Here is a 57,671-nt window from a genome sequence, read left to right as displayed (position 1 = left end):
AATAATTTATATCCTGTTGCCGCACACATAGTAGGAACAGCAAGGAAAAAAGAGAACTCAGCAGCAGCATGTCTGGTTAGCTTTTGTTGCATGCCACCAATAATTGTTGCTGCGCTTCTGCTTAATCCTGGGAACACCACAGCTAAAACCTGGAACATCCCGATTTTAAAAGCTGAAATATTGCTAATATCTTTTTCCTGATCTATGGTTTGATTTTTAAAGAGTTTGTCGATAAACAACAGCACAATCCCCCCGAGTAACAATACTACAGCAATGAAAAGAGGATTACCTAAGGTATTGTCAATGAAATCATTTAAAAGGAATCCGAAGAATAAGGCTGGAATTACAGAAATGATGAGTTTTAAATAAAATTGCCATTTGCTGAAGTCAAAGAATTTTTTCCAGTATAATACTACTACAGCTAATATCGCACCTAATTGTATTGCTACTTCAAACAATTTCACGAAATCATCATGTCCAATGCCCATAAAAGAGCTTGCGATAACCATGTGACCGGTTGATGAAACAGGAAGAAACTCTGTTAAACCCTCAATTACAGCCAGGATAAAGGCTTGCAAATAATCCATTACTTACCCTTACTTCTTTAAGATAGCATAAACACCAAATCCGAAACCAAACAGAACTACCATGGGAGCAAGTAATGTTTTTCTGAAATCGTAAATGTCGGTTGTACCAATCATTAAAATAAAGCCAAAAACTACAATGGCAATGCTGATCAATAACAGTTGGTAATTTTTTTTAGTAAATACCAGGTCACTTTTTCTGTCCTGATTTACAGGAGATGTTTTTTTCTCAGTCATTATCTATATAGATCGTAAATTTTCAATTTTAAATACTTGCTTACAGCAAATGAAGTGCTGATAGCCGTTATAAAGATGCCAATACCAATAAGGCTACCCAACACAATTCCAAACTCGGTATAATTCCTTAAAATAATCATTTCAGGGATTTCTTTTTGAGCATAGAATAAAATACCTAGTAGAATCAGAATTGCTATAAATGCAGCAATCAGACCATGCAAAGCCGCAATAAGAATAAAAGGCTTGCGTATAAAATTTCTGGTTGCACCAACAAGCTGCATACTTTTAATTAGAAAACGTTGAGAGTAAATGGCCAATCTAATTGTATTATTAATAAGTGCAATGGAAATGATTAATAATATTGCAGCAAAACCAAGAATTATTAAACCAATTGTATTGATGTTCTTATTCACCATGTCAATAAGTGAACTTTGGTAGATCACCTCTTTTACAATTGGATTTTTAGCAATATTTGCTTTTAAGGTATCTATGCTTTTATTGTTGGCGTAATCAGCTTTTAAATAAACATCAATAGTAGAAAGCAAGGGGTTGTAGCCTAAAAAGTTTACAAAATCTTCACCAAGATCGTTGGTTAAATTTCGGGCTGCCATTTCTTTATTAACGTAAATGGTGTTTTTAATGGCAACATTCGCATTAAGTTCCTTTTGAAATTGCAATACAGCAGTTTCTTTAGCCCCCTCATCTACAATGATATTAAGTACAATATTTTCTTTTACGTAGTTAGAAAGGTTTTTTGCATGCACCAATATCAAGCCTAACATTCCAAGCATCAATAAAACCAATGCAATACTAAATATTGTTGAAATGTATATGGTTTTTGTCTTCTTAGAAGCATCACTAACTTCAAATTCTTCCATGTAATTGTTTTTGTATTCTGCGAAAATAAAAAATATAAGCCACTAAAGTACAAAGCTACAACGTATTTTCAAGAGTATTTATTTTCTGGAGTGCATCCAAGCCAGAATTCAAGGATTTAATTTCTTTGTCTTTCGGTTAGCATTCTGATATTTATTTTTTGAAGACATAATCAATTGGATATAACTAAGGAATGATTTAAGAATAAATATGGGGTTGCTTTACCCTTAGCTACTTATTCCCTTTTTATCCTCTGCTTATCTTTGATTTATTATAGTTTGCATTAAACAGATAATATTGAAAAATTTAACTGTTGATTTAATATTTTTGACTTTTAATCGTTTAAAGCTAAAAATGTCATTGCTGGCATAATTTGTGTAACATTTTTGTACCAAAAAAATTATATATGCGTTATAATCTCAAAAAATCACATCAAAAACTTAAAACATCCTAAATGAAAACACAAATTACTATAGCCTTATTATTGATAGTCTCAGCATTTACTGCCTGTAAAAAGGAAAAGGGGAATCAAGTGGATATTGCCGGCAAATGGCAGGTTACTAAGGTTGAAACTTCCGTTGCAGGAGCTGCAACCGAGACTTATACAGGAATCGCGTCTGACTCTTTTGAATTTCGTAGAAATGAAGAAAATGAAATGGTAGTAAGTTTAAAGTCTGTTAATACCATTGGCGTCTACTATATCCTCTTAAATGATGATATTAAGTTTGCCTTTGGTGGTAAAAATTATGCAGGGAAGATTACTACACTTACAGCAAATAAACTGGAGTTTAATGGTGTAGTAGAAGGATCATCGCCAGTAGTTACTGAGAAATATTACCTTACTAAGTAAAATATTACTAACAATTTAAGCGTAAAGAAGGGCTGTTTGGCGTAAATCCAGGCAGCCTTTGTTTTTTGCTGAGTATAAAATTCCATTATATTTGTCTGCACCTGCATCACAAAGGATTGCTCAAGGAAAAAATGATTAAAGAAGATAAACCAACAACATTTTCCGGAGAGATATTGAAATGGGTTATTATAATACTGATTGTGGGTATTGCAGCTGGTACTTTATCCGCTGCATTTTTAGCTACTTTAAATCTTGCTACTAATTTTAGAGATCAACACCAATGGATGCTTTACCTGCTACCTATTGCAGGGTTAGGAATCGGATTGTTATATCACCATAAGGGGAAAGGGGTTGAACGAGGTAATAACCTGGTGTTCGATACTGTACATAACCCAAAGGATATCATTCCGTTTAAAATGGTGCCTCTTGTCCTTTTAGGAACTATTGTAACCCATCTTTTTGGAGGATCAGCGGGTAGAGAAGGCACGGCTTTACAAATGGCTGGAGCTACGGCCGACCAATTACACAAGCCTTTTAAACTAGGTGCAGCTGACCGGAGCGTTTTGCTTATTGCAGGTTTAAGTGCCGGATTTGCTTCGGTTTTTGGGACACCATGGGCAGGTATCATATTTGGCTGCGAGGTGCTTTTAATTTCCAGAATACCTTTTAAAGCTATTATTGTGGCAGCTGCCACAGCATTTAGTGGAGCATATGTAACAGCGTTATGGGGTGTTGAACATACTCATTATAGTATTAACCTAGTACCGGCATTAACCTTTAGGGGATTGATATATGGTGCAATGGCTGGAGTCGCTTTTGGAGCGTGTGCAATTGTGTTTGTCAGATTAACAGAAGGTTTTTCGCATTTATTTAAAAAAGTGAGTTATGTACCTTTAAGGCCATTTATTGGTGGTGTAATTGTATTGTTGCTCTTGTTATTGCCAGGTACTTACAAATATGCAGGATTAGGCATTCCAACTATACTCGAATCTTTTGATGGCGCTTCACAAAGCCAGGATTTTGCCTGGAAAATTTTGTTAACAGCCCTGACGCTGGGTGCTGGTTTTAAAGGAGGAGAGGTGACACCTTTGTTTTTTATTGGTGCCACCTTGGGCAGTGCCTTATCTTTATTTTTACCCCTACCTGTAGGTTTATTAGCGGGAATGGGTTTTGTAGCAGTTTTTGCTGGTGCGGCCAAGACACCATTAGCCTGTTGCATTATGGCATTAGAGCTTTTTGGAGTTTCTTGTGGGATATATGTAGGGATTGCTTGTATCGTCGCTTACTTTATTTCTGGCCGTCATAGTATTTACAATGCGCCAGAAAACAAAATGCCACGTCATTTCTTGTTTGGCAAGATCAAGTATTCTTACTTTAGTAAAACCTAGAGGTTACTGCCTTTAAATTAGTATGCTTACTCTCAACTTTCTTATATTTTATCAAACCGTTTCGCTAACCATCTTTATTTCATTATTTTCGCGCTATAAAAGGAATAGCATTAATGGATTACCAATTTAAAGAAATAGAGCAAAAGTGGCAGAAGTTCTGGGCTCAGAACCAAACGTTTAAAGCAGAAACTGATTCTGCAAAACCTAAGTTTTATGTGCTGGACATGTTTCCATATCCTTCGGGAGCGGGTTTACATGTTGGACACCCACTTGGCTATATTGCTTCTGATATATTTTCAAGGTACAAAAGACTGAAAGGTTTCAATGTGCTTCATCCTATGGGATATGATTCTTTCGGTTTGCCGGCAGAGCAGTATGCCATTCAAACTGGTCAACATCCTGCTTTAACTACAGAAGCAAATATCAATACCTACCGTAAACAATTGGACGGTATTGGTTTCTCTTTTGATTGGAGTAGGGAAGTACGCACCAGTGATCCAGAGTATTACAAATGGACGCAGTGGATATTTATGCAGTTGTTCAATTCCTGGTATAACCTGGAAAATGATCGTGCAGAAGATATTAGTACCTTGATCGAAAAGTTTAATGCTGCAGGTTCTGCAGATGTAAAAGCTGTTTGTGATGAGGATACCAAAAGCTTTATGCCGAGTGATTGGGCAACCATGACCGAAGAAGAAAAGCAGGAAGAGCTTTTAAAATACCGCTTAACATATTTGAAAGAAAGTACGGTTAACTGGTGTGCTGCTTTAGGTACAGTATTGGCCAATGATGAGGTGAAAGATGGTTTCTCTGAGCGTGGCGGACATCCGGTTGAGCAGAAGAAAATGATGCAATGGAGTATGCGCATCTCTGCTTATGCTGAAAGATTATTACAGGGCTTAAATACCATCGACTGGCCAGAACCTGTTAAAGAAATGCAGCGTAACTGGATTGGAAAAAGCGTAGGTGCCAGTGTTAGATTTGCTATTGAGCCTTCAGAAGAAATCTCTGAGCTTAGTCAGGATTATATTGAAGTTTTTACCACGCGTGTGGATACAATCTTTGGTGTTTCATATTTGGTGTTGGCGCCAGAGCATGAGCTTGTTACACAGGTGACTACTGCTGCACAGCAAAATGACATTAACAATTATATTGCTCAAACTAAAAAGAAATCTGAATTGGATCGTATGGCTGATACCAAAACGGTATCTGGTGCTTTTACGGGTAGTTATGTGATTAACCCGGTGAGTGGCGAACGTATCCAGCTTTGGATTGCCGATTACGTACTTGCTGGTTATGGTACTGGGGCTGTTATGGGCGTGCCAAGTGGTGATCAGCGCGACTGGTTATTTGCCCGTCATTTTAACCTGCCTGTCACACAGATTTTAGACGCTCAGCAGGATATTGAAAACCAGGCTGATGCAACTAAGGAAGGAAAATACATCAATTCTGGTTTTATAAACGGAATGAATTATACTGAAGCTACGGCAACTTTAAATGCCTGGCTGGAAGAAAAAGAAGTTGGTAAAGCTAAAATCAATTACCGTATGCGCGATGCTATATTTGGTCGCCAGCGTTATTGGGGTGAGCCTATTCCTGTTTATTTTAAAGATGGTTTGCCTTATTTGGTGAATGAGGAAGAACTGCCTTTGATGCTACCGGAAATTGATAAATATCTGCCTACTGAAACTGGCGAACCTCCATTGGGTAGGGCCGAAGGTTGGAAGTATGAAGATCAATATGAGTATGAGTTAAGTACTATGCCGGGCTGGGCTGGTTCTAGCTGGTATTGGTATCGCTATATGGATGCGAAAAACGACTCGGATTTCGCGTCAAAGGATGCAATTGCTTACTGGAAAGATGTAGATCTTTACATTGGTGGTTCAGAACATGCTACTGGTCACCTTTTGTATAGCCGTTTCTGGAACAAGTTCCTTAAAGATTTAGGTTATGTACAGGAAGAGGAACCTTTCAAAAAGCTAATCAACCAGGGTATGATCCAGGGTAGAAGTAACTTCGTTTACCGTGTCATTGATGAAGAGGGAAAAGGTACCAATAAATTGGTTTCTTATGGTTTGAGAAAGGATTATAAAACCTCTGCGCTACATGTTGACGTAAATATTGTAGAGAATGAGATTTTAGATATTGCTAAGTTCAAGTTATTTAGACCAGAGTTTGAAAATGCTGAGTTTATTCTTGAAAATGGCAAATATATCTGTGGCGTAGAGGTTGAAAAGATGTCGAAATCTTATTACAACGTAGTAAACCCGGATATGTTGATCGAAAGTTATGGAGCTGATACTTTAAGAATGTACGAAATGTTCTTAGGGCCGTTAGAGCAAAGTAAGCCTTGGAATACCAATGGTATTGAAGGGGTATTTAAGTTCTTGCGTAAGTTCTGGCGTTTGTACCATAATGAAGCCATGACTTTCCATGTGAATGATTCTGTGCCGACTAAAGCTGAATTGAAAGCTTTGCATAAAATCATTAAAAAGGTTCAGGATGATATTGAGCGCTTCTCGTTCAATACTTCGGTATCCAGTTTTATGATTGCCGTAAATGAGCTTACAGATCTGAAATGTAAAAATCGTCAGGTGCTGGAAGATCTTGTTGTTGTTCTTTCTCCTTATGCACCTCACGTTTGTGAAGAGCTTTGGTCGTTATTAGGAAATGAAGAAGGCACTTTATCTTATGCTCCATATCCAACGTTTAACCCTGCACATTTGGTAGAGGATGAGTTTAGTTACCCTATATCGGTTAATGGTAAAACAAGGCTTAATTTAAATATCAGTCTTACTTTGGAAGCTAAGGAGATTGAAGACCTTGTGCTTGCTAATGAGGATGTACAGAAATATCTGGATGGCAAGACTCCTAAAAAGATGATTGTTGTTAAAGGTAGGATTGTTAACATAGTTTTATAATAAGAAGGAAAAAATAACCGTTCTCTTCTGCGTCTGGCATCTTTTTCTGAAGAAGAAAAAGCGCCTGATGCCGCATTAGAGAAGGTGATTTTTTCTTTCAGTAGGGTGGCCGGTTATATCGCTTATAGCTGGCCGTTTTGTTTTAGGAGGTATTTAAGCATTACTGTAGTACGTTTTTAATCATCATTTCAATTTTGTTGAGCGTAATCTTTAAGTTTTCTATTGTAATGTCTTTATGCGGCATTGTTTTTATATCTATTGATTCAGAATTATCTGGGTTTTCATTTAATATAAAATCCTGAGTAAATTGCTCTGAGATCAGTTGATATAATTCTGTAATAAGTATATCCATTGCACTTGCTTTGTCCACTAAAAGAGCCAGTTGATTTTGGGTAATCTGGTAAGTGTTTTTATGTCGCACTGCACTGTACGCATCATTTAGCAAATCCACTAATTCCATGTCTTCCTCTTTCTTTTCATTAAAAACGAGATTAAATTCCTGAGCATAGTGAGAAAGATATTTTTGATGACTTCTGAGACAATGTGATGCCCGTTCTTTCCCAACGATCAAAATCTCTGCTGCCCTGTAGCTCAGTTCTAAGGACTGATGCAACATAAATGCAGATAGGGGGTAGTTCTTACAATCCCAGTAAAATTTGGTGCCCTCTCTAAAATCGGCAACCTTTTTTAATTCTTTATTGAATTTTGTGGTTGTATTATTTTGTACAGTTTGATAATTTAATTCATAAATAACTGCATCAATTGGGCTTTCAGTTTGTCGGTAGATTAAATTTTCTGGTCTGCAGATATTAGAAAATACCATACTTCCCTGATTCAAGGCATCTCTCACTTCATGTGTATGAAACATCCGGAATTTATAATTTTGGTACCTGCTTAGAATCACATTAGCAAGTGGCTTTGCTTCAGTAAGGTGCTGTTTCGCAGAACGTGGGATGAGAATAATTAGTTCTGGAAAACTGATCTTTTTATATTGAAACTGGAAAAAGTAAATGCGGTCGACAGTAATTTGATCGGTAATTTTCAAAGCTATTTCCTGAAGTTGAGGGTCGTCCGTTAATAATGTCTGATTTGGTATTGGTATTTTCATAGATATTTAAAGTTTAATTTGATAAAAGATATGGCCAGATTCATTTAAAGGGATAAGCTTATCATTTCTGATGAAATCGTATACTACTTGCTTTAATAGGGGGGTAAATAACGAGCACCATTCAATTTGTATAGTTGAATATATATAATCATAAATCTTAATTGGGGCAAATTTATGATCGAAATAGCCCAGCTTTATTAACTTATTAAGTTGGAACTTTAATAAGAGTCTGATCTGTTCATCATAATTATAGTCTCTGCAGAGTTTCATATCAATTACAATTGGCTTATTTATGCCTTTGATTGTCCAGGGATGATTGAATTGATATAAACAGCCTTTTTCTGATGAGGTATAAGTACCTCTGATCAATCTCTTTTCATGAGATATATTATGCTTATCGATCATGTAATCAAACGCTGGAGCTCTTGGGGCGAGTGTTTTGAACAATTCAGCCATTACTTCATGATCCATGTAGTCCATTTTTATATGAGTTGAAAGGCCCTCATAGTCTATGATGTGATAAGAACTTCGCCCTAATAAAAAAGCGATATCCTCTCTTGAAAATCCATTTTCCCTGCACTGTTTAATAAAAATATAACGTTCTTTTAATTCATGCTGATTTAGCATACCAGAAAATCTTGTAATGTGTTGATTTGGCATATCTCATTTTATTGTTTTAGTTTAAAATGAGTCTCGGATTGAAGTTTATTTGCCAACTATAGAACATATAGAGAAAATGCACTATAGCGGGGTCTAAATACCATACTGCCAGACTTACCACAGCCACGAACATGGATTTACAATAGACCCCATGACAGCTATAGTGCACCAAAAGTACATAAATATTGTCAGGGGTATTAATCTATTGTCTCTGTTCTTGAATTTGTGGTAATTTGACAGAAGAGACTCTATAATTAATCCCTCATTTAGGGAATAACTTAATTATGTATTTTTTTACTTAATCCATAGGTGGTTATTTTAAGTGTCAATTTTGTTTTATTTTTCAAACTTGGGTATAATAACTATTACAACCAAATATTTCTATATAATTAATTTTTGTTATATAATGTAAAGAAGTGGATGGTTTTCAAATATTTTGTAAGAATTGAAAAAATAGAAGTCTGTTAGTAGAATGGTTTTCTAATATTTATCTGTAACATTTTTTATTTTTGGCCAACTAATTGGTTATGAAAAGTTATCTCAGATATTTTGCCATCTTATTTCTGGTCTTAATACCATTCTTTAGTGTAAAAGCTCAATTTGCTCTTGGAGGGCCTGCGAAATCAACAGTTAAAGGGCGTATTGTTGCTGTTGTAATGGATTCACTGACAAAAAAGCCAATCGATTATGTCAGTGTCTCATTATTTAATGCAAAGGATGGTAAATCCATAAACGGTGCTGTTACTGATTCAAAAGGTAAGGTTGTTATACAAAATGTATCGCCTGATGACTATAAGCTGTCTATTGGTTTTATGGGCTATAAGACAAAAACTATACTCCTTAAGACTACTCCAGAAAAACCGGATCATAATGCAGGAGTAATTTATCTGAGTGCTGTTGCAGGTAATTTAAAGGAAGTTGAAATCACCGGACAGAAAGCATTGATAGAAAACAAGGTGGATAAGTTGGTTTATAATGCGGAACAAGACATTACCAATGCTGGTGGCGATGCGACAGATGTGATGCGAAAGGTACCAATGCTTTCTGTTGATATCAATGGAAATGTACAGCTTCGCGGTAGTTCGGTAAGAGTTTTGATTAATGGCAAACCATCTGGAACTATGGCTAACAGCGTAGCTGACGCTTTAAAAATGATTCCTGCTGAACAAATAAAAAGTGTAGAGGTTATCACAAGTCCGTCGGCTAAGTATGATGCAGAGGGCTCTGGTGGGATTATTAATATCATTACTAAAAAGAAAACGGCAGAGGGTGTAAGTGGTAGTGTTAATACAACTGTGGGTACTCGTTCTAACAATGGTGCCTTTAACCTGAATGCTAAAACAGGTCGTTTGTCCTTGAATGGAAGTCTTGGATTAAACCAGGCTTATCCTCAAAACTCTAAAGTTTTCAATTATAATAGTGCTATTGTAGATGGGGTAACTAATACAACTACGCAAGATGGTTTCTCTAAATGGTCAAGGGTTGGTTATAATGGCAGTTTTGGACTGGATTATGATTTTAATGCTTATCATAATATTAGTACTACGGCTAAAATGAATCGCTTTTCAAATGGTGGACCAGGTCGTTCTGATATTGTTCGTAATGGAGTATCATCTGTTAATTTAAGGGACATGGATATGAGTTTCAATAATCTGGATTGGAATGTGGATTATAGAAAGACTAGTAAGAAAGAAGGTGAAGAATTTAGTGTCTCTGCTCAATTGTCAACAGGAAGAAATGGAAGTGATTTTAGTAATACATTTAGTCTTGCAGGGTTTCCTGATGAAATTATAATGGGACATAATACTGGAAAAAACAACGAGTATACAGTACAAAGTGATTATACTTATCCTTTTAGCAAGACTACAGTACTTGAGACAGGACTGAAGGGCATCTTTAGAAATATTGTGAGTGATTATGATCAGTTGGAACAGGATTTTGATTATGATCAGAATGTTGCCTCGGCTTATGGTGTAATGGGTTTTAAACTGACTAAAAAGATTTCTGTTAAGGCTGGTTTAAGAGCTGAGTATACTAAGATTAATGGTTTGGCTGGAAATAGTTTGAACTTTGATAATGATTATTTTAATCTGTTTCCTAGTATGTTGATTTCTAAAACGCTCAAAAAACCAATGACGACAGTTAAATTGAGCTATAATCGTCGAATTCAACGTCCCAGCTTGTTTTATTTGAATCCTTTTAGAAATGAAAGTGATGTTTATAATCCAATGGAGGGTAATCCTAAACTATCACCTGAGTTAACGGATAATATTGAGCTAGGTTACTCGACTTTCATTAAAGGATCAGTAATTAATGCTTCTGTTTTCTATAGGACCACAGGTAATGTAATTGAGAGTGCCATAGAGCCAATTGTGGAGAATGGTATAAGTAAAAACCTGACTACTTATCGGAATGTTGGAACTAGTCAGTCTTACGGTTTTAATATATTTGGTTCTTACAATCCAAAACCAAAATGGACTTTAATGGCTAATTTGGGCTTAAACACCTATGAGGTTAACAATGAAGAGGATAATCTAAATACGGGTACATTTTTAAATTATACAGCTTTTGCACGGTCCGCTTATGCTTTGCCTAAAGGGTGGACAACTGAGATATGGGGAGTACTGAATTCTCCGAAAAGAACTTTTCAGGGCAGAACAGAAAAAATGTATTTTTACGGAGCGACAGTAAAAAAGGAAATCTTAAAACAAAAAGCAACTATCGGTCTGAATGTTCTTAATCCTTTTAATCGCGACTTAAATATCAAGACTGAAAATCGCACAGCAAATTCAATACAATTTACAGACATCCATTATCCTTTGCGTTCTTTTGGACTTAACTTTAGTTATAAATTTGGTAAAATGAACTTTAATGCTCAGCCGAAAAAGAAAAAAGGTGTAAATAATGATGATTTGAAAAAAGATGAACAGCAACAAGGTGTTGGTGGAGGAATAGGTAATTAACTATTTAGACGTAATGTTAGTCCTTTTTAACCGTTTTCAACACCATTAGATTTAAGGCATTAAGCGAGTATCCGCTGATGTTATTCTGGGTCATGACCAATGATTGGTCATAAAGAATGGGAACGACGTTGGCATATTCTACAATCATTCTGTCCATTTTCTGATAAAGTAGGAAACGTTTTTGATTGTCATTCTCATAATAACTTTGCTCGAATAAACGGTCAAACTCATCTTTAAAGTACCCTGTATAATTAGGACCGTTGGGTACCTTATTTTTAGAATAGAACATAGCGAGGAAGTTCTCGCCATCCGGGTAATCAGCAATCCAGGACCCCCTAAAGAAGTTGACGCTATTTTTAGCAATAAGGTCCCTTAAGCTCGCATTAGGACTTACGTCAACTTTAACTTTAATGCCTATAGCATTTAGTTCTCCTTGGATAAACTCAATCAGATCTTTATAGGTTGTAGAGGTACTCAAAGTAATCTGAGGCATGCCTTTTCCATTAGGGAAACCAGCTTCCGCAAGTAATTTGATTGCTTTATCAGGATCATAATGATAGCCTTTAACAGCGACACTATCAAAGCCAGGCATACCATGTGGAATAAAACCTGATGTTGCCGGAATACCAATGCTGTTTCTTAAATATTTGATCAGTTTAGGCTTGTCGATTGCATAGTTGATGGCCTGACGAACCTTTTTAAATCTTAAAGGAGAAGTTTTAACAATAGATTTGGAGGTGTCGACCAATATTCCCACATATTCAGTGCATAAGTAAGGCCCTTTTCTTAAATGAAATTTTCCTTTGTATTTGCTGGTCATCTGACCACTTTTTGTTAAAATATCATCTCGGTAACTACCATCAACCTTATCAAAATAATCCAGATCTTTTTTTATGAAATTCATAAAGGCACTTTGCTTATCGCTAATGAAAGTCACCTTTATTGCATCTAGATAAGGTAGTTGATGGCCATTCTCTCTTTCCCAGTATTTCTCATTCTTCAGCATTACCAATATCTCATCTTCTTTCCAGTATTTAAATTTGAAAGGGCCTGTGCCAATGGGATGGCTCCTGAAATCTTTGCCATAATGTTCTACTATTTCATGAGGTACGACTGAGCAATATAGCGTTGTCAGCAAATTTATAAATGCTGGAAAAGGAGTGGAAAGTTTTATCTGGAAAGTGCTGTCGTTTACGGCAATGAAACTATTGATGTCTTTTACCTTATCATTAAAAATCCAACCACCAGAAGAAGCCACTTTAGGATCAATTAAGCGATAAAAACTATATTTAAAATCTGCTGCCACTACTTTGCGACCTTTGCCATTTGGGAAAATGGGATCATCATGAAAATAAACATCATTGCGTAGATTAAAAGTGTAAGTTAAATTATCTGCTGAAGTTTGCCAGGTTTTAGCGATACAAGGGAGTGGATTTAGTGTGCTGTCGATCTGAACAAGGCCATTGAAAATCTGGTTCATCATCCATATTGCATTTTGGTTACGTGCGAAGGCTGGGTCAAGGGAAGTTACATTTTGATCCAGATTCATGTTAAACACTTTTTTTTTCGCATCGGATGAATTGTTTTTACAGGATAAAAACATTAAAATCAGCAGGACATAAAAAATATTGTTTATCATACGGCGTATCGCTATAGGAATAGTAATTTTGTACAAAGTAATAAATAATTTAATATGTCTTTTTTAAACTCGGTTATAAATAAAGTTAAGGATGAAGTTCTGAGGGAACAACTTCAGGATCGTAAGGATATAATCGAACATAAAATAAAGTTTATGGACAAGGTTCCTGTGGCCTGTCTGGATACCAATAATGAATTGAATTATGCATTAGAAGAGGTTATCTTAAGTGCAGGGGGTATATTATACGATTTTACACAGTCTGCAAAAGTCGTAATCTATATGGAAAAGGGTAAAACCATGCTCGAATTGATGGGAATTGTACCATCTTTATTGGATAAAAGCTGGCCAGCTGTAGAATTTAACAGGGTTTATTTAATGAATGGCCAGGATCTGGATACTGCAGATGCAGAAGATCTGGTAACTGCTCTTGAAGATATTGCAGAAATGCTTTACCCTGGTTTTTTTGTATTCGGAAATGAAGGGATAGACTGGTTAAGCTTTAAAACGCAATAAATTTGTCCATCTGTTGATTAGTGAATTTAATAGTATCCTCCTTAAACAGGTTTCCGCTTTCATCTAATTCTGTTTTTATAGCTGAAATATGAATCCTTAAAGGGAGTACGTGAAGGTGGAGATAACTGCAAACACCACCAAAATGATCTATGCCGCGGATATTGCCATATTTTCCAGATGATACACCAACAAGTGCTGCTTTTTTATCGTAAAAACTTTCGGGGAAATTGCAGGCGTCAATGAACGTTTTTAGAACACCAGGGAAACTGCCATTATATTCGGGAATGATGAAAAGGAACTTACTGGTATTAGCAATCATTTGTTGAATTGGTTCAAATTCAGGGCTTCTTTTGCCATAAAGATCGTTGGCAATTAAATTTTCAGGAAGGTCTTCAAGGTTAAAAAGATGAGTTTGTAACCCTTTTTCTGCCAATGTTTTCTGATAATATTTTGCGACTTTTAAGGTGTTACTCGCAGGTCTGTTTGTCCCTGATACGATAGTTATCATGCGGAAATTGTTAATAAGATGTGTAAAACACTTAAATCATTAGTGCTAGTTTTGCCATTTAGTTTGTATCTTAGCTAATCGTTAAAATATGCCTAAAACGATACAAAAATAGCATTTTTTATAGATTTACTTCAATGTAAAATAAGCCTTAAGTAAATAATTCGTAATTATTAAAAAGATAAATGAGTAAAATTATTGCATTGGCAAATCAAAAAGGTGGTGTAGGTAAAACGACTTCATCTATAAACTTAGCCGCAAGTTTAGCTGTACTGGAATACAGGACTTTACTGGTCGACGCAGACCCTCAGGCCAACTCAACATCTGGTATTGGTTTTGACCCAAGAAATATTAAAAACAGCATCTACGAATGTATCATTAATGATATTGAACCGATGGATGCCATACAAAAAACAGAAACCCCTAACCTGGATCTGTTGCCCGCACATATTGATTTGGTAGGTGCTGAGATTGAAATGATCAACCTCACCAACAGAGAGTATAAAATGAAGGCGGTGATGGAGAAAATTAAAGATCAGTATGATTTTATAATTATTGATTGTTCGCCATCGCTAGGTTTAATAACGATCAATGCTTTAACAGCTGCGGATTCTGTTATTATACCTGTACAGTGTGAATATTTTGCATTAGAAGGATTAGGTAAATTGCTGAACACAATTAAAATTGTTCAAAACCGTTTAAATCCTGAGCTAGAAATTGAAGGAATATTACTAACCATGTATGATGTGCGTTTACGTTTGTCAAACCAGGTAGTTGAGGAAGTTAAAACACATTTTCAGGAACTTGTATTTGAAACCATTATTCAACGAAATACCCGCTTAAGCGAGGCTCCAAGTTATGGTGTATCTGTAATTATGCATGATGCTAACTGTAAAGGAGCCATCAATTATCTGAACCTGGCACGCGAAATCGTTCGTAAAAACGGATTGGTAAAAGAAGTGCAGGATGTAAATACGGCAATTATTTAATTTTTTTTTAATGACATCTTTTCAGCGAAAAACAGGTTTAGGTAGAGGATTAAGTGCGCTTTTAGATGATAGCGAATCAGTTAATCCGCCTAGAAGCGAGGTTAATCCGGTAAGTGAAACAAGGCAGGAAAGCAGCCAGAGTACCAATAATAATATCGGATTAATTAATATTTCTGAAATAGAAACCAATCCATATCAGCCACGAACCGAATTTGATCAGGTGGCCTTAAATGAATTGTCGGAATCTATTAAAGTACAGGGGCTTATTCAGCCGATTACAGTTAGGAAACAAGGAGCAAATCAATATCAGTTAATATCTGGTGAACGTAGATTAAGAGCTTCTAAACTAGCTGGATTAACTCAGATACCTGCCTATGTACGTAGTGCAAATGATCAGCAGATGCTGGAAATGGCACTTATTGAAAATATACAACGTGAAAATCTTAACGCGATTGAGGTCGCATTGAGTTTTCAGCGTATGCTTGATGAGTGTAATTTAAAACAGGAACAGCTAGGAGAAAGGGTAGGGAAAAACCGTACTACAGTAACCAATTATCTGCGTCTGCTCAAATTACCTCCGGTAATACAGGTGTCTATTCGTGACCAGAAAATATCAATGGGGCATGCACGTGCCCTGATCAATGTTGAACAAGAAGAAAAGCAGCTATTTATCCATCAGGAAATTATTGATAAGGGACTTTCTGTTAGAAAGGTGGAAGAACTGGTAAGGAGTATAAATAGTGTAGAAGTTAAGCCTAAGTTTCAGCTGAAATCCAAGGCTGTACCTTTTGAATATCAAAAATTACAGAAAGATTTAGCTTCTAAATTTGCTACTAAAGTGAAATTGAAAGTTGGAGACAATGGCAAAGGAGCTATCGAAATTCCATTTATGTCGGATGATGACCTGAACAGGATTTTAGAGTTATTAGATTGGTAATGTATAAGGTATTGCTATTGTCGGTTTGCTTGTTCTTTGCTTTTGCTAATGCAAAGGCCCAGGAAAAAGTGACCATGAAAAAAGATAGCACAACTACAGACTCTGTTAAACCTTATGTAAATCAAGGTAAAATAGCTGGACGAAGAGCTATGATCAGGTCGGCAATGTTACCCGGATTAGGGCAAATCAGGAATGGCTTTAATCTTTACAGAGGCTTAAAAGTAGCAGGTATATATACTGGAGCTGCTTTTTTGACCATTTCATATATAGACAACTCTAAGCAGTATAATATCTTTATAAAAGAATTGGAGTATAGGAATAAGAATAAAGATAATCCCGATGTTGATGAAAGAACTGAAAACCCACTTTATGCAAATACTCCCACCGATCGTCTGATTTCCGCTAAAGATATTTACCGAAGAAATAAACAGGTGATTATTTTCTCTTATGCAGGATTATATTTACTTAATATTGTAGAAGCTTATATCGACGCCCGTTTGGCAAATTTTGATGTGGGTGACGTAACGAGAATAAAAATAAGACCGGATTTAATGAATGCTAATCAGATGTATGGATATCATTCAATTGCTCCGGGAATGAAGATTGCAATTACTTTTTAAAATAAACTAAATGAAGCCTGTATTGTAAGCTTCATCACCAAAAAACATATAGACTAAATGAAAATAGCTTTACTTGGTTATGGTAAAATGGGGCAGATCATTGAACGGTTTGCACTGGAAAGAGGCCATGAGATCGTCTTGAAAATAAACATTGACAATACTGCAGATTTGACAACAGCTAATCTTTCAAAAGCGGATATAGCTATAGACTTTAGTGCACCTGATGCTGCTCTTAGCAATATTTATGCTTGCTTTGATGCAAATCTACCTGTAGTGGTAGGAACAACGGGATGGTATGGAGAATTGCAACAAGTGAAAAACGATTGTCTGAGTCGTAACAATACTTTGCTTTATGGATCAAACTTTAGTATAGGGGTTAATTTGTTTTTTCATATTAGTAAGATGATGGCAAAATTAATGAATGATTTTCCAGCTTACGAAGTTCAGGTTGAAGAAATACACCATACACAAAAATTAGACTCACCAAGTGGTACAGCAATGACTCTTGCAGAGGGTATTATTGAGCAGTTAGACAGAAAAAATGAATGGGTAAATGAATTAGTGGGTACGCCATTTGAAGAGGTTGTAAAAAAAGAACAATTGCTAATTGAATCTCACAGAATTGAGAATGTTCCAGGGACTCATACTGTTTTGTATAGCTCTGAAGTAGATGAGATAGAGTTAAAACATACAGCACATAATCGCTCTGGCTTTGCACTTGGTGCTGTGGTTGCCGCGGAATGGTTGAATAATAAACAAGGCTTTTATAATATAGCTGATATATTTAATTTTAAATAATAGATATGAATTGGAAATTCTGGCAAAAAAATACCGAAAGCAAGGATGATAAGCCAAAAAAGAAAAAATCACGTACCCGAGAGTGGGTTGATGCTATTATCTTTGCCGTAATTGCCGCCACAATTATAAGAGTGTTCTTTATTGAGGCTTATACTATTCCTACCGCATCAATGGAAAAATCATTGTTAGTAGGGGATTTCTTGTTCGTAAGCAAAGTGAATTATGGTGCAAGGATACCGATGACACCAGTAGCTTTTCCTTTCGCACACCACACTATGCCGATAACTGGTACAAAAGCCTATTGGGAAGGGGTTAAATGGGACTTCCGTAGATTACCAGGTTTGTCTGAAATCAAAAGAAATGATGTAGTCGTTTTCAACTATCCACAAGGTGATACTGTAGCACTGGAACAACAGGATGCGGATTATTATATGATGGTAAGAGCAGAAGGCTGGCAAGCTATTAACAGCAGGTATACAATTGTAAGCAGACCAGTTGATAAAAGGGAAAACTATATCAAACGTTGTATAGCCATTGCTGGGGATACTATTACAATGAGCAATGGATTGGTTTCTGTGAATGGAAAGCCCGAAAAGTTGAAAAATACCGGGGAAATCACTTATGATGTAGTTTTTAAAACGGCGGATTTTAATCCGGCTGTGTTTGAAGATTTAGGTTTTAATATCGCTGAAGATATTAGAAGTACTATGACTCAGAATGTATATGAATTTAATGGTACCGAAGAGATAATGGCAGAGGTTAAAAAGCTTGACTTTGTACAATCTGTAAAAGAAAAGACTGCTCTTCCTGGTGAGCGTGAAAGTGATATTTTCCCTTTTGATAAAAATAGAAACTGGAATGTCGATAACTTTGGCCCGATCATTATTCCTAAGAAAGGTTGGACAGTTAAGTTGGATAGTGCAACCATGCCACTTTATGAAAGAAGTATCCGTATTTATGAAGGTAATAAACTGGAAAAATCGGGAAATGGATGGTTGATTAATGGCAAACCTGCCGACAGCTATACTTTTAAAATGGACTATTACTGGATGATGGGAGATAATAGACACCGTTCTTTAGACTCAAGATATTGGGGGTTTGTGCCCGAAGATCATATCGTCGGAAAGGCATTGTTCATCTGGATGAGTTACGATACTAATAAGAAGTTCTTCAGTAAAATCAGGTGGAGCAGGCTACTTAGCGGCATTCATTAAGATAAGCCAGCAATACTTAATTTAAGGGCAAGATCATTTAAATCATTCACAACGGCATCAATTAAAGGGATGCCGTTTTTTTTGCGCTCGTTTTCGAATTCATATTCCGGTTCACCTGGTATGACAACTCTTTTTTCAGGATCTACAGTTTTTGAACCTTTAAAGCGCTCAATCCAATTATCCAGGTGATTTTTAAAATCCTGTGCAGGACGGAATCCATCCACCCGCATTGCGCCAAAAAAGTGACCGATCCCTTCACCAACAGGGTCGGTTGGTGGTTCAAGGAAGGCTACAAAAGGAGGAACCCATGGTCCGTAGTTAGCGCCAGATAGAACTGCTGACAAAATATCAACAGTTGCACCTAATCCATATCCTTTATGACTTCCATGGTCTTTATCACTCCCTAAAGGTAGTAATGAACCACCTTCTTTAAGTTGATGTGGATTTATAGAGTTATTTCCTGTAGCATCTTGTACCCACCCTTCAGGAATAGGATGATTAGCTCTTTGTGCAATTTCAAGTTTGCCATTTGCCGCAGCTGCAGTTGCCATATCTACTATTACGGGAGGATATTTTCCTGCGGGAAAGGCGTAACACATTGGGTTAGTCCCTAATAATCTTTCGCTTGAATAAGTAGGGGCTACCAGTGGGCTGGCATTGGTCATACTTATTCCAATCATATCTTGTTCTACAGCTAATAAAGCATGATAACCTGCAATGCCAAAATGGTTGGAGTTTTTTACCGAGACCCATCCGCTTCCATAAGTCTTTGCTTTTTCTATTGCAACATTCATTGCAAAAGGTGCTACCACTAATCCTAGTCCGGCATCACCATCCACCGTAGCGGTTGTAGCTGTTTCATAAACAATTTTAACTACTGGTACAGGATTAATCCTTTTCTTCTCCCAGAGTCGCACATATCCGCTTAAACGAGCTACACCATGAGAATCAATACCTCTTAAGTCTGAACGTAACAAAACGTCAGCAGCAAGTTTTGCATCCGCTTCTGGACAACCCATTGTTAAGAAGACATTTTCAGTAAAATGACGAAGATTGTTTTCGGTAAATGTGTGGAATTTCATGGTAATCAGTCAAATAATATAGTAAACCGGTGATCCAGAGGTTTAAAGAATGCGACTAATGAATCAATAAATTCATCACCATATAAAATATACATGGGTGCAATATTAAGAACTCTTTCCTGTAGGACACCTGTTGGGAAAAGCTTTTCTTTCAGACTTTCTATCTGAGCCAGGGAGGTCTTATGCTTACGCTTTTCTGCTCTCAGCATTTTCTTCTCCAGGCTGGTAATCAATTTTAATGTTTTATTTTTAGCCGCGTCAGTTGATTGAGAGAGCGTTTTGTCGATTTTATAAGCATTTAGTTTAATTTGATCAAATACTGCACTAATAGCTCTTTCTTCATCATTTAAAGACAAATGCAAATTGACATGGGCGCGTACCCATTCATTTTTTAAGGTCTCAGTTGTTGCAAATAGGTCTTTATGACTGATACCAAGAATTTGCATTCTTAATTCACTTCTACGATCAATTACCATTGCAGAATTGCGCAATAATAGTACTGGGAAATCAATTTTATAATGGTCAAAGTTTGATTTTAATTGCAACCAGTAAGTTACTTCAGCACCACCACCAATATAAGCAAGGTTCGGTAAAATTACTTCCTGATACACCGGGCGCATTACTACATTTGGACTAAACCTTTCAGGGAAATTATTGATTTCAGTTTGAAGTTCGTCCTTCCCAAAACTAATGTCTGTATGCATTACTTTGTAGCGGCCACCTTCTTCTACTATACGTTCACGTAGATTATCTGTCATATAGAAGAAGTTAATTTCTCTGGGGTTTACCTGTGGTTTGTGACCAAGTTCTTCCAGTTTTGTATTGCTCTCAGAAATGAACTTAGAGCTATTCTGTTCAGTAATATCTTGAAATATAACTTCAGAGAATTGTTTTTTTAATTGAGGGTCATCCGCATCAACACAAACTAATCCGTATTCGCCAAATAAAGCATCGACCAGTTCACGTGTAGCATCACTCAATTTGTTATTATTTGTATAGGCGGCTTCCACTAATCTGGATAGCATAAGGCCGTTCATACCAATACCCAAATATCCTTTATATGCTGTAAGGGTCTCAATAATATCTTTAGTGTTCAGCCTGCCAGTGGCGCCAGCAGCAGATTTGTCCCACATTAGTAACCTATCTTCAACTTTAACATGATTGATCTCTTCGAAATCATGATCTTCAGTTGCCATCCAATAAACAGGTACGAAATTATAATCAGGAAACTTTTGTTTTAATTCTCTGGCTAGATTTATAGCTGTTACTATCTTATAAATAAAATAGAGTGGGCCTGTGAAAATATTGAGCTGGTGACCTGTTGTAATGGTGAACGTTCGACTATCTCCAAGACGTTTGATATGCTCGGTTACCATTGGGGTTGTTTTTACACTGGCATACTGGCGTTGTAAAGTGTTAACCAATACAGTTCGATCTGCATTGAATTTGCGATTTTTAATGGCTTCGCTGAAGCCATTAAAATCGGGAGTATATTTATAAAAAGACTTTAATTGGTCTTTTCCACTGATGTAATCAAGTACAACGGCAGAGAAAGCATTCGTTTCTTGATAAGAGATGTATTTTGCCTGCATTGGTACGAATTTAAAGTAATAAACTATAAATCTTAGTTCGCAGCTTTTATTTTACAATTTGTCCATATAGATCAAAATCTTCTGCTCTATCTATCTTAACCTGAACAAAACTTCCATTAGCAGCATAACCTGTACTGGCATCGATTAAAACTTCATTATCAACCTCTGGTGAATCGAATTCTGTACGTCCTATAAAGTAATCACCTTCTTTTCTATCTACTAAAACTTTATACGTTTTACCAATTTTTTCCTGATTAATATCAAAAGAAATACCTTGTTGTAATTCCATAATTGCATCAACACGCTCTTGTTTAACTTCATCAGGTACATCATCAATAAGACTATGCGCATGTGTTTTCTCTTCATGAGAATAAGTAAAACAACCAAGTCTGTCAAAACGGGTTTCTTCCACCCAGTTCAGCATTTCTTCAAAGTCCTGTTCTGTTTCACCTGGATAACCGCAGATTAGTGTAGTACGCATAGCGATACCAGGTACTTTATCTCTGATCTGATTTACTATATCAATGGTTTTCTGTTTAGTAATACCACGTCTCATTGATTTCAACATATTATCAGTAATATGTTGTAATGGCATATCCAGGTATTTACAAATGTTTTCGCGTTCGTTCATGGCATCTAAGATTTCCATAGGGAAACCAGAAGGATAAGCATATTGAAGTCTGATCCATTCAATGCCATTTACATCAGATAAGCGACGTAACAATTCATCCAGATTACGTTTGCCGTAGATATCAAGGCCATAGTAAGTAAGATCCTGAGCAATTAATATCAGTTCTTTGGTGCCACCTGCAGCAAGTATTTTTGCTTCATTTACCAATTCCTGCATATCACGTGAAACGTGCTTTCCACGCATTAATGGAATGGCACAAAATGAGCAAGGACGGTTACAGCCTTCTGCTATTTTAAAATATGCAAAATGAGAAGGAGTTGTAAGTAGACGCTCACCAATCAGTTCATGTTTGTAATTTGCACCAAGGGAATGTAATAAGTTGTTTAAATCATTTGTGCCAAAGTACGCATCTACATTTGTGATTTCAGCTTCCAGCTCAGGCTTGTAGCGTTCAGATAAGCATCCTGTCACATATACTTTTCCAACTTTTCCTTCATCTTTTAATTGACTGTATTGTAAGATGGTATCAATAGACTCCTGTTTTGCATTGTCAATAAAACCGCAGGTATTGATGACAACAATATCATCTTTACCCATTTTATTGTCTTCATGAACCACATCCATGCTATTGCCGCGTAGTTGTCCCATTAAAACCTCAGAATCATAGGTGTTTTTTGAGCAGCCTAAAGTAATGACATTGATTTTAGGTTTTTTAACCGGGATTATCTTTGAAGTGGTCTTTGTATTCATGTTTTATATTGGGGGTATTCTTTTTATTTATTCTATGCTTATTTAAACAAGCTGTCAACGAATCCTTTTTTATCAAATAACTGAAGGTCATTCAGATTTTCACCAACACCTATGTATTTTACAGGTATTTTAAACTGATCGGAAATACCGATGACTACGCCACCTTTAGCGGTGCCATCCAGTTTTGTTATGGCTAATGCATTTACATCAGTTGCTTCAGTAAATTGTTTACATTGTTCAAAAGCATTTTGTCCTGTAGATCCGTCCAGTACCAGCAATATTTCATGTGGTGCCGATGGAACTACTTTTTCCATTACACTTTTGATTTTACCAAGTTCATTCATCAATCCGATTTTGTTGTGTAAACGACCGGCAGTATCAATAATTACCACATCTTCACCATTCGCTACTGCAGATTGCAGGGTGTCAAAAGCTACAGAAGCAGGGTCTGAACCCATTGCTTGTGCAACAACACGTACGCCCACACGTACGCCCCATAGTTTGATTTGTTCTACGGCTGCAGCTCTGAAAGTATCGGCGGCACCAAGTACAACTTTAAGATTTTCTGCTTTAAGTTTATGAGCAAGTTTCCCGATGGTTGTAGTTTTACCGACACCATTTACACCCACAACCATAATTACATAAGGTTTATGCTGCTGACCGTATTCAAATTTACGGAAATCATTACTGTTGTTTTCTGCAAGCAATAACTGAATCTCATCCCGAAGCAAATGATTCAGCTCGGATGTAGATAAATATTTGTCTTTGCTTACACGTTGCTGTACACGATCAATGATTTTTAAGGTTGTACTTACCCCAACATCAGAAGTAACCAGTACTTCCTCAAGATTATCGAGTACATCATCATCAATGGTAGATTTACCAGCAACGGCTTTGGTGATTTTACTGAAAAAGCCTTCTTTAGTTTTTTCTAATCCCTTATCCAGAGCCTCTTGCGCTTCTGGTGCAGTTTCTTTTTTCTTGAAAAAATCAAATAAACCCATATGAATGTATAACAAAACAAAAAAAGCCCTCCCGGTAAAAAGGGACGGCTTTAATATTATAAAATATTAAAATTATTTTTTAGATGCAGAAATAGCATCTTTAACGTGATCGTTGTGAACAATAACTTCTTTGAAAGAATAAGCACCTTTAGGTGATTTAGTCATTGTAATAACTTTCGAATATTCTTTTCCAGTACCCGTTTTAAGGGTAGCAACTACCTTTTTTGCCATGTTTTAATAGAATTATATTTAGTTATATACTAAATGATATTACTTAATTTCTTTGTGAACCGTTACTTTTCTCAATACCGGATTGAATTTTTTTAATTCTAAACGCTCAGTAGTGTTTTTACGGTTTTTAGTAGAGATATATCTAGACATACCAGGCATGCCGCTAGTTTTATGCTCTGTACACTCTAGAATAACTTGTACTCTGTTACCTTTTTTTGCCATTTTATATACTATTAAGGTTGATTCACATCAACCAATGTTATTTACAAATATCCTTTTTTCACGAAACGACTGATCGCTTCAGTAATACCAATTTTATTGATGGTTTTGATAGCTGAAGTAGATACCTTCAATGTTATCCAACGATCTTCCTCAGGAATATAAAATTTCTGAAGTTGTAAGTTGGGATAAAACTTACGTTTAGTTTTAACGTTCGAGTGAGAAACATTAAAACCTGTCATTGCCATTTTTCCAGTTAAATCACAAACTCTAGACATGCCTTTATTTATAGTGTTAAATATACTTTCTTAATTTTTTTAAGAGTTTGCAAATATCTATATAATATTTGTAATCATCAAGAGACTGAGAGAAATATTTTAATTTATTTCCAGTGAATTACTTTTTCCGGAGACGAATATAAGAATTACAAAGAAGTCTGATTTTACAGTTTTTTATTTATTGAGTCAGACAATTTGTCCCATTTCAGGCCTAAATTGGGGTTGTTTAACCCCCTCGATTATTTATCCCCTGGAAATGAATAAAAAGAACAATATTTTGCTGTTTCCATTATTATTCCGATCTTTCACATCCTAGAACGCTTTTTTTCTAAGTTAGCAGGTGTTAAATGGTCATTCTGCAAAGTATTGTATTTTGCCAACGAGAATCCAGACAGAAAACTATGTACCTTTGGAACAAAAATTGGACTAGTAAAGCTAATTAACTCAGCCAGAATATTACATTGAATCAAATTAAAATACATGCCCAGCAATTAGTAGCAGAAGCTATATCACTGATGCGAACTAATGGAATAAATACCTTGCCTGTCTATGACAAAGGTCAGTTTATAGGTAAGATTACTTATACGGAATTGATGTCTTTTTTAGATCATAAAGATGGGGCAGGGGATATCTATGCCCACAAGATGAATTTTGATGTCAGAACAGCCATGCTTCTTATAAAAAAGAATTACGTTGATGAGTTGCCTGGTATAAGTAAACAGAGGATGAGTTTTCCTAAAAAGCTATTTATAGGTTTGAGTTCTGTCGCTGTTGTATCATTCTTATTGATAAGTATTACCCGGTTATTTTTTGTTCAGGATAGGGTTATGCCTGCTGGAAAAGAGGATATGAGTGTAAGTGCTGCTGGTAAAGTTGTATTAAAGATGTTCAATGGCGAAAGTATTGTGCTAAATGAAACTAAAACAGGATTAGTTGTAGATGGTTCAAGATTGCGTTATAGCGATGGCAGTCCGATTAGTTATCAGAAACCTGAGAATTCAAGTAAGTCGATTCCGTATAAAGACCACTTGGAAAGTATTCCTGAGAATGAACAGCTAATGATTCTGAATGTGCCAACTGGTGGAATGTATAGGGTCATTTTGCCAGATGGAAGTAAAGTCTGGCTAAATGCAGCTAGCAGACTAAAGTTCCCTGCAACTTTTAAAGGAGATGATAAGCGTCTTGTTGAATTAAGTGGGGAAGCTTATTTTGAGATTGCAAAAGTAATGTTCAGGCCGCATGGAAAGAGCGGAAAGGAAGAAAGAATGCCTTTCATAGTAGTTACCAATACACAGGAGATAGAAGTTTTGGGTACGAATTTTAATGTATATGCTTACGATAATGAGAAGAGTGTAAAAACTACGCTTGTAGAAGGGAGTATACGTCTCAGACCAGTTATACAAATGGGTAAATTGCCTGGAACATTAGACCCTTCGTCCTTAGACCCAATGCAAGTGGAAAATGGGAAAAGAGTTTACGGTGACCCTGTAGTGCTTAAACCTAATCAGGAATCTACTTTAACAGGCTCAAATATTTCGATAAAAGCTGTTGATGCAAGTGAGGCCTATGCCTGGACAGATGGAGAATATATATTCAGAAATACATCTCTTGAAACTGTTATGCATACGGTAAGCCGATGGTATGATGTCGAAGTTGTTTATGAAGACGAAAAAGCTGCACAGGTACTTTTAGGTGGGGCTATTTCAAGATCTTCAAAAATGACTGATGTATTAGAAATGCTGGAAGTAACAGCTAATATTCACTTTAAAATAGGGAATAAAAAGATTACGGTATTGAAATAATGTGGTTAAAAAAGGGGGCATTTGTTTTAATATTATCCTTATTTAGTATAACATTAAAGGCACAGAAATTCACTTATGTGAAGAAAGAAGTTTCGCTAATCAGGCTTTTTAAAGAGATAAGAAAGCAAACCGGAATAAATGTGATATGGAATGAAAAGGAGTTCAATGTTAACCAGAAAATCGATGTAGCTTTCAGGAATGAAGAATTGAAAATGGTGATGGTTAAGATCTCCGAAAAGCTGTTAATTACTTATACTATTTTAGGACGGAATATTGTCTTGAAAAATAGAGTAAGTGCTATTGACCCAGTACCTATTCCTGAAAAGATAACCTCAACAGGCAAAAAAGTGGTAGACAATCGTCCCAGAGAAATTAATCTTAAACTGGTAGAGATTGTAAGTACTGGATACCAACATATACCTAAGGAGCGTGCACCAGGGAGTTTTGTGCTGGTTGATAGTAATCAACTAAATAGAAAAGTAAGTAAAGATATTTTTAACAGACTGGAAGGAATAACCAGTGGATTGCTTTTTAATAAAAATACAATTGGCTCTAGTTCAGGTAGTCTGGATTTGTCTATACGAGGTCGGAGTACTATTTACGCTAATGATCAGCCTTTGATCATTTTAGATGATTTTCCATTTAATGGTGATTTTGATGGCATAAATCCCAATGACGTGGCAAGCATTACAGTATTAAAGGATGCTGCTGCCGCATCTATCTGGGGTGTCAGGGCAGGAAATGGTGTAATCGTAATCAATACAAAGAGAGGAAAATACAAACAACCTTTAAAATTCAGTTTTTCCAGTACACTAACTGTTTCTGGTAAACCGGATGTTTTTTATAATCCGAATTATTTGTCTTCTTCTGATTTTATAGATATAGAAACTTTTCTATTTAATAATGGAAAGTATGATGCCGCATTAGCTGATAAGGTAAATTATCCTGTTGTTTCTCAGGTAGTCAAAATTTTAGATAAGCAAAGGAATGGGCAGTCTGCTATCGAGACTTCTGCACAATTGGATGCTTTAAGGAAAAATGATATTAGAAAGGAAGAGTTGAAGTATTTTTATCAAAAGCCTTTACTTCAACAGCATTTCTTAAGTGTAAGTAAAGGCACAGCCCGGTCAAATCATTATCTATCTGTAGGGTATGACCATGAAATTTTAGGCTTTGTGAATAATAAGGATAATAGACTTACAATCAATACCCAAAATACGGTCAAGTTGCTGAAGAACCTGGAATTAAATCTGGGGATCAGTTATATACACAATACAGGGACTGTAGATAGTGCTGCCATTAGCAATACTTCCGGTTTAAATTCTACTCCTTATTATCAGTTTAAAGATGCAAAAGGTAATTCAACAACCTTTGACAAGCTGTATAGTTCTGAATTTAATAAATTGGCATTATCGAAGGGTTTTCTGGACTGGTCATATGTTCCTTTGGATGAATTGCAGCAACCTCCACCTGCTTTTATAAGTAACGATCTTAATTTAAGAGCAGGAATAAAGTATACTGTTCTGCGAGGCTTTAGTATAGAGCTTAAATCCAGGTATCAATACGCTGATAATGAGGTAGCAATTATTAATGGATTAGAAACATTTGCTACAAGAAGTTTGATCAATGGTTATTCAATCATAGAGAATGGGAAGGTTAGTGGTTATAATATCCCATTAGGGGCGAATTATATTGAAAGGCGAAGAACAATGGATGTTAAGAATATAAGGGCGCAATTGAATTTTAACAAAGATTGGAATAAGCATGCTATTTCTGCAATTGCAGGCTATGAACTTTCTCAGCTTAATACACAGTTAGATGTTTATAATCGTTATGGGTATGATATAAAAACCGGCAGCTCAGTTGATATTGATACGGCTCGTACATTTCCTTTGTATCCATCTGGAACAGGTAAAATTAGTCTTCATCAAAATATGTTCGGTAGTTTAGATCGGATTCGTTCTGCATATGCTAATCTAGCGTATACTTATGATAATAAGTATACAGTTTCAGGTAGCGCCAGGATAGATGGTTCAAATTATTTTGGGGTTAAAACCAATCAAAAAAATATTCCCCTGTGGTCTGCAGGTGGATTATGGCATCTGGATAGAGAAGCTTTTTATAAATTAGACTGGCTGCCAACCTTGAAGTTAAGGATTTCTTACGGTTATAATGGAAACCTTGATAAGAGATATACAGGGATAACAACTTTTAAAAAAAGTGTTCCGCTGGCTAATTATACCAATCTTCCTTATGCGAATATTATTAATATAGGTAATCCTGAATTGCGCTGGGAAAAGATAGGAATTGCTAATTTCGGATTAGACTTTGGTCTTAAGGATCAGGCTGTAAGCGGTAAGATTGAGTATTATACTAAAAGAGGTACAGATATATTAGGTGATAAGGCATTTGCAGCCAGTACGGGAATTAAAGTATTAAGAGGTAACTACTCTGAAATGGAATCTTCTGGTATGGACCTATCATTATATTCACGTAACTTAAGAAGAGCTGTTAAATGGGAATCCAGTTTTATGTTTTCTATTATGCATGACCGTGTTACAGTATATGATGTGATCGAGCCCAATAATATCTATTATACAGGAGCCTATAGCGATCGACCACTAGTGGGGAAACCTGTTTATGGTATTTATAGTTACAAATGGGCAGGATTAGATCCTTTAAATGGTGATCCAAGAGGCTATTTAAATGGTGAAATTAGTAAGAATTATAAAGGTATTTTTGAAGAAATCAATGTTGCTGATCTAGAGTACAATGGTCCAACTCGCCCAACAATATTTGGAGCTTTAAACAATAGTTTCTCTTTTAAGAATTTCACATTGGGCATTAATCTTACTTACAAATTCGGTTATTTTTTTAGAAAACCATCAGTTAATTATCATAACATGTATAATGATGTTTTGGGCAGATACATGAATGCTGATTTCGAGAAGAGATGGCAAAAGCCAGGGGATGAAAATATTACAAATATTCCAAGTATGGCTGATTATAGTAATAATGATAATGGAAGAGACCGTTTTTATAACAGTTCTTCTGCGACAGTAGCAAAGGGTGATCATATCAGGTTACAGGATATTAGTTTAGGTTATGATTTTGATAAATCCAATTGGAAAGGTATTCCGGTAAATCATTTACAATTATTTATTTATGCAAATAACCTGGGTGTTTTATGGAAAGCAAATGATTTTGGGTTGGATCCGGATTTTGTCCCAAGTCTGGGCGAGAGGTTTATTAATCCCTTGCCAAAGAGTTTTTCTTTTGGAGTCAAAGCAAGTTTTTAATTAGAGTGGTTATTATGAGTAATAAAAAAACTTTAAGCATTTTAATAAGCGCATTATTATTGATGACTATATTTCAGTCATGTGTAAAGGAATGGCTTGAAGTTAAACCCGATAAGGCTTTAATAGTACCTAATAGTGTGGAAGATTATCAAATGTTACTTGATAATTCTGTTCTTTTTAATAATAACCAGTCTATTGGTATGGGAGAAATAGGTGCAGGAGATTTCTATTTGGTTTTTGAGGTATGGGAATCGTTGCTTAACAGACAGGAAAAATCTGCTTATATATGGGCTCCGACTGAAAGTTTTTATGGTGCTGAACAGAGTTTGGACTGGGTGAGTGGATATAAAAGAATTTTAAACGCGAATGCCATTTTGGATGGAATAAATAAAGTAAGATCAACTTCAAATGAACAACAGTCCTGGAATAATGTTAAAGGGAGTGCCTTGTTTTTTCGTGCTTTTGACTACTTTAATCTTGCACAGGAATATTGTATCGCTTATGATGTGAGTACTGCAAGCACTGATTTAGGTATGCCATTAAGGATAGAATATGATATAAATGTAAAAGTAAAGCGAAGTAACCTGCAGCAGACTTATGATAGGATTATAGCAGATCTGTTAACAGCTGCTGATTTGTTGGGAACTACTCCAACATATAAAACGAGACCATCTAAACAAGCTGTATATGCATTATTGGCAAGGGCTTACCTGGTTATGGAAAGGTATCAAGAGGCGGGATATTATGCTGATCTTGCTTTGCAAATTCAATCTGATTTGCTGGATTATAAGACATTAAATAGCAGGGCCTCTTATCCATTCGAAAGATTTAATACTGAGGTAATCTTTCAAAGTTCTTTTTTTTATGTAATTTTTAATACTTCCCGTTTAATCGTGAATCCTGATTTGTATGATTCCTATTCAAATCAGGATTGTCGAAAAGATTTGTATTTCACTGAAAATACATATGGAATGACATTCAGAGGAAGTTATAGTGGAGATCGGAATTTATTCGGTGGTTTAGCTACTGATGAATTGTATTTAATTCGGGCAGAAGTAAGGGCGAGAAATAATCAATTAGAACTTGCATTAGCTGATTTGAATCTTTTAAGAAAGAAAAGATGGAAAAGTAATTATCAAGATTTGACAGGTAATAATGCTTTAAATATATTAAAGCTTGTGTTACTAGAGCGGCAAAAAGAATTGGCATTTAGAGGGATTCGCTGGACTGATTTAAGGCGATTAAATAAAGATAATCAATTTTCTGTTACTTTAACAAGAAGTATGAATGGCACTACTTACAATTTGCTACCCAATGATAAAAGGTATATTATTCCAATTGATGCTGAAGAAATTCGTTTGAATGGAATTGAGCAAAATGAACGTTAATTGAATAAAGGGACTATATCCCTTTATTCAAACAATTATTCTAATCAAATTGACCATCAGTTGCTGTCCCTGTTTGAAAAGTTACTCCGGTAGTTGGTAGAGCAGAGCCTTCATTCGGTACAGGATTACTACCTATATCCCATTGAGCAGAACATACATCTCCACCTGAGGCACAACGATCTCCTGAATAATAGACATACCCACGGTAGTCACTGGCAACAGGATAGGTAAGATCTTTTTTGTAGTAAGTAAATACTGTGCTGGTTTTCAAAGTTGAAAATGCACTTAGCCCAAAGGCCAGCCCGGCAACAATAGCACCCAATGCTGTTTTTTTTAATTTGTTCATTTTTGTATATTTAATTATCCCCAGTCGTAATTGTTTTAGCAGGCTACAACACTTACCTGCAAAATACATATATAGTTTATTTTTTGTTGATAACCAGTCCGGTAATCGCAAGCGCAATAAATCCCATGTTAAACCAAACATGTTGTTGCCAACTCATTGTACTAATTACACCACCACAATGGCATGGTAACTTGCTGTCTGATAGAATCATGTAAGCCAGGTAAATGGTAAAGGCAACCATCAATGTTAAAGCCGCATACAAACCAACTCTTCTAAAAGAGGGAAAAATTAACACAATACTGATGATCACTTCTACAATTGGAATTCCCCAGGCTACTACATAATTCATGTTCCCGATTAAGGACGATTTGGCTAAAGTGGAAGCAAAAGAGCTTATTGTAAATAATTTACTGGCAGCAGTATACATAAAAAGTATAATAAACAAATAAACTATCGCATCGAAAATATATTCTTTAGCACTTGCAGAGCGTTTCGGAATTGATTTTTTGCTAGCTGTTGTATCCATGTTGCTATTCCTCATGTTTCCTAAGCTCTAAATACGTCTCTACATTTCAAGCCAGGTTTTATTTATTAGTAAAATATAATGTTTTGCTAAAATACCTCCATAGATTACTGGCGGGATTTTTAGACAAGAACGATTAATTCGAAATCTTCAGGTTGTTAATAATATGCTTGGAGCGTGGGAATCACTATATAAGAAACAAATATACAATAGTAATTCATTGATCCTAAATCAAATTCTTGTTGTAAAACATTATCAAAAAGTTTTGATAGCTTTTTAATAAAGTTATATTTGAACTTTAATACCGAATCAATCAAATTAAACCATGCAAATTAAATCATTTGAAGAGTATCAAAAAACTTATCAGTATAGTATAGAATACCCTGAGCAATTCTGGGAAGGAATTGCTAACAATTTCCAATGGAAAAAGAAATGGAATAAAGTTTTATCCTGGAATTTTTCTGAACCTAATATTAAATGGTTTGAGGGAGCAAAACTGAACATCACAGAGAACTGTCTGGATAGACATTTAGCGGAAAATGGAGATAAACCGGCCATTATCTGGGAGCCAAATGACCCTCAAAAAGAAAGTATCACTTTAAGTTATAAAATATTACATGAACAGGTTTGCCGTTTTGGTAACGTGTTAAAAAAGAATGGTGTAAAAAAAGGAGATCGGGTATGTATTTACATGCCAATGGTTCCCGAACTAGCTGTAGCTGTATTGGCTTGTGCCCGGATCGGTGCCGTACACTCTGTGGTATTCGGAGGGTTTTCTGCCAAATCAATTGCCGATCGTATTAATGATGCAGAATGTAAAGTGGTTATTACTGCTGATGGTGCATTTAGAGGAAACAAACAGATTCAGCTTAAAGAAGTAATTGATGATGCACTGATTGGTTGTCCAACAGTAGAAAGAGTTATTGTTCTTACACATACGCGTATAGCCGTATCGATGTTGAAAGGAAGAGATGTATGGTGGGAAGATGAAATTAAACTGGTAGATGCCAATTGCCCTGCTGAAGAAATGGATGCAGAGGATATGCTATTCATTCTATATACATCCGGATCAACAGGAAAACCAAAAGGAGTTGTACATACCTGCGGAGGATATATGGTATATACAGGCTATACATTTAGCAACGTATTCAACTACCAGCCAGATGAGGTATTCTTTTGTACAGCCGACATCGGTTGGATTACAGGTCACTCTTATATCGTTTATGGACCGTTATCTCAGGGAGCAACTTCGGTGATGTTTGAGGGAATCCCTACCTATCCTGATGCATCAAGAATGTGGCAGGTGGTAGACAAGCATAAAGTTAACATCTTATATACAGCACCAACTGCCATCCGCTCATTAATGAGCTTTGGACAAGAGCCTTTGGAAGGTGCAGATCTGAGTTCGTTAAGAGTTTTAGGGTCTGTTGGTGAACCAATAAATGAAGAAGCATGGCATTGGTTTGATGAGAATATCGGAAAAGGTAAATGCCCGATTGTAGATACCTGGTGGCAAACAGAAAATGGAGGTATCATGATTTCTCCAATTGCTACTGTTACTCCTACAAAACCAAGTTTTGCTACTTTACCTTTACCAGGTATACAACCTGTATTGGTAGATGAGCAAGGAAACGTAATTGAAGGAAATGGAGTAAATGGTAATTTATGTATCAAGTTCCCATGGCCAGGTATGTTGCGTACTACTTATGGAGACCACGAACGTTGTAAATTAACCTATTTCTCTACTTATAAAGATCTTTACTTTACCGGTGATGGCTGTTTAAGAGATGAGGACGGTTATTACAGAATTACTGGTAGGGTAGATGATGTAATCAATGTATCCGGACATAGAATTGGTACTGCAGAGGTTGAAAATGCTATTAACATGCATGCCGGTGTTGTAGAAAGTGCAGTAGTTGGTTATCCGCATGAAGTGAAAGGGCAGGGGATTTATGCATTCGTAATTAACCCTAATGTACATAGTGATGAAGATCTGACCCGAAAAGACATACTTCAGACTGTAACTCGTGTAATTGGTGCAATCGCTAAACCAGATAAAGTATTATTTGTCTCTGGTCTGCCTAAAACACGTTCTGGAAAAATTATGCGTCGTATACTCAGAAAAATTGCTGAAGGAGAAACAGATCAGATTGGTGATGTTTCGACCTTATTAGATCCGGCAGTAGTAACTGAGATTATAGAAAAAGCAGGAAAGATTAAATAATAAATACTGAATAAAAAAAACGGGAGCATCATTCAAATGATGCTCCCGTTTTTTTTATTCAGTATTTTAAATTAATATCCAAATATTTGTTCCAGGGTTAATTTTGTAACAGTGCCATATTTCTGCATATCATCCATTTTTACATTCTTTTCAGATGCAACAATACAATAGCTATAAGTTTTGTTAGCTACTTTCTGCTCATGAAATGCTTTTATATCGGCAAAAGTCAAAGGTTTTAAACCAATATATTCATCAATTCTCGAATCATGGTCAAAGCCAAGTTTTTGATCTGAAAAGTAAGCATTTATAATCCCTTCTTTGGTAATTCTATTGGTCTCAATCGCATTTAAAGCATTTCCTTTTGAAACATCAAATGATTTATCTGCTTGAGGAAGATTATTTAAAAGTTCATTCATTCCTGCTATAGCCTCATTCATTTTATCAGCCTGGCTACCTACATAGGCTACCATTGCATATTCTTTGTCTTTTTTATCAGGCGATGAAAAAACAGCGAATGTTGAATAAGCTAGGGCTTTAGACTCTCTGATGGTCTGGAATACAATAGAACCCATACCACCACCAAAATAGCTATTGAACAAAGTTATTTTAGCCGCTTGAGATGGATCATAAGTCCCACTGTTACGCAACCATCTTACTTCTGATTGCACCATATCATAATCAGCAAAAAGCACCTGGTTTGTATTTGTACTTGTGTAATTGAACTTTTTAGCTGGTGTAGATGGAGTAAAAGCATTAGGTAATTTATGTGATTTACTAATGTCAGTCGTAAAAGCATCTAGTGTTTTTGGTCCATAATATGTTATGGTATGCTTATAATTGTTGATGTTGTGAATCAACGATAACAATTGCTCTGAAGTTATGTTTTTAATAGCTTCATCACTTAAGGTGTAGTTAAAGGGGTTGTTTGCTCCATACTGAGCATAAGTAGTTAGTCCACCCAATATAGCGGCTTTGTTTAGCTTATTGTTGTCTCTGCCTTTAAAAATTCTGTTTTTAAGCTCTGATAAAGCCTGTTCATTAGGCTTACAGTTAGCAAAAATATGCTCGGTAAGACTTACAGCTTTGTCGAAATTTTCCTGTAATCCACTAATGGTTATTGTTGCATTTTCATTACCTACATTAAAGCTATAGTTACAGGCGATATTGTAAAACTGTTTGTTAATCTCTTCTGTACTATATTTATCCGTACTTAAAAAAGCAAGATACTGAGCTGCATAAGGCAACATCTGGTTGTTCCAGCTACCAATGTCAAACTTGTAAGTCAGACTAAAGATACTATTATCCTTATTTTGAACAGTGATCACATCGGCAATACCATTCTTGCCAAAGTTTAAATCTTTTTTATAATCCAAAAACTTAGGTGCAATAGGTTTTACCGGCATAGCATATAAGTTTTTAGCAAAAACAGATGTTTCAGTAGCATTGGTTTTTACTGGAGTAATGGACGGTTTCTCGACTTTAGCAATGCTCTTATCTTCTCCTTTATGCTTGTAAGTCACTACATAATTCTCTTTAAAGAACTGGTTGGCAAAATCGATAATTTGTTTTTTAGTAATCTTAGCCATTGCATCTGGCGTATTCAGGGTTTTGTCCCAATTTTGGCCTCTGTTTAGTATAAATTCATTTGTAATGGATTCAACACGGAAGCTATTTTTATCGAATGCTTCAAGTAAACCAAGTTTACTGTTTGCAACAGTTGCTTTAATGAGGCTTTCATCAAAATTACCTTTTTTAAGAATGTTGACCTGGTCCAGTAAAAGTTTTTGTGCTTCTTCTAAACTTTGACCTTGTTTAGGCTGTGCATTTAAGACAAATACTCCGTAGTCTTTCATTTGCTGGTAGTAAGCACCTGCAGCCTGTACTTTTTGCTGTTGTTTTAAGTTAATGTCTATTAAACCAGCTTTGCCGTTAGATAGGATGCTGGAAATCAAGTCTAACAGCATGCTTTGGGTAGTGTTTTCTGCATAGCCTCTATAAGAAACTCTAACGCTTTCTGCACTTGGTCCATTAATATCAATTCTTTGAATCCCTGACAATGGTTTTTCAGGAGCAGGATTGTAAAGTTCAAAAGGTTTTGGTTTCATGTAAGCAAATGCCTGATCAACTTTTTTAATAAGGTCATCAGGATTAAAGTCGCCCGCAAATGCCAGGATCATGTTGTTAGGCACATAATACTTATTGTAGTATTTTCTGATCTCAACCAGTGAAGGGTTTTTTAAATGCTCAATTGTTCCGATAGTTGTTTGCTGGCCATAATTATGAGTTGGAAATAACTTTGCAAATGTAAGTTCAGATACTTTCCATGAATCGTTATCTAAACCACGGTTTTTTTCTTCATAAACGGCCTCTAGCTCGGTATGGAAGATTCTGAAAACAGGGCTGCGGAAACGTTCGGCTTGTAAAGCAAGGAACTGGTCTGTTGCATTTGAAGGGAAATCTTCCTTGTAAACAGTTTCTTCATACCAGGTATGTGCATTGGTAGATTGACCACCAATTGATTTCATCATCTTGTCATACTCATTGGCAATAGAATAATTTGAAGCTTCACCTGAAGTTTTGTCAATCTCCGCATAAATTTCTTTACGTTTTGCAGGATCTGTTGTGTTGCGATACTGCTCATAAAGTGATGATATTTTATCTAATAATGGCTTCTCTTTGGCATAGTCCATTGTGCCAAATTTATCAGTTCCCTTAAATAACATATGCTCAAGGTAATGTGCCAATCCTGTCGCAGTTTTCGGGTCCGTATTACTGCCAGCTCTTACAGCAAGGCGGAATTCAATGATGGGTTCTTTTGTATTTGGAGATAAAGCTACTGTAAGACCATTTTTTAAAGTGTAAAAACGAGCTTTTGTTGGATCATTCGTAACATATTTGTAAGTGTATCCCCCTGATGATGCAGTTTTCCACTGATAGGTGGATTGTGCCATTACACTTGACCCTGTTATCAGGAAACAGAACAGCAATAGTAATTTGTGTTTCATTTAAAATAAATTAGTTAGTTTTTAGTAGTAACCATATCTGGGATATAGTATTATTTCGACCCCTGTAATGTTAATAAGTTACAACCAATTAAATTAAAGTAGCCGATGTTCAAATATAAGTTGATTGCTTAATTTTTGTAGTCGATTTCTTGTACTTTTACTGCTACAAATGCCATGTAACACAATTGTATTAAAAACAAGCAGCTTGTTATTGTGGTATAAAATGAAAGTGTATGAAGAAGCAGAATGCAAGACCCAGTATTTTAGTCGTGAATGATGATGGGATTACAGCCCCAGGTATTAAGAACCTGATTGATGTGATGATGGAGATTGGTAATGTAGTAGTGGTGGCGCCAGATGGTCCACAGTCAGGTATGGGGCATGCTATTACTATTGGTAAGCCCTTGCGGTTTGATCGGGTAGACTTATATCCAGGGGTTGAAATGTACAAGTGTTCGGGTACACCGGTTGACTGCGTGAAACTTGCTGTAAATAAAATTTTTAAAGGAAAAAAACCTGACCTCTGTGTATCAGGGATTAATCATGGTTTAAATAACTCTATCAATGTGATTTATTCAGGAACGATGTCTGCCGCAGTAGAAGGAGCCATTGAGAATATTCCTTCAATTGGATTTTCATTGGATGATTTTTCTCATCAGGCAGATTTTAGTCATTGTAAAAAGTATATCAAAACCATTTCAGAGCAGGTTTTAGAACATGGATTGCCGCAGGCAACTCTTTTGAATGTAAACTTCCCGAAAGGTGATGATTTAAAAGGAATAAAGATCTGCAGGCAGGCAAATGCAAAATGGGCTGAAGAGTTCGATGAACGTAAAGATCCATATGAGCGACCTTACTATTGGTTAACTGGTGTTTTTCAAAACTTTGATAAAGGTGAAGATACTGATGTATGGGCCCTTGAACAGGGATTTGTATCAGTAGTGCCAGTTCAGTTTGATCTTACAGCTCATCATGCTATACCAGTTTTGAACAGTTGGACTTTTGATGTTCCTGGTACTGTCTCATCTACAAAGAATAATGTAAAAAGAACTTCGGCACCAGATGGTCCTTCTCTTGGTTAATATATGATTAAAAAGCGATTGACAGAAGTTAAAAACTCTGTATTTATAGGCTTAGGTATCGGAATATTGATACCTGGAATATTACTTCCCATTGTATGGTATCTTATGCAAAAGTTTGAATATTTAGCAAAAGCTGATTTACTGCTGATCGGTTGTATTGCAGTAAATGCAGTATTTATGCATTATTCTTTTAAGTTGAATAAGGATAATATTGGCAGGGGTATTATTAGTGCTACCTTTTTATGGGCCTTTGCCTTCTTTTTTTATAAAATAAATCGTACATGAGATACTATTTAGTTGCAGGAGAGGCTTCTGGAGATTTGCATGGGTCAAATTTAATGAAAGCATTAAAGGCAGAGGATGGCAATGCTGAATTCAGGTATTACGGTGGAGATAAAATGAAAGCTGAGGGGGGTGTTTTGGATAAGCACTATTCTGAAATGGCATTTATGGGGTTTACAGAAGTGCTGCTTAATCTCCGTACTATTCTAAAAAATATGAAAGCTTGCAAGGCTGCAGTTCTTGCCTACAATCCTGATGTATTGGTGCTTATTGATTTTCCGGGGTTTAATCTGAAGATCGCAGAGTTTGCAAAGAAAAATGGAATCAGAGTGTGTTATTATATATCTCCAAAAGTTTGGGCATGGAACCAGAAACGTGTACTTAAAATAAAACGGATAGTAGATAAGATGTACTGCATTTTACCTTTTGAAGTAGATTTTTACAAGCAATGGGGCATGGAGGTAAATTATGTAGGTAATCCTTTATTGGATGAAATTGCACAGTTTGCATCAGATCAGGGTTTTAGGGAAAAGTATAAGTTAGAAAGGGAAGTGATTGCTTTGCTTCCTGGCAGTAGAAAACAGGAGATAGAGCGTTTATTGCCTGATATGTTGAGTGTAACTCATCATTTTCCTGAGTATGATTTTGTAGTTGGAGCAGCACCCAGTTTTGACGAGACCTATTATCGGCAGTTTATAAAAACGGATAATGTTACATTGGTCTTTAGCCAGACCTATAATTTACTTACCGTGGCCAAGGCTGCTATTGTAGCTTCAGGAACAGCTACTTTAGAAACAGCATTATTCCATGTGCCACAGGTAGTAGTTTATCGTGGGGGGGCTATTTCTGTGGCAATTGCCAGGGCTTTAGTGAAAATCAGATTTATATCCTTAGTCAATCTGATTATGGATAGGAAAGTCGTGACTGAACTAATTCAGAATGATTGCAATACCAAGAACATCACGCAGGAATTAAGTCATGTGTTAAATGGTGAGGGAAGAACTCAGATGATGAATAATTACAAAGAATTATCAGGCAAAATGGGGACTGCCGGAGCCTCTGAACGAACTGCAAAACTCATTATTGATTATTTAAAAAAGTAGTAACTTTTATTGCTTATTTAATCTGGCTTCTTCAAGATCAAGATTATCCTCCATGTCCCTCATCACTTCATGATCATATTTTTTAGTCGCTTTCATTTTCTTTAACCCTTTTCTTCTAAGGGCAATTAGTTCGAGCATGATTTTTCTGTAAAGCTTTCGAACAGAAACGACCTCTTCTTTTTGTGTTTGCTCAATCAAGGTTCTTTCTGTTGCTTTTATACTTCGCTCAAGCTGTTCTTTAATACGTGAAATAGTTTCATATTGGCTCATTTCAGTACTATATTTATCATTAAGATAGCTTACGCAATCTTTAGCAAGCTGTAAGCGGATTGATTCTATCTGTTCGTCTTCAGGAACATGTTCATCTACTTCTTCTACCTTTAATAATTTTAGAAAGATTGGTAAGGTTAATCCCTGGAATACCAATGTTACCAATATCACAATAAAAGTGATAAAAAGAATCATGTTACGATGAGGAAAAGGCTCACCATTGTTTAATGCAAGGGGAATTGCCAGTGCAGAAGCAAGCGAAACAACACCTCGCATACCTGCCCAGCCGATGATGAAAGGAAGTTTTAAACCCGGGCTTTTCTCTTTTTTTCTAATCCGCGGGCTTAAAATTCGGGGAATAAAAGCTGAGGCATAAACCAATATAATACGGAGTATAATTACAATTACACTGATAATTAGTGCATATTTAATTGCTTCCTCCATTGAATAGCCTTCAAGACCAGCTACAATGACAGGTAGTTCCAGACCAATAAGGATAAATACAAAGCCATTCAAAAGAAAGCCCACAGTCGCCCATACTTCTTTTCCTTGTATGCGGGTATGGTAATTGAGAAAATCTCCCGACCGGAATGACAAAAATAACCCACCACTTACTACAGCTAGTACGCCCGACCAATGAAATTCCTCTGCTACAATATACATCAGGTAAGGAGCAATGAGTGTAATAGGTGTAGTAATACTTGACGATTTAGCCCAGTATCTGAGTACAAAATAAAGTAGGTGAGCAATTACAAGACCCACTACGACCCCCATTGCAGCCAGAATTAAGAAGTCGGTAGCTGCGTCCTGCAATACAAATTTGCCAGTTAGTATAGCGGCTAGAGCAAATCTAAAGACTGTTAAGGATGCCGCATCATTTACTAAACTTTCTCCCTCTAATATAGTTAGTCCTCTCTTTGGCATATTCACACCTTTTAATACAGATGTCGCGGCAACGGCATCAGGAGGGGATATAATCCCTCCAAGTAAAAAGCCAAATGCCAGGGTAAACCCGGGGATGATACTGGCTGAGAAATAGGCAATTGCCAGTGATGTTATTAGCACTAAAGCAAAGCCCAGGGAGAAAATGGACCTTCTCCATTTCCAGAATTCATTCCATGATGTATACCATGCTGCTTCAAATAATAGTGGTGGCAGAAAAATAAGAAATACTATATCAGGATTGATGTTTATAGGAGGGATTCCGGGAATAAAGCTAATACCGAGACCACCTATTACCAAAAAAATGGGATAAGAAATCTTCCAGCGCTGACTTAGTAAAAATAGCAAGGCCATAGCAAAGAACAGCGCCAGTATCAGAAGTAGGTTGGCATGTATCATGTATTAAAAAGATTAGAAATTAGAATCTACGGTTTAATTGAAGTAGTTGAGATTTCATCGCAATTTTTACACCATTTTTTAAAAATACCAAATAAAATTATTAGTTAGTAATGGAAATTCAATCAGTAATAACTTGTGCTGATGAATTACTGCTGTCGTATTTATTTGATACTGCTTAGGTAGTACCATATTAGTAGGAGAGTAGTATGAAAGCAATATGAAGGTAGTATGAGTCATTAAGGTTGCTGCAACGATTCACGGAGGATCGTAGGAGAACGCGGCTTTAAGAAAAAGATCTTGGAAAATTGTTGTGGGGGGAGAAGGATTCGAACCTTCGAAGTCTTGCGACAACAGAGTTACAGTCTGTCCCATTTGGCCACTCTGGTATCCCCCCATCTTACAATATTTTAAATGGCTTCAGATTTTCTGAAGCCATTTTCGGGTGGAGAATATCGGATTCGAACCGATCACCTCTTCACTGCCAGCGAAGCGCTCTAGCCAAATGAGCTAATCCCCCGTTTTTTCTAGTGTTAAGAATCACTAACGTGGGGCAAAAGTAACTAAATTTAGAAATCCTGCAAATTAAATATTTAAAATAGTGCATGTCTAATGCCTGTTTGTTCCGTATTTTTGAGCGCTGAACCCATTCTTTATATAAATGGGTAGCTTTTACCATTTAAATGTTGTAAATTGTATTCAAAAGATCAGGCATCTCAATTAAAACAGGAATTCTGGACAAGTTTCGGGCAATATATTGCTCCGCATCTATCATCAGAGGGATTAAAAATAAATTGGATCAACTATAAAACAGGCATAAAACATTTGTTTTTTAAGATGCATGCAGATAAACGGCAGGCATCTATAGCTATTGAGCTTACCCATCCTGATGAAGATATCCGTGGATTGGTATTTGAACAGTTCACTGAATTTAAGAAATTGTTTGAAGAACAGTTACAGGAAAAGTGGGAATGGGAGTTGGACAGTTATGATGAGTATGGCAAAAAAATTAGCCGGATTTACAAAGTTTTACCTGATGTGAGTGTTTTTAAAAAAGAGGATTGGCCTGCTCTGATATCATTTTTAAAGCCCAGAATAATTGCATTAGATGAGTTTTGGAGTGATGCCCAATATAGCTTTGAAGTGTTTAAATAGAAATAAAATGAACAGACAATATTTAAAGACTGTACGTAAATTTTATCCTGGAGCAAATGCAACCGAAGTTGCAATGGATAGACTATTGGATGTAGTAGAGAAACAGTTGGGACTAAGACCTGATCAGTTGATGTATGCTGATAGCATTTGTTGTGATGATGTTAACACTATTCAATATCCTGAAAGAGCCTATGAGATGCTCGGTCCATTTAAAATGGGCGGATTAAGTGGTTTCCCATTTGCTGGGATTGCAGGAATGAATGCTTTTGCCAATCATGTTCCTGTTGACGGAGCGGTAGTTATTTTTTATGCACCGCATATTGGTATTACTAAAAATGGTGAGGTAGGTGAGATTCATCGCATTGGACAATTAACTAATTCTCCTTGTTGTGGTGCGGCTAAAGGTGCGGTAGATAAGCTTTTGGCTAATGAAATTCTGCAAGATGACGTTACGGCTCTGGATTACCAGATGAATGCTATTGAACAGATTCTTTTGCGAAATGAAAAACGTATAAAAAGTGCTGAAAATGCACTTTTTGAAGCGACAGAGGTGATGTATGAAGCAATAGAGCAAAGAATTAATATTTTGATTTCCAAAACACATTATCCTTGCAAGCATCTTATTGTTGCAGGTGGTGTATTTGTGAATGGAGATATAGATATGGGGTCTTATTGTGATTACAGACGTTTCGAATACTTGAATCTGGAAACCGGAGAACGTTCGAATTGGATGATAGATTTTTAGAAATTTCTTTATTTAATATTAATGGCAGAATTGTTGTAGTTTAAAAAAGATCTAGTTTTAAACTTAAAAGAGTATTAAATATGATTAAAAGGGTTCATGTTCTTGAAGATGATGAAGATATCAGATATATTATTGGCGTTTTATTAAAAGATGAGGGGTATGAATTACAGCTTTCATCATCTTTTGATGAACTGAAAAGTAAGTTGAAAGATTCTGTTCCCGATTTATTCATTTTAGACGTGATGTTACCAGATGGTGATGGTACTGATATTTGTACAGATTTGAAAACAGACATCTTTACCAAACACATTCCAATTATTGTAATGTCAGCTAATGACAATAATAAAGAAAAAAGTATTGCTGCTGGAGCTAATGATTATATTAGTAAGCCTTTTGATATAGATTATATCGTAAGTCGCATTAATAAGCTATTAGCTTAAATAATAGGATGACTAGGCAATAATAACTTTTACTCCCTTGTCTTCTATCAATCTTACAGTTTGCTCGGATACCTTGTTGTCTGTAACAATATATTGTACCTGATCAAATCCGCATATTCTTCCAAGGCCTCTACGTCCAAACTTAGAACTATCTGCCATGATTACTAAGGTTTGGGCGGTTTCGATCATTTTTTGATTTAAAGTAGCTTCTGCAATATTCGTGATAGAGAAGCCAAAATCAAGTTCAATTCCATCTACTCCTAAAAACAAAATTTCACATGAAATCTCTTCAAGTACTCTCATAGCATGACTGCCGGCAACTGAAGATGAATTTGGACGGATGAGTCCACCTAGTTGTAGAACTTCTACATTACTTCTATTACTTAACTCAAGCCCCACTTTTAAAGCTGGTGTTATTACTGTAAGGAGCTTTGTTGGGTGAAGACAACGTGCAAGCTCGAAAACAGTCGTGCCAGATCCAATCATAATGGAGTCACTTTGTTTGATAAGTGTTGCAGCTGCTTTTGCTATTTTTTGCTTGTCTTCTGAATTGATGAATTCTTTTTCATTGATTGGTCGATCAACTGCGTAAGGATTGGTGATAGATCCCCCTCCACGGGTTCTGAATAAAAGGTTTTTATCCTCTAATAGTTTTAAGTCCTTTCTAATGGTAACGCCCGATACTTCCATGAGGTCGCTAAGTTCTTGAATGCCAACTCGGCCTTGTTCTTTTAATTTCTGAAGAATAAGCTGATGTCTCTCTGTTATGTTTTTCATAAGATACCGGGGTTGTTAATTGCTGTAAATATATTAAATCGAATACGTATTTATAAATATAGGTTGAGCTTGAATTTTGATTTTTGTCAAAATTGTCTTCTGTAATTATCAATTGACCTTGTTTTTGTTTAATTTACTTTAATATTCTTTTATTTAACTTTCTTTTTGTTTATTTGAGTTGTCGAATATAAACTAATGGTCATGATAAAACCATACTGTATTAATTAAGTTACTTTATGATGTGTATGCGAAATAATACTTAAAGCAGAAAATACCTGTTGTAAACTTAATATAGCATTAACATTTGGGCTGAGCCATGTTTTTAATTTTGTTTAATACTAATAAATTCAATATTAATTTTAATAAACAAAATGGAACTTTTTAAAAGTTTGTGGAACGAAAAGAAGAAGCAAAACCAAATATTTAACCAGATATGAAACACGAATTGAATTTAAACAATTCCCTTATGGACAAAATGGGGATACCAAAACAGTTAGCCTGGGGCTATCTTGGAATTATGATTTTTATGATGGGAGATGGGGTTGAGCAAGGATGGCTTAGTCCTTACCTTATTGGAAGAGGAATGACAATGGAGCAGTCGGCCAATATGTTTATAGTCTACGGAATAACCATTGCTATTTCATCCTGGTTCTCAGGCGTTTTAACTGAAGGTTTTGGGCCAAAAAAAACAATGTTGATGGGCTTGCTCCTTTATATTCTTGGGACGGTCGGATTTGTTGGATTTGCTCTGCCTGATCTTAATTATGGTCTGATGCTGATTACCTACGCTGTAAGAGGTTTTGGTTATCCATTGTTTGCCTATTCGTTTTTGGTATGGGTAACTTATCGTAGTCCAGGGAAAAAGTTAGGAGCTGCTGTAGGATGGTTCTGGTTTGTGTTTACAGGAGGCTTAAATGTTTTTGGTGCTTATTATTCAAGTTGGGCAATACAGCATTTAGGATATCTGGAAACACTTTGGAGTTCTATTTTCTGGGTGTTGATAGGTGCCATTTTTGCCTTGATTCTGGTAAAGGACAAATTTAAGGCAGTAACAGCCGAAAACAAATTGTCTAAATCTGAAGAATTGCTTAAGGGAATTGTCATCATGAAAGAAGAGCCAAAAGTACTCCTTGGTGGTATTGTACGTATTATCAATACGACTGCACAGTTTGCATTCCCTGTTTTTATGCCTATTTACATGGCCTCATATGGATTTGACACTACAGAATGGTTACAGATATGGGGTACAATATTCATCGCAAATATTGCATTTAATTTAATGTTTGGATTTGTTGGAGATCGTTTTGGGTGGAGAAATACAGTAATGTGGTTTGGTGGGATTGGTTGTGCATTAAGTACATTATTATTCTTTTACTCACCTGTAATTTTTGAGGGAAGTTTTTGGATGGTCATGTTCTGTGGTGTACTATGGGGAGCTCTTCTTGCTGGTTATGTGCCTTTGTCAGCCCTTATCCCTTCATTAGTGAATAAAGATAAAGGTGCAGCTATGGCTGTGCTAAACTTTGGTGCAGGATTGGCGGTATTTGTTGGTCCAGCCATTGTAGGGCTTTTTATAGGTAGTTTAGGTAATGAGGGTGTAGTTTGGGTTCTTGCAGGATTGTATGTTGTTAGTGCCATACTTACACGGTTCATCACGCTTCCGGATAATGCCAGAACTGTACATGTCCAGCCAACCCTGGAAGCCACATTGACTACCTGATAACTGGTTTCTTAAAATAGGATTACAAGAAAGAAAACACATAAATAATATATATATGAGAATACTAATTACGGCTCCTTATCATGAAGAGGGGCGGCAATTATTGGCGGAAAGAATAGGTGAAGTAGTTTATAAGCCCTGGAAAGATTTAGGAAGGGCTTATAACGAGAATGAACTGCTTTCTCTTCTTCATGATACCAGTGCGGAAGCATTGATTACAGAACATGATCATGTTACTGCTAAAGTTATAGAAGCGAATCCACAGCTCCAATTTATTGGCGTATGCAGAGGAACACCTTCAAATGTATCATTAGAAACTGCAAAAAAAATGGGAATAGCAGTGTTTCATACACCAGCAAGAAATGCTCAAGCTGTTGCAGAGTTGTTTCTTGCTACGGTAATTGATCTGCTAAGAAATACTTACACAGCGGTAGAATGGTTAAAAAGTGAAGCCTGGACTGAGGATGCACATACTTCATATCTTCAGTTTAAGGGGAACGAATTGGCAGGTAAAACCATTGGTATGGTTGGTTTTGGGGCAGTTGGACAGCGCATAGCTAGTATGGTCGAGAACTTTCCGTGTGCAATAAAGTTCTATGATCCCTATCTGGAAAACTATGATCCTAAATACACTAAAAGCTCATTGGAAGATGTGTTTGAAAGTTGTGATGTTGTTTCTATTCATCTGCCAGTTAATGCATCGACAATAGGCATGATCAATGAGAATTTAATATCAAAAATGAGAAGGGATGCCGTATTTGTAAATACTGCAAGGGCAAGTGTGGTTAATCGCGATGACCTTTTATATGCATTAGAAAATAAACTTATTCGTGGAGCAATATTAGATGTATTTGATCATGAACCGCCGGATGAAAAAGATTATAAGCTCATCAATTTGCCAAATGTTCTGGCAACACCACATATAGCAGGAGCCACACATGAAGTAGAAGATCACCATGTTGCCATTATGAATGGAAAAGTTCTTAGTTGGTTTACTCAGGAAAAAGTAAATTAGGTTATATAAAGTATAGATTAAATTAAGGATGACAAATCAAGACGCATACATAGTAATTGATATTGGTACAGGAAATGTAAGAGTGGCTGTAGCTACGACCTCAGGTGAAATCCTGGGTTTAGCACGTGAAGATTTACAAAATCAAAAAGATTATAACTATCCGGACGCTCTATTCTTTAATCCAGATGACTTGTGGGATCAGATCATAAGACTAACCAGAAAAGTATTAGCTGAAATACCTGAAATAAGAATTCTTGCTTTGACAGCTACCAGTCAGCGTGAAGGGGTAGTGCTGATTGGTAAAAGTGGAGAATCCTTAATTGGTCTCCCGAATATTGATCATAGAGGTAGGGAATGGGAGGATATGATTGCTGACAAAAGTGAAGTTTATCAGCTAACAGGTCGTTATCCTACTTCTTTATTTTCTGCATTAAAGATTGTCGGTATTAAAAACAGGTTGCCAGTGTTGTGGAATGAGTTTGCTACATTTTTAAGTATCAGCGATTGGGTGGAATATAAGTTGAGTGGGGTTTTACATTATGAGCATTCCCAGGCATCAGAGACGATGTTGTATAATGTCGAAAAACACGATTGGTCGGATAGGTTATGTGCGGTTTTTGAAATTGAGCGATCAATCCTACCAAAATTAATATTGTCTGGAACGGTAATCGGACAGATTATAGCAAGTGAGGCTGCGGCTTTTAATATTGATGTGGATGCTCAGGTAATTGTTGGTGGTGCAGATACTCAATTAGCTGTCATTAGTACACAACCCTTAGAGAATGATGTGGTTATTGTTTCAGGAACAACTACGCCGATTATCAAAATTACAAGCGAATATGTTACAGATGACCAGGAACGTACCTGGACCAACCGACATACCGACGAACATAGCTTTATTTTAGAAGCCAATGCTGGTGTTACTGGTTTAAACTATCAACGTCTAAAGGAAATCTTTTACCCAAAAGAAGGATATGATGTGATTGAAGATGAGTTGCAAGAAATTACACATTTTCAATGTCTGGCTTCATTAGGTTCACTGCTGGCTGATGAAAAAACTCCTTTAACACGTGGTGGTTTTATTTTTGATGCACCAGTTTCCCATCTGTTAACGCGTGGGAGTTTTGTGTGGGCAACTTTATGGGATATCGCCTGCAGTATCAGGGAGAATTATAAAAGCCTTTGTGAGGTAACTACACATGATCAGGATTATATATGGGTCTGCGGAGGTGGTGTGCAAAGCCGGACATTGAGACAATTTATTGCTAATCTAATTCAAAAAAGAGTAATTATTCGTAAAAGCTATCGGCAATCATCCGTTATTGGTGGAGTGTACATTTGTAATAAAGCTTTAGGAAAAGCATTTATCGAACCACTTGTGCAGGAAGAAGTGTTTCCAGAGAATAATGAGCAGCATCAAGGGTTGTATAATGAATGGAAGAAGACCAGGGCTTCATTTACAGAAATCTTCAGTTAAATATGGTCTCGTATTTTATAGGAATAGATGTTGGTACCCAGGGAGCAAGGATCGTACTACTGGACTCTACTGGAGTCGTTGTGGCTGGATCAGCTAAGGTATTTACGCTTGATGAGCAGTCAAGGGAGGAGCAGTCGCCTGGCCTTTGGTGGCAGGCTTGTTTGGCTTGTTTCAAGGAACTGACTGATGCTGTTAGAGGGAAACTTGACTTTAATAATATTATAGCAATGGCTGTGACTTCAACGTCTGGTACGGTTATTCCGCTCGATAGTAACAATGTTCCTTTGCATAATGCTTTGATGTATAGTGATAAACGATCTGTGGAGCAAGCTGAAAAATGTACTTCGGCAGCCTTGAAATATCATCATTCTGGTTTTACAGGTTTTAATACTTCAAGTGCTCTTGCTAAAATGGTTTGGTTTGGGGATACTTATCCAGATAAAGTAGTTAAAATTCACAAATGGATTCATGCTGCCGATTATATTACTGGTATGTTAACTGGGAAATGGGGGTATACAGATTATACGAATGCTTTTAAAACAGGTTATGATGTGAGTAATTATGAATGGCCTGATTATTTATTTACTCATTTACCATTAAAAAAAGAATGGCTTCCCGAAGTGCTTCCTTCCGGAACAGTAATAGGAACTTTGAACGGAGAGATTGCAACCAGAATTGGACTTCCTGAAAATATTAAGGTTACTGTCGGCATCACAGATGGCTGCGCGTCGCAAATTGCATCTGGTGCTGTTAATCCTGGCGATTGGAATACCACTATTGGTACTACAATGGTAATAAAAGGAGTAACTAAAAATGAAATCGTGGATGATAAGGGGCGTATTTATAGTCATAGACATCCTTCAGGTTATTGGATGCCGGGGGGGGCAAGTAATACAGGAGCCGATTGGGTGACTAATGAATTTGGTGAGCAATTGGAATCGCTAAACAAGGCCGCAGAGTATTTAATACCTACTGGTTTACTTTCCTATCCGTTACGACAAAAGGGGGAGCGCTTTCCTATGCTTGCACCACAGGCGATTGGTTTTGAAGATGAGGGGTTGTCAATGGAAGAGAGATTTACTGCTAATATGGAGGGAGTAGCATATCTGGAGCGGTTTGCTTTTGAATTGATTCAGGATTTTGCCAATGAGAAAGTAAATGCTGTTTTTACTGCGGGTGGAGGAAGTAATAGCGAGGTGTGGCTTAAGATACGTAGTAACGTACTGAATCTGCCGATTTACAAAATGAAGGAGATCTCGGGGGCAGTTGGTGCTGCAATTTTGGCCGCTTCTAACACTTGCTTTTCTTCGCTTGAAGAAGCTGTAGAGTCATTGACTGTAATAGATAGAGAAGTTAGACCAGAGCAAGATCTTGTTGCGAGGTATGAAGAGAATTACCGTCGTTTTTTAGGATTGCTGTTGGAAAAAGGATATATTAAAAAAGAAGAGATACATGCTTAATGTTTATTTGTTACGCCATGGGGAAACTGCATACAATGCAGATGGCAATCGTTATTGTGGGAGAACGGATATTGATCTAACTGAAAAAGGTAGGCAGCAGGCTAATTTGGTAAATAACCAGCTTAAGGGGATGTTTTTTGATGCCGTTTATTCTTCTCCATTAAAACGTGCTTTATATACCGCTGAAATTGCTTCTGGTTTAAAGACGATTCAAACGGATGTTCGGCTTATTGAAGTAGATTTTGGTGGATGGGAAGGTAAAACAAAGGAAGAGTTTATTGAAGAAAACGCTATCCTATGGACTGATTGGATGAATGATCCTGAATATATTAGAGCAGGTGGTACGGGCGAAACAGCAGGGAATGTAGTTTCAAGGGTAGATGATTTTTATAAGGAAATGTTAGGAAAATATCCTCAAGGAAATATTCTGGTAGTTGGCCATAATGGGATAAACAGACTCTATCTGGCATATAAGCTTGGGATGCCTTTAAAGCATTATAGACGCATAGTACAGGAGAATTCTTCTATTACCATGTTTACTCTGGACGAGAATGGAGAACTTAATCTGAAGCTTTTAAATAGTAATATCTAAACGGGAAAGTAGATTTTATGGAATTCATGAAATTTGTGCATCATATTTGCAGAACACAATTAAATGAAATATAACATGATTAAAAGTATCAATTCCAAAGTTATTTTAACGCTCGTTTTAATGTTTGGTTTTTCTCTTGCTTCTAAAGCAGAAGTGATTAAAATGATAATTAAAGAAGATCTGGCTAGTTGTACAGGAGTAGCACCTATGACCTGTATGCAGGTGAAATATAAAAATAGTAAAAATTGGGAGCTGTTTTATAGTCAGATCTCTGGATTTAAGTATAAACCGGGATATCGCTATATTATACTTGTGGATCGTACAAAAAGAAAAAATGTTCCTGCAGATGCCTCTATGTATGAATACAAACTTAAAAGGGTTGTACAAAAAACAAAGGTTAAAGTAAAGACAAATACAGCCTGGGATTATGTCCTGAAGCACAAATGGAAGTTAATTCAAATGAATGGAGTGACACAAACGTCCTCTCCGGTGTACATGACATTTGATGGAGAAAAGAATCGTGTGGCAGGGAAATCAGGATGTAACACTTTTTTCGGTGGTTATGATAAAAGAGAGGATACACTTATTTTCAAACAAATGGCAGGAACAATGATGGCATGCAGTGAAGAGCTAAATAAACTAGAACATCAATTTCTGACCTTAATAGGTGATAAAACCTTTAAATTCGACGTTGCTGACCAGACTTTAAATCTTTATCAGAATAATAAACTAGTATTAATGTTTGGAACTGCTGCACTTTAATGACGCAGCTCCGTTACGAAACTAGTTTAATTATTCATCAAGGAAAGAAACGCAATCACTCGCAAGTACTCTTAACCGGGAATTCAGAGTGGCTAATTGCTGTAGCTCTTTAATACAGTATTATTATTTGTGATTTTGTAAAGTCAATTGATGTAATTAACTTCATTATCTGGATCAACATATATCAGATTGGAAGATGCTATAAAAGGACTTGTTCCTCATGTTTTGAGTTTTATTGTTAGCGAATATTGCAAGTATGGTTTTTTACTAGCTTACGAAAGGGACCTGTCTGATTTGAAAGGGCTTGTTAAACCTGATTCTATTTCATCAGAAGATTTTGAATTGCTTGAGGTGGTTGATGATCCAGCTGTAAAGTTATTACTACGCTCAATAGACAAGGTTATCAATTGTTCAAAAACTTTTTTTCTGATCAATAATCTTGATGAGTTTGAAGTCATGGAAAATGATGAGTATAATCAGCTCGCATCCGACAACTATCACATTTATATCTTTGATTGGGAAAACAAGAGTTATCAAGATGTACTGATTAACTTAAATGCAGTATATTTTACCATTGCCAGATTACTTTATCATACAGCAAGTCAATTACGACTTAATGAAATTGAACTACCCGATGAGTTTTATGATGATGAGTTTCTGGATAAGTATGAAGAGTTGCTGGAACAGAAAGTTTATTCGGCTGATAAAAATGTAGCGTTGTTATATGATCTTATAGCAGATTTGAATTTAGATCTACTTGATTTAGACCGTTTACCTTAATGAGTCTTGTATTTAATTGATATTATTATCTTTGGCAATTCTAAATACCATAATAAAATGTCAGATCAAAAAAAAGAAATATTCGATAGTGTAGCACAACGTTTGAAAATCGAGGGCTTTAATGTTGTTAACCGTGATGAGACTCGTCCATGGGGTGGTTTTTTTGTTATTGATGAAGAACAAGCTCAACAATTTGCCAATATTTACTTTGATAAACTAAATGTAGATGAATTAAAAATATCCGGAAAACTAAGTCCAAAGATTTTAATAGTTGCACCAAATACTAGACTTTCATGGCAATACCACCATAGACGTGCTGAAATATGGAGAGTTGTAAATGGAACAGTAGGAGTTAGTATAAGTGATACAGATGAACAGGGAGAAGTACAACAACTTGTCCCTGGCCAAACGATAAAACTAAAACAAGGAGAGCGTCATCGCTTAATCGGTTTAGACGACTGGGGTATTGTTTCAGAAATATGGCAGCATACTGATTTAAATATGCCTTCTGATGAGGATGATATTGTTAGGGTTCAAGATGATTTTGGACGTTAAGACATTTCAAAGTCATCTATATCTTTCATCAAAGCTATTTACAAACGATATCCGTTAACCTTTATATGATTATTTTAGCATTTTTTCTTTTACATTGGTTCCTTTCACTTTTTTCTCAAACTTTCTTTCTTCATCGTTATGCATCTCATAAGATGTTTAAGATGAACTCTTTTTGGGAAAAATTCTTTTATCTGGTTACTTTCTTGTCGCAGGGTTCTTCTTTTTTAAATCCTAGAGCTTATGCCATATTGCACCGGATGCATCATGCGTTTAGTGATACTGAAAAAGATCCGCATTCCCCACATTTTGTCAAGGATGTATGGGGTATGATGATTCAGACAAAAAATATTTATCTGAATTATTCTAAATACAATGTTGAACCAGAAGAGCAATTCAGGGATAACTATCCTTCCTGGCCGTTAATTGACAAAATCGGTGATTCTTGGGGAACGCGGTTTGTTTTTATTAGTTTTTATATTTGGTTCTATGTGACTTTCGCTACGGCATGGTGGATGTTCTTGTTATTGCCAATTCATTTTTTAATGGGACCATTACATGGTGCAATTGTAAACTGGTGTGGACATAAATACGGGTATTCAAACCATGATAATAATGATCATAGTAAAAACTCTTTACCCTTTGATTTTTTAATGCTGGGTGAATTATTTCAAAATAACCATCATAAAAAGCCCAATAGTCCAAATTTTGCATCCAGGTGGTTCGAGTTTGATCCTACCTATCCCTTAATGAAAATAATGCATTGGATGAGGATTATTAAAATTAGAAAGACATAAAAAAGGAGGGAAAATTTCCCTCCTTTTTTATGTCTGATATGTGTTTTAACTAAGTGGTGTTAAATATTGGGTATATGAATAGCCTTCTTCTCCCTGATCAGTTTTAATCATCCACCACTGATCATTTGCTTTACTTACCAGTGTTACTACTTCATTTCTGGCAGCTTTACCAACAATTTCATCGTTTGTACTTGGGCCTTTTCTAATGTTCAGGTTAGAGCTATTGGTAGTTACTTTAAGTTTTGCCCCTTCAGATATACCTGCAACACTGTTAATGTTCATGACTACATCTCCTGAAGAATAGTTTGGGTCTAACCGTTCATATGTATCCCATAACTGTTGTTTTATAGTGCCATTTGTTGCACCATCTATGTATAATACACCATCTTGTTCGCGCACATTTAGGCCATTCACGCCTGCGGAAGTAGCTGTGTCAATCAGTTCCTTATATTTATCTTGTAAAGCCATTTTTTATTCCTCCTTTATTTAATTACCAATTGCGTATTGTCTACTTTTTTAGGTTTTAAAGCTTGTAATGCCATCATCAATTTTTGAAGATTAGCTTTTTGAATTTCACCTTTTAAAGTAATTACTCCATCAGATACAGTGGAGCTAACAGTAGGGAAGTCTTTTGTTGCATCTTTAACAGCTGCTGTCAGTGGATCATCCAGAGCAATTGATACCGGAGCAGCAGGGGTTATCGTTAGGTTGTTTATTACTGATTTTACTCCCATTATACCAGCGGTAGCTTTTTCAAGATCATTTTTGGCAGTTTCATCAGCAACTTCACCTGTTAATGTGGCTACGCCTTTGTCAACTGTGACGGTTGTTCCTAAGGCCGAAGGTTTGGTCTGTAACAGTGTTTCAATCGCAGCTTTTAAGTCAGCGTCCTTTGGCTTATTTTTGCAGCCTGTTAAAGTCGCAGTCATAACGGAAAGCACGATTATAGCGGCGATCAATTTGCTTGTGATTTTTTTCATAGTTGAAGAAGATTTTGATAATTAATGTTAATTCATTAATCTACTACAAGTTATCAAAAAAAAATAACAAGTTCTATTAAAATAACATGCAGAAATTATGACTTTTTGCTATCGAAAGATGTTACTTTAAAAGGTGAATAGAAATTATATTCTGTTAGCAATAAGATTATTAGCACTAACAGAATGTTATTTCGAGAAGAAGTATCAAAACTGCGTTGTTCCCTGAATATTTATTTGATTAACGATTATCGAAAATACCTGTCTAGATTTGATAAGTATAAATTAACGTAATCAAAATATCATGAGACAATTAAAGATCGCTCAAAGCATTACAAACCGTACAGAGGATAGTATTTCCAGATATCTTATGGACATTGCTCAAATAGAATTGCTTCATCAGGAAGAAGAAGTGATTCTGGCAAAAATGGTTCAGAATGGTGATACGCATGCCATGGAAAAGTTAGTTAAGACTAATCTTAGGTTTGTTGTTTCAGTAGCAAAGCAGTACCAAAATAAAGGCATGGCACTTTCAGATCTGATTAGCGAAGGGAATTTGGGATTAATTAAAGCAGCACATCGCTTTGACTATACTAAGGGATTTAAGTTTATTTCATTTGCAGTGTATTGGATCCGACAAAGTATTATTCAGGCGATATCTGATCAAAAGCGCGTGGTGAGGTTACCAGGAAATCAGATCAACGATATGCAGAAAGTCTCAAAGGCAATGATTAAACTTGAACAGCATTTGGAACGTATGCCTACCATTGCTGAGCTTGCTGAAACTCTTGAGTTATCTGAAGAAAAGGTCGCGGATATTTTGTGCAGCGGTAGTAATGCTGTATCTGTTGATGTGCAATGTAGTTTAAGCGCCGAAACAACACTTCTTGATGTGTTGGCTAATCAAAATTCATTAAATCCAATAAGTCAATTGTATATAGATTCTTTATCTATAGATATGATTAGGATGTTAAATAGATTGCCTGAAAAACAAAAGTTAATTATAAAATACTTCTATGGGATTGATGGTTTTCCGCAGTTAAGTTTTGATGATATTGCCTTTGAGATGCGATTAACTTCTGAGCGGGTGAGGCAATTAAGGAACAAGGCTATTGATAATTTAAAGAAGTTTAGTAAAGTTAATATGACCATAGAGTATCTTCAAAACTAAAGAAGCCACTGATAAACTGTGGCTTCTTTAGTTTTGAAGAAGATTTTATTTTTTAGACCATTTTCTTCCTCCATAAGGAGTCTTTTTTGCTCCACTAAGATTAGGCTGACGTTCAGTTCTTTCGGTTCGAGGTCCTCTTTCAGGACGAGCAGGCCTGGAAGGTTTTGTTTTCCCTTTGCCTTTCGCAGCTGCAGCACCAGACATTAGGCTTTGCCAGCTCATTGCATAAGGATGGTCTTCTGTGACAGGAATTTTTAATCCAATTAGTTTTTCGATATCGTCTAGAAATTCCTTTTCCTCAGGATCACAAAACGAAAAAGCTGTACCACTTAATCCTGCCCTACCAGTACGGCCAATACGGTGTACATAAGTTTCAGGGATGTTTGGTAATTCGTAATTAATTACATGTGCCAGTTCGTCCACATCAATACCTCGAGCTGCTATATCAGTTGCGACTAAAATACGGGTTGTTTTTGCTTTAAAGTTCGTTAATGCTCTTTGTCTTGCGTTTTGAGATTTATTGCCATGGATTGCCTCTGCTTTTATTCCTGCTTTAATCAAGTCTTTAACAATGCGATCTGATCCATGCTTTGTTCTTGCAAAAACCAAAGCTGTTTCTATGGCTTTGTCTTTCAAAATATGCATTAAAAGGCCTCTTTTATCACTCTTTTCAACAAAGAAAATCTGTTGTTGAATCTTTTCTGCAGTTGAAGATATTGGTGTCACTTCTACTTTTACAGGATTTGTAAGAATGGTATTAGCCAGTGATTGTATTTCTTTAGGCATGGTTGCCGAGAAGAATAGCGTTTGTCTTTTGAGAGGCAATTTGGCAATTACTTTCTTTACGTCGTGAATGAAGCCCATATCTAGCATTCTGTCAGCTTCATCAAGTACAAAGATCTCGATATCCTTTAGGTTTATGAAACCTTGGTTCATCAAGTCTAATAAACGTCCTGGTGTTGCCACGAGGATATCAACACCTCTTTGCAATGCATCTGTTTGCGCTTTTTGTCCAACACCGCCAAATATTACCAAACGTTTTAGCGGGAGATTTCTGCCATAGGCTTTAAAGCTTTCTTCAATTTGTATAGCCAGCTCACGTGTAGGTGTTAAAATTAATGCTTTGATTGCTTTATGTACCTTGGTATTGGTGTGTGGTTTACTTAGCAGTTGCAGCATAGGAATTGCAAAAGCAGCAGTTTTTCCAGTTCCTGTTTGCGCGCAGCCTAGTAAATCTTTGCCTTGTAATATGGATGGAATAGATTGTTCTTGTATTGGGGTAGGTTGTGTATAACCTTCTGTTTGCAGCGCATTTAGAATAGGCTCAATCAGATTTAATTCTTTGAATAACAATATGTTTGTTTTTTAATTTAAAATATATAATAACAAAAAAACTTGTTTTTATGCAAATGTACATATAACTTTCGGCTTTTGCTTATTGGCTATTTTTACTTATAAATGTGTATTTGTTGAAACTTTGTGGTTGATTAGCATGCATATTAGCTTAAATTTGTAATTCTACTCTACTCAATACATCATATGGCAGAACCGAATTATAACGAAGACAGTATACGCTCTCTTGATTGGAAGGAACATATCAGATTACGTCCAGGTATGTACATTGGTAAACTGGGAGATGGTTCTGCTCAGGATGATGGGATCTATGTATTACTTAAGGAGATTGTAGATAACTCTATTGATGAATTTGTAATGGGTTCAGGTCGTACCATAGAAATTACAGTTTCTGACCAGAAAGTAAATGTAAGGGATTATGGACGTGGGATACCTTTAGGAAAAGTTATTGATTGCGTTTCTAAAATTAATACCGGGGGTAAATACGATAGTAAAGCTTTCCAGAAATCAGTTGGATTAAATGGGGTAGGTACTAAAGCTGTAAATGCATTATCTACAAACTTTGTTGTACAGTCTTATCGCGATAACAAAACAAAGAAAGTCGAGTTCTCTAAAGGTGAAATTGTTGTAGAAAATGATATTATTGA

At 36.2% G+C, this 57,671-nt stretch carries 53 protein-coding genes and 2 tRNA genes (2 of these 55 only partly in view); 31 read left to right on the top strand and 24 right to left on the bottom strand.

Annotated elements, in window-relative coordinates; translation table 11 throughout:
- The 3 genes in view from ABDJ41_RS10120 to ABDJ41_RS10110 are tightly spaced (at most 9 nt apart) and all read right to left on the bottom strand, a layout consistent with a single transcriptional unit that may run on beyond the window.
- Positions 1–587, bottom strand: partial view of an undecaprenyl-diphosphate phosphatase gene (locus ABDJ41_RS10120; RefSeq protein WP_349785868.1) — the 5' portion only. The gene continues 208 nt to the left of window position 1, outside the view; the window shows 587 of its 795 coding nt (coding positions 1–587); it begins with the start codon at positions 585–587; the stop codon falls past the left edge of the window.
- Positions 588–596: 9 nt separating this feature from the next.
- Complete coding sequence (locus ABDJ41_RS10115) at positions 597–821, bottom strand: DUF3098 domain-containing protein (RefSeq protein ID WP_349785866.1); 225 nt, start codon at positions 819–821, stop codon at positions 597–599.
- On the bottom strand, positions 821–1,699 hold the full coding sequence (locus ABDJ41_RS10110) for a cell division protein FtsX (RefSeq protein ID WP_349785865.1): 879 nt from the start codon (positions 1,697–1,699) through the stop codon (positions 821–823). Before ABDJ41_RS10110 ends, ABDJ41_RS10115 begins: the two co-directional genes overlap by 1 nt.
- A gap of 452 nt (positions 1,700–2,151) precedes the next feature.
- Between ABDJ41_RS10110 and ABDJ41_RS10105 the strand changes: the two genes are divergently transcribed.
- The 3 genes from ABDJ41_RS10105 to leuS all read left to right on the top strand — a co-directional run bounded on the left by ABDJ41_RS10105 (position 2,152) and on the right by leuS (position 6,856).
- Positions 2,152–2,547, top strand: coding sequence for a lipocalin family protein (locus ABDJ41_RS10105; RefSeq protein WP_349785864.1), 396 nt, complete (start codon positions 2,152–2,154; stop codon positions 2,545–2,547).
- A gap of 131 nt (positions 2,548–2,678) precedes the next feature.
- Positions 2,679–3,935, top strand: coding sequence for a chloride channel protein (locus ABDJ41_RS10100; protein ID WP_349785863.1), 1,257 nt, complete (start codon positions 2,679–2,681; stop codon positions 3,933–3,935).
- A gap of 113 nt (positions 3,936–4,048) precedes the next feature.
- Entirely contained in the window at positions 4,049–6,856 is a 2,808-nt protein-coding gene (gene leuS / locus ABDJ41_RS10095) for a leucine--tRNA ligase (protein ID WP_349785862.1), read from the top strand.
- A gap of 160 nt (positions 6,857–7,016) precedes the next feature.
- Here leuS and ABDJ41_RS10090 read toward each other — a convergent pair whose 3' ends face one another.
- Together ABDJ41_RS10090 and ABDJ41_RS10085 are read right to left on the bottom strand one after the other, a co-directional pair.
- On the bottom strand, positions 7,017–7,964 hold the full coding sequence (locus tag ABDJ41_RS10090) for a HEPN domain-containing protein (protein WP_349785861.1): 948 nt from the start codon (positions 7,962–7,964) through the stop codon (positions 7,017–7,019).
- 6 nt (positions 7,965–7,970) lie between these two features.
- On the bottom strand, positions 7,971–8,624 hold the full coding sequence (locus ABDJ41_RS10085; protein ID WP_349785860.1) for a hypothetical protein: 654 nt from the start codon (positions 8,622–8,624) through the stop codon (positions 7,971–7,973).
- A 527-nt stretch (positions 8,625–9,151) separates the two neighbouring features.
- Between ABDJ41_RS10085 and ABDJ41_RS10080 the strand changes: the two genes are divergently transcribed.
- Positions 9,152–11,587, top strand: coding sequence for a TonB-dependent receptor (locus ABDJ41_RS10080; RefSeq protein WP_349785859.1), 2,436 nt, complete (start codon positions 9,152–9,154; stop codon positions 11,585–11,587).
- A gap of 16 nt (positions 11,588–11,603) precedes the next feature.
- On the opposite strand, the gene ABDJ41_RS10075 is transcribed toward ABDJ41_RS10080, so the two are convergent.
- Positions 11,604–13,136, bottom strand: coding sequence for an ABC transporter substrate-binding protein (locus ABDJ41_RS10075; RefSeq protein WP_349785857.1), 1,533 nt, complete (start codon positions 13,134–13,136; stop codon positions 11,604–11,606).
- A gap of 144 nt (positions 13,137–13,280) precedes the next feature.
- Between ABDJ41_RS10075 and ABDJ41_RS10070 the strand changes: the two genes are divergently transcribed.
- Positions 13,281–13,739: a hypothetical protein gene (locus ABDJ41_RS10070; protein WP_349785856.1), complete on the top strand. Its 459-nt coding sequence runs from the start codon at positions 13,281–13,283 to the stop codon at positions 13,737–13,739.
- Here ABDJ41_RS10070 and ABDJ41_RS10065 read toward each other — a convergent pair.
- Entirely contained in the window at positions 13,726–14,247 is a 522-nt protein-coding gene (locus tag ABDJ41_RS10065) for an NADPH-dependent FMN reductase (protein WP_349785855.1), read from the bottom strand. The genes ABDJ41_RS10070 and ABDJ41_RS10065 overlap by 14 nt on opposite strands.
- A gap of 182 nt (positions 14,248–14,429) precedes the next feature.
- Here ABDJ41_RS10065 and ABDJ41_RS10060 point away from each other — a divergent pair, with 182 nt between their 5' ends.
- The 5 genes from ABDJ41_RS10060 to lepB are packed head-to-tail and all read left to right on the top strand — an operon-like array spanning position 14,430 to position 18,802.
- Positions 14,430–15,233: a ParA family protein gene (locus tag ABDJ41_RS10060; protein ID WP_349785854.1), complete on the top strand. Its 804-nt coding sequence runs from the start codon at positions 14,430–14,432 to the stop codon at positions 15,231–15,233.
- Positions 15,234–15,243: 10 nt separating this feature from the next.
- The gene (locus ABDJ41_RS10055) at positions 15,244–16,170 is read left to right on the top strand and encodes a ParB/RepB/Spo0J family partition protein (RefSeq protein ID WP_349785853.1); all 927 of its coding nucleotides are present in this window, start codon (positions 15,244–15,246) and stop codon (positions 16,168–16,170) included.
- The gene (locus tag ABDJ41_RS10050; protein WP_349785852.1) at positions 16,170–16,790 is read left to right on the top strand and encodes a DUF5683 domain-containing protein; all 621 of its coding nucleotides are present in this window, start codon (positions 16,170–16,172) and stop codon (positions 16,788–16,790) included. The genes ABDJ41_RS10055 and ABDJ41_RS10050 overlap by 1 nt, the downstream gene beginning before the upstream one ends.
- Before the next feature lie 57 nt (positions 16,791–16,847).
- Positions 16,848–17,588, top strand: a complete 741-nt coding sequence (dapB, locus tag ABDJ41_RS10045; RefSeq protein ID WP_349785851.1) for a 4-hydroxy-tetrahydrodipicolinate reductase — start codon at positions 16,848–16,850, stop codon at positions 17,586–17,588.
- Positions 17,589–17,593: 5 nt separating this feature from the next.
- Positions 17,594–18,802 (top strand): signal peptidase I, encoded by a 1,209-nt coding sequence (gene lepB, locus ABDJ41_RS10040; RefSeq protein WP_349785849.1) that lies wholly within the window; start codon positions 17,594–17,596, stop codon positions 18,800–18,802.
- Here lepB and ABDJ41_RS10035 read toward each other — a convergent pair.
- The 7 genes from ABDJ41_RS10035 to rpmB form a co-directional block, all read right to left on the bottom strand.
- Entirely contained in the window at positions 18,799–19,884 is a 1,086-nt protein-coding gene (locus ABDJ41_RS10035; RefSeq protein WP_349785847.1) for an Ldh family oxidoreductase, read from the bottom strand. The two genes, lepB and ABDJ41_RS10035, sit on opposite strands and share 4 nt — an antisense overlap.
- Before the next feature lie 5 nt (positions 19,885–19,889).
- The gene (gene bshC, locus ABDJ41_RS10030; RefSeq protein ID WP_349785844.1) at positions 19,890–21,476 is read right to left on the bottom strand and encodes a bacillithiol biosynthesis cysteine-adding enzyme BshC; all 1,587 of its coding nucleotides are present in this window, start codon (positions 21,474–21,476) and stop codon (positions 19,890–19,892) included.
- 46 nt (positions 21,477–21,522) lie between these two features.
- Entirely contained in the window at positions 21,523–22,857 is a 1,335-nt protein-coding gene (gene rimO / locus ABDJ41_RS10025; RefSeq protein ID WP_349785841.1) for a 30S ribosomal protein S12 methylthiotransferase RimO, read from the bottom strand.
- A gap of 38 nt (positions 22,858–22,895) precedes the next feature.
- Positions 22,896–23,861, bottom strand: a complete 966-nt coding sequence (gene ftsY / locus ABDJ41_RS10020; protein WP_349785839.1) for a signal recognition particle-docking protein FtsY — start codon at positions 23,859–23,861, stop codon at positions 22,896–22,898.
- A 72-nt stretch (positions 23,862–23,933) separates the two neighbouring features.
- Positions 23,934–24,092 carry a DUF4295 domain-containing protein gene (locus ABDJ41_RS10015; protein ID WP_349785838.1) on the bottom strand — a complete coding sequence of 53 codons (159 nt, stop codon included), beginning with the start codon at positions 24,090–24,092 and terminating at the stop codon, positions 23,934–23,936.
- 39 nt (positions 24,093–24,131) lie between these two features.
- Positions 24,132–24,314, bottom strand: coding sequence for a 50S ribosomal protein L33 (gene rpmG / locus ABDJ41_RS10010; protein ID WP_015809322.1), 183 nt, complete (start codon positions 24,312–24,314; stop codon positions 24,132–24,134).
- A 41-nt stretch (positions 24,315–24,355) separates the two neighbouring features.
- The gene (gene rpmB / locus ABDJ41_RS10005) at positions 24,356–24,589 is read right to left on the bottom strand and encodes a 50S ribosomal protein L28 (RefSeq protein ID WP_084289430.1); all 234 of its coding nucleotides are present in this window, start codon (positions 24,587–24,589) and stop codon (positions 24,356–24,358) included.
- A 461-nt stretch (positions 24,590–25,050) separates the two neighbouring features.
- Between rpmB and ABDJ41_RS10000 the strand changes: the two genes are divergently transcribed.
- From ABDJ41_RS10000 to ABDJ41_RS09990, 3 genes are all read left to right on the top strand, one after another.
- Entirely contained in the window at positions 25,051–26,391 is a 1,341-nt protein-coding gene (locus tag ABDJ41_RS10000) for a FecR domain-containing protein (RefSeq protein ID WP_349785835.1), read from the top strand.
- Between the two features lie 77 nt (positions 26,392–26,468).
- Positions 26,469–29,690: a SusC/RagA family TonB-linked outer membrane protein gene (locus ABDJ41_RS09995; RefSeq protein ID WP_349785834.1), complete on the top strand. Its 3,222-nt coding sequence runs from the start codon at positions 26,469–26,471 to the stop codon at positions 29,688–29,690.
- Between the two features lie 14 nt (positions 29,691–29,704).
- Positions 29,705–31,078, top strand: coding sequence for a RagB/SusD family nutrient uptake outer membrane protein (locus tag ABDJ41_RS09990; RefSeq protein WP_349785832.1), 1,374 nt, complete (start codon positions 29,705–29,707; stop codon positions 31,076–31,078).
- A gap of 40 nt (positions 31,079–31,118) precedes the next feature.
- On the opposite strand, the gene ABDJ41_RS09985 is transcribed toward ABDJ41_RS09990, so the two are convergent.
- Entirely contained in the window at positions 31,119–31,424 is a 306-nt protein-coding gene (locus ABDJ41_RS09985) for a hypothetical protein (protein WP_349785829.1), read from the bottom strand.
- 76 nt (positions 31,425–31,500) lie between these two features.
- Positions 31,501–31,950, bottom strand: a complete 450-nt coding sequence (locus ABDJ41_RS09980; protein ID WP_349785828.1) for a MauE/DoxX family redox-associated membrane protein — start codon at positions 31,948–31,950, stop codon at positions 31,501–31,503.
- Between the two features lie 322 nt (positions 31,951–32,272).
- On the opposite strand from ABDJ41_RS09980, the gene acs reads away from it, so the two are divergent.
- Positions 32,273–34,171 (top strand): acetate--CoA ligase, encoded by a 1,899-nt coding sequence (gene acs, locus ABDJ41_RS09975; RefSeq protein ID WP_349785827.1) that lies wholly within the window; start codon positions 32,273–32,275, stop codon positions 34,169–34,171.
- 71 nt (positions 34,172–34,242) lie between these two features.
- On the opposite strand, the gene ABDJ41_RS09970 is transcribed toward acs, so the two are convergent.
- A complete protein-coding gene (locus tag ABDJ41_RS09970) occupies positions 34,243–37,176 on the bottom strand; it encodes a M16 family metallopeptidase (protein WP_349785826.1) in 2,934 nt (977 codons plus the stop codon).
- 233 nt (positions 37,177–37,409) lie between these two features.
- On the opposite strand from ABDJ41_RS09970, the gene surE reads away from it, so the two are divergent.
- From surE to lpxB, 3 genes are read left to right on the top strand one after another with little or no spacing between them, the layout of a single operon-like run.
- Positions 37,410–38,258, top strand: a complete 849-nt coding sequence (gene surE / locus ABDJ41_RS09965) for a 5'/3'-nucleotidase SurE (RefSeq protein ID WP_349785825.1) — start codon at positions 37,410–37,412, stop codon at positions 38,256–38,258.
- A gap of 3 nt (positions 38,259–38,261) precedes the next feature.
- On the top strand, positions 38,262–38,543 hold the full coding sequence (locus ABDJ41_RS09960; RefSeq protein WP_349785824.1) for a stationary phase survival protein SurE: 282 nt from the start codon (positions 38,262–38,264) through the stop codon (positions 38,541–38,543).
- Entirely contained in the window at positions 38,540–39,643 is a 1,104-nt protein-coding gene (lpxB, locus tag ABDJ41_RS09955; RefSeq protein ID WP_349785823.1) for a lipid-A-disaccharide synthase, read from the top strand. The genes ABDJ41_RS09960 and lpxB overlap by 4 nt, the downstream gene beginning before the upstream one ends.
- Positions 39,644–39,649: 6 nt before the next feature.
- Here the strand turns inward: lpxB and ABDJ41_RS09950 are convergent, their stop codons facing one another.
- From ABDJ41_RS09950 to ABDJ41_RS09940, 3 genes are all read right to left on the bottom strand, one after another.
- Entirely contained in the window at positions 39,650–41,254 is a 1,605-nt protein-coding gene (locus ABDJ41_RS09950; RefSeq protein ID WP_349785822.1) for a Na+/H+ antiporter, read from the bottom strand.
- Positions 41,255–41,565: 311 nt separating this feature from the next.
- A tRNA-Tyr gene (locus ABDJ41_RS09945) sits at positions 41,566–41,648 on the bottom strand.
- 49 nt (positions 41,649–41,697) lie between these two features.
- A tRNA-Ala gene (locus tag ABDJ41_RS09940) sits at positions 41,698–41,771 on the bottom strand.
- Between the two features lie 173 nt (positions 41,772–41,944).
- Between ABDJ41_RS09940 and ABDJ41_RS09935 the strand changes: the two genes are divergently transcribed.
- From ABDJ41_RS09935 to ABDJ41_RS09925, 3 genes are all read left to right on the top strand, one after another.
- Positions 41,945–42,406, top strand: a complete 462-nt coding sequence (locus tag ABDJ41_RS09935; RefSeq protein WP_349785821.1) for a DUF4268 domain-containing protein — start codon at positions 41,945–41,947, stop codon at positions 42,404–42,406.
- A 7-nt stretch (positions 42,407–42,413) separates the two neighbouring features.
- A complete protein-coding gene (locus ABDJ41_RS09930) occupies positions 42,414–43,151 on the top strand; it encodes an LCIB family protein (protein ID WP_349785820.1) in 738 nt (245 codons plus the stop codon).
- Between the two features lie 80 nt (positions 43,152–43,231).
- Complete coding sequence (locus tag ABDJ41_RS09925) at positions 43,232–43,591, top strand: response regulator transcription factor (protein WP_349785819.1); 360 nt, start codon at positions 43,232–43,234, stop codon at positions 43,589–43,591.
- A gap of 12 nt (positions 43,592–43,603) precedes the next feature.
- Here ABDJ41_RS09925 and ABDJ41_RS09920 read toward each other — a convergent pair whose 3' ends face one another.
- Positions 43,604–44,368: a DeoR/GlpR family DNA-binding transcription regulator gene (locus ABDJ41_RS09920; protein WP_349785818.1), complete on the bottom strand. Its 765-nt coding sequence runs from the start codon at positions 44,366–44,368 to the stop codon at positions 43,604–43,606.
- Between the two features lie 433 nt (positions 44,369–44,801).
- Between ABDJ41_RS09920 and ABDJ41_RS09915 the strand changes: the two genes are divergently transcribed.
- The 9 genes from ABDJ41_RS09915 (at position 44,802) to ABDJ41_RS09875 (ending at position 53,523) form a co-directional block, all read left to right on the top strand.
- Entirely contained in the window at positions 44,802–46,088 is a 1,287-nt protein-coding gene (locus ABDJ41_RS09915) for an MFS transporter (protein WP_349785817.1), read from the top strand.
- 55 nt (positions 46,089–46,143) lie between these two features.
- Positions 46,144–47,103 (top strand): NAD(P)-dependent oxidoreductase, encoded by a 960-nt coding sequence (locus ABDJ41_RS09910; protein ID WP_349785816.1) that lies wholly within the window; start codon positions 46,144–46,146, stop codon positions 47,101–47,103.
- Positions 47,104–47,131: 28 nt separating this feature from the next.
- Positions 47,132–48,580, top strand: coding sequence for an FGGY-family carbohydrate kinase (locus ABDJ41_RS09905; RefSeq protein ID WP_349785815.1), 1,449 nt, complete (start codon positions 47,132–47,134; stop codon positions 48,578–48,580).
- Positions 48,538–50,040: an FGGY-family carbohydrate kinase gene (locus ABDJ41_RS09900; RefSeq protein ID WP_349785814.1), complete on the top strand. Its 1,503-nt coding sequence runs from the start codon at positions 48,538–48,540 to the stop codon at positions 50,038–50,040. The genes ABDJ41_RS09905 and ABDJ41_RS09900 overlap by 43 nt, the downstream gene beginning before the upstream one ends.
- Positions 50,033–50,632, top strand: a complete 600-nt coding sequence (locus ABDJ41_RS09895) for a histidine phosphatase family protein (RefSeq protein ID WP_349785813.1) — start codon at positions 50,033–50,035, stop codon at positions 50,630–50,632. Before ABDJ41_RS09900 ends, ABDJ41_RS09895 begins: the two co-directional genes overlap by 8 nt.
- Before the next feature lie 75 nt (positions 50,633–50,707).
- Complete coding sequence (locus ABDJ41_RS09890; RefSeq protein WP_349785812.1) at positions 50,708–51,394, top strand: DUF4377 domain-containing protein; 687 nt, start codon at positions 50,708–50,710, stop codon at positions 51,392–51,394.
- Positions 51,395–51,583: 189 nt separating this feature from the next.
- On the top strand, positions 51,584–52,174 hold the full coding sequence (locus ABDJ41_RS09885) for a hypothetical protein (RefSeq protein WP_349785811.1): 591 nt from the start codon (positions 51,584–51,586) through the stop codon (positions 52,172–52,174).
- Between the two features lie 57 nt (positions 52,175–52,231).
- Positions 52,232–52,729, top strand: a complete 498-nt coding sequence (locus ABDJ41_RS09880; RefSeq protein ID WP_349785810.1) for a cupin domain-containing protein — start codon at positions 52,232–52,234, stop codon at positions 52,727–52,729.
- A gap of 65 nt (positions 52,730–52,794) precedes the next feature.
- Positions 52,795–53,523, top strand: a complete 729-nt coding sequence (locus ABDJ41_RS09875; protein WP_349785809.1) for an acyl-CoA desaturase — start codon at positions 52,795–52,797, stop codon at positions 53,521–53,523.
- A gap of 45 nt (positions 53,524–53,568) precedes the next feature.
- Here the strand turns inward: ABDJ41_RS09875 and ABDJ41_RS09870 are convergent, their stop codons facing one another.
- Positions 53,569–53,991 (bottom strand): SH3 domain-containing protein, encoded by a 423-nt coding sequence (locus ABDJ41_RS09870; protein WP_349785808.1) that lies wholly within the window; start codon positions 53,989–53,991, stop codon positions 53,569–53,571.
- A 14-nt stretch (positions 53,992–54,005) separates the two neighbouring features.
- Positions 54,006–54,503: a BON domain-containing protein gene (locus tag ABDJ41_RS09865; protein WP_349785806.1), complete on the bottom strand. Its 498-nt coding sequence runs from the start codon at positions 54,501–54,503 to the stop codon at positions 54,006–54,008.
- Between the two features lie 301 nt (positions 54,504–54,804).
- Between ABDJ41_RS09865 and ABDJ41_RS09860 the strand changes: the two genes are divergently transcribed.
- Entirely contained in the window at positions 54,805–55,671 is an 867-nt protein-coding gene (locus ABDJ41_RS09860) for a sigma-70 family RNA polymerase sigma factor (protein WP_349785805.1), read from the top strand.
- Positions 55,672–55,716: 45 nt separating this feature from the next.
- On the opposite strand, the gene ABDJ41_RS09855 is transcribed toward ABDJ41_RS09860, so the two are convergent.
- A complete protein-coding gene (locus ABDJ41_RS09855) occupies positions 55,717–57,024 on the bottom strand; it encodes a DEAD/DEAH box helicase (protein ID WP_349785804.1) in 1,308 nt (435 codons plus the stop codon).
- A gap of 186 nt (positions 57,025–57,210) precedes the next feature.
- Here ABDJ41_RS09855 and ABDJ41_RS09850 point away from each other — a divergent pair, with 186 nt between their 5' ends.
- Positions 57,211–57,671, top strand: partial view of a DNA topoisomerase IV subunit B gene (locus ABDJ41_RS09850; RefSeq protein WP_349785803.1) — the start only. Its footprint extends 1,441 nt past the window's final position; only the first 461 of its 1,902 coding nucleotides appear in the window; it begins with the start codon at positions 57,211–57,213; its stop codon lies off the right edge, out of view.

Origin of the sequence: Pedobacter sp. ASV1-7, from assembly GCF_040203335.1 — a bacterium.
Taxonomy (GTDB): Bacteria; Bacteroidota; Bacteroidia; order Sphingobacteriales; family Sphingobacteriaceae; genus Pedobacter.
The sequence above is the reverse complement of the archived record's forward strand: the minus strand, read 5'-3'. Positions and strand labels throughout refer to the sequence as shown.

Coding starts and splice junctions, on each gene's coding strand:
- ABDJ41_RS10115 (WP_349785866.1), bottom strand. CDS start 821: ATGACTGAGAAAAAAACATCTCCTGTAAATCAGGACAGAAAAAGTGAC.
- ABDJ41_RS10110 (WP_349785865.1), bottom strand. CDS start 1,699: ATGGAAGAATTTGAAGTTAGTGATGCTTCTAAGAAGACAAAAACCATA.
- ABDJ41_RS10105 (WP_349785864.1), top strand. CDS start 2,152: ATGAAAACACAAATTACTATAGCCTTATTATTGATAGTCTCAGCATTT.
- ABDJ41_RS10100 (WP_349785863.1), top strand. CDS start 2,679: ATGATTAAAGAAGATAAACCAACAACATTTTCCGGAGAGATATTGAAA.
- leuS (WP_349785862.1), top strand. CDS start 4,049: ATGGATTACCAATTTAAAGAAATAGAGCAAAAGTGGCAGAAGTTCTGG.
- ABDJ41_RS10090 (WP_349785861.1), bottom strand. CDS start 7,964: ATGAAAATACCAATACCAAATCAGACATTATTAACGGACGACCCTCAA.
- ABDJ41_RS10085 (WP_349785860.1), bottom strand. CDS start 8,624: ATGCCAAATCAACACATTACAAGATTTTCTGGTATGCTAAATCAGCAT.
- ABDJ41_RS10080 (WP_349785859.1), top strand. CDS start 9,152: ATGAAAAGTTATCTCAGATATTTTGCCATCTTATTTCTGGTCTTAATA.
- ABDJ41_RS10075 (WP_349785857.1), bottom strand. CDS start 13,136: ATGAATCTGGATCAAAATGTAACTTCCCTTGACCCAGCCTTCGCACGT.
- ABDJ41_RS10070 (WP_349785856.1), top strand. CDS start 13,281: ATGTCTTTTTTAAACTCGGTTATAAATAAAGTTAAGGATGAAGTTCTG.
- ABDJ41_RS10065 (WP_349785855.1), bottom strand. CDS start 14,247: ATGATAACTATCGTATCAGGGACAAACAGACCTGCGAGTAACACCTTA.
- ABDJ41_RS10060 (WP_349785854.1), top strand. CDS start 14,430: ATGAGTAAAATTATTGCATTGGCAAATCAAAAAGGTGGTGTAGGTAAA.
- ABDJ41_RS10055 (WP_349785853.1), top strand. CDS start 15,244: ATGACATCTTTTCAGCGAAAAACAGGTTTAGGTAGAGGATTAAGTGCG.
- ABDJ41_RS10050 (WP_349785852.1), top strand. CDS start 16,170: ATGTATAAGGTATTGCTATTGTCGGTTTGCTTGTTCTTTGCTTTTGCT.
- dapB (WP_349785851.1), top strand. CDS start 16,848: ATGAAAATAGCTTTACTTGGTTATGGTAAAATGGGGCAGATCATTGAA.
- lepB (WP_349785849.1), top strand. CDS start 17,594: ATGAATTGGAAATTCTGGCAAAAAAATACCGAAAGCAAGGATGATAAG.
- ABDJ41_RS10035 (WP_349785847.1), bottom strand. CDS start 19,884: ATGAAATTCCACACATTTACCGAAAACAATCTTCGTCATTTTACTGAA.
- bshC (WP_349785844.1), bottom strand. CDS start 21,476: ATGCAGGCAAAATACATCTCTTATCAAGAAACGAATGCTTTCTCTGCC.
- rimO (WP_349785841.1), bottom strand. CDS start 22,857: ATGAATACAAAGACCACTTCAAAGATAATCCCGGTTAAAAAACCTAAA.
- ftsY (WP_349785839.1), bottom strand. CDS start 23,861: ATGGGTTTATTTGATTTTTTCAAGAAAAAAGAAACTGCACCAGAAGCG.
- ABDJ41_RS10015 (WP_349785838.1), bottom strand. CDS start 24,092: ATGGCAAAAAAGGTAGTTGCTACCCTTAAAACGGGTACTGGAAAAGAA.
- rpmG (WP_015809322.1), bottom strand. CDS start 24,314: ATGGCAAAAAAAGGTAACAGAGTACAAGTTATTCTAGAGTGTACAGAG.
- rpmB (WP_084289430.1), bottom strand. CDS start 24,589: ATGTCTAGAGTTTGTGATTTAACTGGAAAAATGGCAATGACAGGTTTT.
- ABDJ41_RS09990 (WP_349785832.1), top strand. CDS start 29,705: ATGAGTAATAAAAAAACTTTAAGCATTTTAATAAGCGCATTATTATTG.
- ABDJ41_RS09985 (WP_349785829.1), bottom strand. CDS start 31,424: ATGAACAAATTAAAAAAAACAGCATTGGGTGCTATTGTTGCCGGGCTG.
- ABDJ41_RS09980 (WP_349785828.1), bottom strand. CDS start 31,950: ATGGATACAACAGCTAGCAAAAAATCAATTCCGAAACGCTCTGCAAGT.
- acs (WP_349785827.1), top strand. CDS start 32,273: ATGCAAATTAAATCATTTGAAGAGTATCAAAAAACTTATCAGTATAGT.
- ABDJ41_RS09970 (WP_349785826.1), bottom strand. CDS start 37,176: ATGAAACACAAATTACTATTGCTGTTCTGTTTCCTGATAACAGGGTCA.
- surE (WP_349785825.1), top strand. CDS start 37,410: ATGAAGAAGCAGAATGCAAGACCCAGTATTTTAGTCGTGAATGATGAT.
- ABDJ41_RS09960 (WP_349785824.1), top strand. CDS start 38,262: ATGATTAAAAAGCGATTGACAGAAGTTAAAAACTCTGTATTTATAGGC.
- lpxB (WP_349785823.1), top strand. CDS start 38,540: ATGAGATACTATTTAGTTGCAGGAGAGGCTTCTGGAGATTTGCATGGG.
- ABDJ41_RS09950 (WP_349785822.1), bottom strand. CDS start 41,254: ATGATACATGCCAACCTACTTCTGATACTGGCGCTGTTCTTTGCTATG.
- ABDJ41_RS09930 (WP_349785820.1), top strand. CDS start 42,414: ATGAACAGACAATATTTAAAGACTGTACGTAAATTTTATCCTGGAGCA.
- ABDJ41_RS09925 (WP_349785819.1), top strand. CDS start 43,232: ATGATTAAAAGGGTTCATGTTCTTGAAGATGATGAAGATATCAGATAT.
- ABDJ41_RS09920 (WP_349785818.1), bottom strand. CDS start 44,368: ATGAAAAACATAACAGAGAGACATCAGCTTATTCTTCAGAAATTAAAA.
- ABDJ41_RS09915 (WP_349785817.1), top strand. CDS start 44,802: ATGAAACACGAATTGAATTTAAACAATTCCCTTATGGACAAAATGGGG.
- ABDJ41_RS09910 (WP_349785816.1), top strand. CDS start 46,144: ATGAGAATACTAATTACGGCTCCTTATCATGAAGAGGGGCGGCAATTA.
- ABDJ41_RS09905 (WP_349785815.1), top strand. CDS start 47,132: ATGACAAATCAAGACGCATACATAGTAATTGATATTGGTACAGGAAAT.
- ABDJ41_RS09900 (WP_349785814.1), top strand. CDS start 48,538: ATGGAAGAAGACCAGGGCTTCATTTACAGAAATCTTCAGTTAAATATG.
- ABDJ41_RS09895 (WP_349785813.1), top strand. CDS start 50,033: ATGCTTAATGTTTATTTGTTACGCCATGGGGAAACTGCATACAATGCA.
- ABDJ41_RS09890 (WP_349785812.1), top strand. CDS start 50,708: ATGATTAAAAGTATCAATTCCAAAGTTATTTTAACGCTCGTTTTAATG.
- ABDJ41_RS09880 (WP_349785810.1), top strand. CDS start 52,232: ATGTCAGATCAAAAAAAAGAAATATTCGATAGTGTAGCACAACGTTTG.
- ABDJ41_RS09875 (WP_349785809.1), top strand. CDS start 52,795: ATGATTATTTTAGCATTTTTTCTTTTACATTGGTTCCTTTCACTTTTT.
- ABDJ41_RS09870 (WP_349785808.1), bottom strand. CDS start 53,991: ATGGCTTTACAAGATAAATATAAGGAACTGATTGACACAGCTACTTCC.
- ABDJ41_RS09865 (WP_349785806.1), bottom strand. CDS start 54,503: ATGAAAAAAATCACAAGCAAATTGATCGCCGCTATAATCGTGCTTTCC.
- ABDJ41_RS09860 (WP_349785805.1), top strand. CDS start 54,805: ATGAGACAATTAAAGATCGCTCAAAGCATTACAAACCGTACAGAGGAT.